55 protein-coding genes (1 of these 55 running past the window's edge) are annotated in these 56,288 nt (G+C 60.1%); 18 read left to right on the top strand and 37 right to left on the bottom strand.

What is annotated here, in order from left to right; translation table 11 throughout:
* Nucleotides 1-311: 311 nt before the first annotated feature.
* From BN1118_RS17650 to BN1118_RS17675, 6 genes are read right to left on the bottom strand one after another with little or no spacing between them, the layout of a single operon-like run.
* Entirely contained in the window at nt 312-1,490 is a 1,179-nt protein-coding gene (locus tag BN1118_RS17650; RefSeq protein ID WP_043557303.1) for a tetratricopeptide repeat protein, read from the bottom strand.
* 2 nt (nt 1,491-1,492) lie between these two features.
* The gene (locus tag BN1118_RS17655; RefSeq protein WP_043557304.1) at nt 1,493-2,155 is read right to left on the bottom strand and encodes an energy transducer TonB; all 663 of its coding nucleotides are present in this window, start codon (nt 2,153-2,155) and stop codon (nt 1,493-1,495) included.
* Nucleotides 2,152-2,553 (bottom strand): ExbD/TolR family protein, encoded by a 402-nt coding sequence (locus BN1118_RS17660; protein WP_005321875.1) that lies wholly within the window; start codon nt 2,551-2,553, stop codon nt 2,152-2,154. The genes BN1118_RS17655 and BN1118_RS17660 overlap by 4 nt, the downstream gene beginning before the upstream one ends.
* The gene (locus BN1118_RS17665) at nt 2,550-3,080 is read right to left on the bottom strand and encodes a MotA/TolQ/ExbB proton channel family protein (protein ID WP_043557306.1); all 531 of its coding nucleotides are present in this window, start codon (nt 3,078-3,080) and stop codon (nt 2,550-2,552) included. The genes BN1118_RS17660 and BN1118_RS17665 overlap by 4 nt, the downstream gene beginning before the upstream one ends.
* Nucleotides 3,077-4,384: a MotA/TolQ/ExbB proton channel family protein gene (locus BN1118_RS17670; protein WP_043557308.1), complete on the bottom strand. Its 1,308-nt coding sequence runs from the start codon at nt 4,382-4,384 to the stop codon at nt 3,077-3,079. The genes BN1118_RS17665 and BN1118_RS17670 overlap by 4 nt, the downstream gene beginning before the upstream one ends.
* Nucleotides 4,381-5,142, bottom strand: coding sequence for a DUF3450 domain-containing protein (locus BN1118_RS17675; RefSeq protein ID WP_043557309.1), 762 nt, complete (start codon nt 5,140-5,142; stop codon nt 4,381-4,383). The genes BN1118_RS17670 and BN1118_RS17675 overlap by 4 nt, the downstream gene beginning before the upstream one ends.
* A 209-nt stretch (nt 5,143-5,351) precedes the next feature.
* Between BN1118_RS17675 and BN1118_RS17680 the strand changes: the two genes are divergently transcribed.
* Entirely contained in the window at nt 5,352-6,128 is a 777-nt protein-coding gene (locus BN1118_RS17680) for a helix-turn-helix transcriptional regulator (RefSeq protein WP_042873460.1), read from the top strand.
* A gap of 62 nt (nt 6,129-6,190) precedes the next feature.
* Here BN1118_RS17680 and glmS read toward each other — a convergent pair whose 3' ends face one another.
* Both glmS and BN1118_RS17690 read right to left on the bottom strand, forming a co-directional pair.
* Nucleotides 6,191-8,023 carry a glutamine--fructose-6-phosphate transaminase (isomerizing) gene (gene glmS, locus BN1118_RS17685; RefSeq protein WP_043557310.1) on the bottom strand — a complete coding sequence of 611 codons (1,833 nt, stop codon included), beginning with the start codon at nt 8,021-8,023 and terminating at the stop codon, nt 6,191-6,193.
* A gap of 61 nt (nt 8,024-8,084) precedes the next feature.
* Nucleotides 8,085-8,858: a DeoR/GlpR family DNA-binding transcription regulator gene (locus BN1118_RS17690; RefSeq protein ID WP_043557311.1), complete on the bottom strand. Its 774-nt coding sequence runs from the start codon at nt 8,856-8,858 to the stop codon at nt 8,085-8,087.
* A gap of 123 nt (nt 8,859-8,981) precedes the next feature.
* On the opposite strand from BN1118_RS17690, the gene blrA reads away from it, so the two are divergent.
* The 4 genes from blrA (at nt 8,982) to creD (ending at nt 13,452) form a co-directional block, all read left to right on the top strand.
* Nucleotides 8,982-9,656 carry a beta-lactam response regulator transcription factor BlrA gene (blrA, locus tag BN1118_RS17695; RefSeq protein ID WP_043557312.1) on the top strand — a complete coding sequence of 225 codons (675 nt, stop codon included), beginning with the start codon at nt 8,982-8,984 and terminating at the stop codon, nt 9,654-9,656.
* 34 nt (nt 9,657-9,690) lie between these two features.
* Nucleotides 9,691-11,112, top strand: a complete 1,422-nt coding sequence (blrB, locus tag BN1118_RS17700) for a beta-lactam sensor histidine kinase BlrB (RefSeq protein ID WP_043557313.1) — start codon at nt 9,691-9,693, stop codon at nt 11,110-11,112.
* A gap of 77 nt (nt 11,113-11,189) precedes the next feature.
* Nucleotides 11,190-11,984, top strand: a complete 795-nt coding sequence (gene blaOXA, locus BN1118_RS17705; RefSeq protein ID WP_043557314.1) for a class D beta-lactamase — start codon at nt 11,190-11,192, stop codon at nt 11,982-11,984.
* Nucleotides 11,985-12,102: 118 nt separating this feature from the next.
* A complete protein-coding gene (gene creD, locus BN1118_RS17710) occupies nt 12,103-13,452 on the top strand; it encodes a cell envelope integrity protein CreD (RefSeq protein ID WP_043557315.1) in 1,350 nt (449 codons plus the stop codon).
* Nucleotides 13,453-13,512: 60 nt separating this feature from the next.
* On the opposite strand, the gene glmU is transcribed toward creD, so the two are convergent.
* From glmU to mioC, 15 genes are all read right to left on the bottom strand, one after another.
* Nucleotides 13,513-14,874 carry a bifunctional UDP-N-acetylglucosamine diphosphorylase/glucosamine-1-phosphate N-acetyltransferase GlmU gene (gene glmU, locus BN1118_RS17715; protein WP_043557316.1) on the bottom strand — a complete coding sequence of 454 codons (1,362 nt, stop codon included), beginning with the start codon at nt 14,872-14,874 and terminating at the stop codon, nt 13,513-13,515.
* A 94-nt stretch (nt 14,875-14,968) separates the two neighbouring features.
* Nucleotides 14,969-15,397, bottom strand: coding sequence for a F0F1 ATP synthase subunit epsilon (locus BN1118_RS17720; protein ID WP_043135298.1), 429 nt, complete (start codon nt 15,395-15,397; stop codon nt 14,969-14,971).
* An 18-nt stretch (nt 15,398-15,415) separates the two neighbouring features.
* Nucleotides 15,416-16,804 (bottom strand): F0F1 ATP synthase subunit beta, encoded by a 1,389-nt coding sequence (gene atpD / locus BN1118_RS17725; protein WP_042037168.1) that lies wholly within the window; start codon nt 16,802-16,804, stop codon nt 15,416-15,418.
* A gap of 33 nt (nt 16,805-16,837) precedes the next feature.
* Entirely contained in the window at nt 16,838-17,704 is an 867-nt protein-coding gene (gene atpG, locus BN1118_RS17730; RefSeq protein WP_043135297.1) for a F0F1 ATP synthase subunit gamma, read from the bottom strand.
* A 43-nt stretch (nt 17,705-17,747) separates the two neighbouring features.
* Nucleotides 17,748-19,289, bottom strand: coding sequence for a F0F1 ATP synthase subunit alpha (atpA, locus tag BN1118_RS17735; protein WP_043557317.1), 1,542 nt, complete (start codon nt 19,287-19,289; stop codon nt 17,748-17,750).
* A 15-nt stretch (nt 19,290-19,304) separates the two neighbouring features.
* Nucleotides 19,305-19,838: a F0F1 ATP synthase subunit delta gene (atpH, locus tag BN1118_RS17740; protein ID WP_043557318.1), complete on the bottom strand. Its 534-nt coding sequence runs from the start codon at nt 19,836-19,838 to the stop codon at nt 19,305-19,307.
* Nucleotides 19,839-19,851: 13 nt separating this feature from the next.
* Nucleotides 19,852-20,322, bottom strand: a complete 471-nt coding sequence (gene atpF, locus BN1118_RS17745; protein ID WP_042873489.1) for a F0F1 ATP synthase subunit B — start codon at nt 20,320-20,322, stop codon at nt 19,852-19,854.
* A 52-nt stretch (nt 20,323-20,374) separates the two neighbouring features.
* A complete protein-coding gene (gene atpE / locus BN1118_RS17750; protein ID WP_005307205.1) occupies nt 20,375-20,617 on the bottom strand; it encodes a F0F1 ATP synthase subunit C in 243 nt (80 codons plus the stop codon).
* A 58-nt stretch (nt 20,618-20,675) separates the two neighbouring features.
* On the bottom strand, nt 20,676-21,458 hold the full coding sequence (atpB, locus tag BN1118_RS17755) for a F0F1 ATP synthase subunit A (protein ID WP_042873491.1): 783 nt from the start codon (nt 21,456-21,458) through the stop codon (nt 20,676-20,678).
* Between the two features lie 8 nt (nt 21,459-21,466).
* Complete coding sequence (locus BN1118_RS17760) at nt 21,467-21,877, bottom strand: ATP synthase subunit I (RefSeq protein ID WP_043557319.1); 411 nt, start codon at nt 21,875-21,877, stop codon at nt 21,467-21,469.
* Nucleotides 21,878-22,067: 190 nt separating this feature from the next.
* The gene (locus BN1118_RS17765; RefSeq protein WP_043557320.1) at nt 22,068-22,976 is read right to left on the bottom strand and encodes a ParB/RepB/Spo0J family partition protein; all 909 of its coding nucleotides are present in this window, start codon (nt 22,974-22,976) and stop codon (nt 22,068-22,070) included.
* Nucleotides 22,973-23,776, bottom strand: coding sequence for a ParA family protein (locus tag BN1118_RS17770; protein WP_042037160.1), 804 nt, complete (start codon nt 23,774-23,776; stop codon nt 22,973-22,975). The genes BN1118_RS17765 and BN1118_RS17770 overlap by 4 nt, the downstream gene beginning before the upstream one ends.
* A 26-nt stretch (nt 23,777-23,802) precedes the next feature.
* Nucleotides 23,803-24,429, bottom strand: coding sequence for a 16S rRNA (guanine(527)-N(7))-methyltransferase RsmG (rsmG, locus tag BN1118_RS17775; protein ID WP_043557321.1), 627 nt, complete (start codon nt 24,427-24,429; stop codon nt 23,803-23,805).
* Nucleotides 24,430-24,437: 8 nt separating this feature from the next.
* Nucleotides 24,438-26,327: a tRNA uridine-5-carboxymethylaminomethyl(34) synthesis enzyme MnmG gene (gene mnmG / locus BN1118_RS17780; protein ID WP_043557322.1), complete on the bottom strand. Its 1,890-nt coding sequence runs from the start codon at nt 26,325-26,327 to the stop codon at nt 24,438-24,440.
* A 509-nt stretch (nt 26,328-26,836) separates the two neighbouring features.
* Complete coding sequence (gene mioC, locus BN1118_RS17785; protein WP_043557323.1) at nt 26,837-27,286, bottom strand: FMN-binding protein MioC; 450 nt, start codon at nt 27,284-27,286, stop codon at nt 26,837-26,839.
* A 374-nt stretch (nt 27,287-27,660) separates the two neighbouring features.
* Here mioC and BN1118_RS17790 point away from each other — a divergent pair, with 374 nt between their 5' ends.
* The 5 genes from BN1118_RS17790 (at nt 27,661) to fhuB (ending at nt 35,333) form a co-directional block, all read left to right on the top strand.
* A complete protein-coding gene (locus BN1118_RS17790) occupies nt 27,661-29,766 on the top strand; it encodes a TonB-dependent siderophore receptor (RefSeq protein ID WP_043557324.1) in 2,106 nt (701 codons plus the stop codon).
* 79 nt (nt 29,767-29,845) lie between these two features.
* Nucleotides 29,846-31,492 (top strand): multidrug ABC transporter permease/ATP-binding protein, encoded by a 1,647-nt coding sequence (locus BN1118_RS17795; protein ID WP_043557325.1) that lies wholly within the window; start codon nt 29,846-29,848, stop codon nt 31,490-31,492.
* Nucleotides 31,493-31,538: 46 nt separating this feature from the next.
* Entirely contained in the window at nt 31,539-32,303 is a 765-nt protein-coding gene (locus tag BN1118_RS17800; protein ID WP_043557326.1) for an ATP-binding cassette domain-containing protein, read from the top strand.
* A 223-nt stretch (nt 32,304-32,526) separates the two neighbouring features.
* A complete protein-coding gene (locus BN1118_RS17805; RefSeq protein ID WP_244463643.1) occupies nt 32,527-33,354 on the top strand; it encodes an ABC transporter substrate-binding protein in 828 nt (275 codons plus the stop codon).
* Nucleotides 33,351-35,333: a Fe(3+)-hydroxamate ABC transporter permease FhuB gene (gene fhuB, locus BN1118_RS17810; protein WP_043557327.1), complete on the top strand. Its 1,983-nt coding sequence runs from the start codon at nt 33,351-33,353 to the stop codon at nt 35,331-35,333. The genes BN1118_RS17805 and fhuB overlap by 4 nt, the downstream gene beginning before the upstream one ends.
* A 69-nt stretch (nt 35,334-35,402) precedes the next feature.
* On the opposite strand, the gene mnmE is transcribed toward fhuB, so the two are convergent.
* The 8 genes from mnmE to BN1118_RS17840 all read right to left on the bottom strand — a co-directional run bounded on the left by mnmE (nt 35,403) and on the right by BN1118_RS17840 (nt 41,658).
* Nucleotides 35,403-36,764 carry a tRNA uridine-5-carboxymethylaminomethyl(34) synthesis GTPase MnmE gene (gene mnmE / locus BN1118_RS17815; protein WP_043557328.1) on the bottom strand — a complete coding sequence of 454 codons (1,362 nt, stop codon included), beginning with the start codon at nt 36,762-36,764 and terminating at the stop codon, nt 35,403-35,405.
* Between the two features lie 89 nt (nt 36,765-36,853).
* Entirely contained in the window at nt 36,854-38,500 is a 1,647-nt protein-coding gene (gene yidC / locus BN1118_RS17820) for a membrane protein insertase YidC (protein ID WP_043557329.1), read from the bottom strand.
* Nucleotides 38,501-38,505: 5 nt separating this feature from the next.
* Nucleotides 38,506-38,754 carry a membrane protein insertion efficiency factor YidD gene (gene yidD, locus BN1118_RS21370; protein ID WP_010635605.1) on the bottom strand — a complete coding sequence of 83 codons (249 nt, stop codon included), beginning with the start codon at nt 38,752-38,754 and terminating at the stop codon, nt 38,506-38,508.
* Nucleotides 38,721-39,080 carry a ribonuclease P protein component gene (gene rnpA, locus BN1118_RS21375; protein WP_042037151.1) on the bottom strand — a complete coding sequence of 120 codons (360 nt, stop codon included), beginning with the start codon at nt 39,078-39,080 and terminating at the stop codon, nt 38,721-38,723. Before rnpA ends, yidD begins: the two co-directional genes overlap by 34 nt.
* The gene (rpmH, locus tag BN1118_RS21380; RefSeq protein ID WP_005307156.1) at nt 39,080-39,214 is read right to left on the bottom strand and encodes a 50S ribosomal protein L34; all 135 of its coding nucleotides are present in this window, start codon (nt 39,212-39,214) and stop codon (nt 39,080-39,082) included. Before rpmH ends, rnpA begins: the two co-directional genes overlap by 1 nt.
* 269 nt (nt 39,215-39,483) lie before the next feature.
* Complete coding sequence (locus tag BN1118_RS17830; RefSeq protein ID WP_043557334.1) at nt 39,484-40,218, bottom strand: amino acid ABC transporter ATP-binding protein; 735 nt, start codon at nt 40,216-40,218, stop codon at nt 39,484-39,486.
* A gap of 12 nt (nt 40,219-40,230) precedes the next feature.
* Nucleotides 40,231-40,899 carry an amino acid ABC transporter permease gene (locus tag BN1118_RS17835; protein ID WP_122974194.1) on the bottom strand — a complete coding sequence of 223 codons (669 nt, stop codon included), beginning with the start codon at nt 40,897-40,899 and terminating at the stop codon, nt 40,231-40,233.
* Entirely contained in the window at nt 40,900-41,658 is a 759-nt protein-coding gene (locus BN1118_RS17840) for an amino acid ABC transporter substrate-binding protein (protein ID WP_043557335.1), read from the bottom strand.
* Nucleotides 41,659-41,969: 311 nt separating this feature from the next.
* On the opposite strand from BN1118_RS17840, the gene dnaA reads away from it, so the two are divergent.
* The 4 genes from dnaA (at nt 41,970) to gyrB (ending at nt 48,044) form a co-directional block, all read left to right on the top strand.
* Nucleotides 41,970-43,340: a chromosomal replication initiator protein DnaA gene (gene dnaA, locus BN1118_RS17845; protein WP_043135284.1), complete on the top strand. Its 1,371-nt coding sequence runs from the start codon at nt 41,970-41,972 to the stop codon at nt 43,338-43,340.
* Nucleotides 43,341-43,423: 83 nt separating this feature from the next.
* Nucleotides 43,424-44,527, top strand: a complete 1,104-nt coding sequence (gene dnaN / locus BN1118_RS17850; RefSeq protein WP_005319542.1) for a DNA polymerase III subunit beta — start codon at nt 43,424-43,426, stop codon at nt 44,525-44,527.
* Between the two features lie 2 nt (nt 44,528-44,529).
* Nucleotides 44,530-45,633, top strand: coding sequence for a DNA replication/repair protein RecF (recF, locus tag BN1118_RS17855; RefSeq protein ID WP_043557336.1), 1,104 nt, complete (start codon nt 44,530-44,532; stop codon nt 45,631-45,633).
* Nucleotides 45,630-48,044, top strand: coding sequence for a DNA topoisomerase (ATP-hydrolyzing) subunit B (gyrB, locus tag BN1118_RS17860; RefSeq protein ID WP_043135282.1), 2,415 nt, complete (start codon nt 45,630-45,632; stop codon nt 48,042-48,044). Before recF ends, gyrB begins: the two co-directional genes overlap by 4 nt.
* Nucleotides 48,045-48,237: 193 nt before the next feature.
* Here gyrB and BN1118_RS17865 read toward each other — a convergent pair whose 3' ends face one another.
* The 4 genes from BN1118_RS17865 to BN1118_RS17880 all read right to left on the bottom strand — a co-directional run bounded on the left by BN1118_RS17865 (nt 48,238) and on the right by BN1118_RS17880 (nt 51,281).
* A complete protein-coding gene (locus BN1118_RS17865) occupies nt 48,238-48,618 on the bottom strand; it encodes a VOC family protein (protein WP_043557337.1) in 381 nt (126 codons plus the stop codon).
* A 66-nt stretch (nt 48,619-48,684) separates the two neighbouring features.
* On the bottom strand, nt 48,685-49,389 hold the full coding sequence (locus tag BN1118_RS17870; RefSeq protein WP_043557338.1) for a helix-turn-helix transcriptional regulator: 705 nt from the start codon (nt 49,387-49,389) through the stop codon (nt 48,685-48,687).
* Between the two features lie 71 nt (nt 49,390-49,460).
* Nucleotides 49,461-50,420 (bottom strand): GlxA family transcriptional regulator, encoded by a 960-nt coding sequence (locus BN1118_RS17875; protein WP_043557340.1) that lies wholly within the window; start codon nt 50,418-50,420, stop codon nt 49,461-49,463.
* Between the two features lie 90 nt (nt 50,421-50,510).
* Nucleotides 50,511-51,281: an MBL fold metallo-hydrolase gene (locus BN1118_RS17880; RefSeq protein WP_043557341.1), complete on the bottom strand. Its 771-nt coding sequence runs from the start codon at nt 51,279-51,281 to the stop codon at nt 50,511-50,513.
* Between the two features lie 280 nt (nt 51,282-51,561).
* Between BN1118_RS17880 and BN1118_RS17885 the strand changes: the two genes are divergently transcribed.
* Nucleotides 51,562-51,975, top strand: a complete 414-nt coding sequence (locus tag BN1118_RS17885) for an Hsp20 family protein (RefSeq protein ID WP_042873533.1) — start codon at nt 51,562-51,564, stop codon at nt 51,973-51,975.
* 93 nt (nt 51,976-52,068) lie between these two features.
* Nucleotides 52,069-52,506, top strand: coding sequence for an Hsp20 family protein (locus tag BN1118_RS17890; RefSeq protein ID WP_043557342.1), 438 nt, complete (start codon nt 52,069-52,071; stop codon nt 52,504-52,506).
* Nucleotides 52,507-52,563: 57 nt separating this feature from the next.
* Here the strand turns inward: BN1118_RS17890 and BN1118_RS17895 are convergent, their stop codons facing one another.
* On the bottom strand, nt 52,564-53,817 hold the full coding sequence (locus tag BN1118_RS17895; RefSeq protein ID WP_043557343.1) for a valine--pyruvate transaminase: 1,254 nt from the start codon (nt 53,815-53,817) through the stop codon (nt 52,564-52,566).
* A gap of 282 nt (nt 53,818-54,099) precedes the next feature.
* Between BN1118_RS17895 and BN1118_RS21385 the strand changes: the two genes are divergently transcribed.
* Complete coding sequence (locus BN1118_RS21385; RefSeq protein ID WP_084214192.1) at nt 54,100-54,333, top strand: hypothetical protein; 234 nt, start codon at nt 54,100-54,102, stop codon at nt 54,331-54,333.
* Here the strand turns inward: BN1118_RS21385 and BN1118_RS17900 are convergent.
* The gene (locus BN1118_RS17900; protein WP_043557344.1) at nt 54,263-55,087 is read right to left on the bottom strand and encodes an AraC family transcriptional regulator; all 825 of its coding nucleotides are present in this window, start codon (nt 55,085-55,087) and stop codon (nt 54,263-54,265) included. The two genes, BN1118_RS21385 and BN1118_RS17900, sit on opposite strands and share 71 nt — an antisense overlap.
* Nucleotides 55,088-55,179: 92 nt before the next feature.
* Here BN1118_RS17900 and BN1118_RS17905 point away from each other — a divergent pair, with 92 nt between their 5' ends.
* A protein-coding gene (locus BN1118_RS17905; RefSeq protein WP_043557346.1) for a multidrug effflux MFS transporter crosses the window boundary here: on the top strand, nt 55,180-56,288 show its 5' portion. It continues 19 nt past the right edge of the window; only the first 1,109 of its 1,128 coding nucleotides appear in the window; the start codon lies at nt 55,180-55,182; the stop codon falls past the right edge of the window.

Here is a 56,288-nt window from a genome sequence, read left to right on the forward strand (position 1 = left end):
AAATTGTTTGATGTTCGATGCTGTGAGTGCCCACACAGATTGCTTGATTCAAATTGTTAAAGAGCGTCACGCTTGTCGCGTTGAGGATGCGCATATTACGCCCCTCACTTCGAAAGTCAAGCGATTGTTTTCGCTTTTCTTTCGGCGCCCACTTCGCTAGGAAGCTGGCTCATCAGGTTGGCGTGTTCCGCCGTGCTGGTAGGGGCGCATTATAGGGAGCCGCGCCGGGATGACAAGGGCTTTTTGAAGAAATGCGTTCGCTTGCTCAAAAAGCAGGCTATAGCCCCTGAAACCAAGGCTTTAGCCCCCTTTCAAGCCGCTTTTTTGCTCAACTCTTCGCTTTGAGCCTGAATATAGTTGACCCAGCTGGTTGCACGCTGTTGCCAATCATCCTGTTGCTGCAGTTCACGGGCCAGTTCCAGCGCCTGTGCATACTGCTCCTTATTAAGGTGCGCTTGCACCAGCAACGCTTTGGCGCGATTGCCTTGCTCGCCTTTCACCGACTTGATGGCCGCGAGCTGAGTCATGGCGGCATCCGTCTTGCCCTGTTGCAGCAGCAGTTCGGCGGCGCGCATGGCGGCTTTGGGCTGACCATGCTGTTTGGCCAGCAGTTGCCAGCTATCGACCGCCTTCGGCCATTCCCGGGCACCTTCCCACAGCTGGGCCAGCAGTTGCTGGTTCTCGGTACTTTGCTTCATCTGTCCCTTCGCCATGGCGGTTTCCAGCAGACGGGCACCGCGATAGGGCAGCCCCTGCCACGCATAGAGGCGGATCAGCTGGTTGCGGGCGGCAGCGTCATCCATCAGCTGACGGTCGATGGCGGTCTGCAACAGCGCCAGCGCCTGATCGCCGCGTTTGGCAGAGAGGTTGAGCGACACCGCCTGTTGCCACCATTTGCTCTCTTGCGGCTCGTGGCGGATCAACTCGGCGGCCTGATCGGCAGCTACACCGTAGCGCTGCAAGGCGGTGAGGGCGGAGAGACGAATGATGGCGGCCTGCTTCTGCCAGCTCTTCTTGAGCAGTTGTTCGCTCTGGCTGGCGGCCTCGGCATACTGTTTGTTGTGGTAATAGAGACCGGCCAGACGCAGGCGCAAGCCATCGTCGGGTTTGAGTGCCAGTGCCGCCTTGTAGCTGGCGATGGCGCCGGTCCAGTTGGATTGCTGTGCCTGGATATCGCCGCGCAGACGCAGCAACTGGAGTTGCTGCTGCTCCGGCCACTCTTTATAGGACAGCGCCTGCTCCACATAACGGCTCGCCTGGGCGGTCTGCTGCAGGTTGGCTGCCAAGGACGCCTGCAGCTGGGCCAGCCAGGCGCGCTCTGCATCGGACCCCGGCTTGAGGCCGGACGCCTTGCTCTGGGCCTGTTGCCACTGGCCAGACTGATAGAGCTTCATCACGGGCTCAAGCTGACGAGAGAAATGGGGGCTCACCTCCATCGCCAGACAGGCTTGGCTGACCAGGGCCAGCAGGCAGATCCAGATCCTCAACATAGTTATGACTCCAGTTTGAATTTGAGCGTGATGACTTGCACCAGTTTGTCACTGGCGCCGGGCCTGGGCTGATAACGCCACTTGTTGATGGCCTGAATGGCCGCCCGCTCGAACTGACGCTTGGGTTTGGCCTCGATCACTTCCACATCCTGTACTCGCCCCTCGGCATCGACGCTGAAGCGCAGGGTCACTGCGCCTTCGATCCCGGCCTGCTGAGCGCGATAGGGGTAAACAGGCTCGATCCGTTGCAGCGGCATCAGCATGTCGCCGGCACCGACGCCGGCACCCTGCTGCTGACCATGAAAATTGCCGCTCAGCACGGGGGAAGTGCTGGTCGCCACACCGGGGGCATAGACCTGCACAGCGCTGAGGCTGGAGACCAGATCCAGGCTGGGTTGCACCGAAGGCAGCGGCGCCGCTGCCGGCAACGGCATGGGGGTCGACGCCAGGGCGGCGGGAGGTTCCGGCAGAGGTTCGGGCTCTTGCGGCACAGGGCGTTCACGCACCTGCACCTCGGTCACTTCGTTCTGCATGTTGATGACGATGGATTTTTGCTCACTCGCCACCTTCTTGCCCTTGGGGGGCTCCACCAGAGTGGCCATGAACAGCAGGATTGCCAGACTGAGGGCGATCCCCAGTCCCAGGCTCATCAACTTGAACTTCATTTCGGCGCCACCGCCACGGCGATGTTGGCAATGCCCGCCGCCTTGGCCTCATCCATCACCCGTACCACCTTGCCGTGGGGCACCCGCTCGTCGGCCTGGATCACCAGGCTGGCATCGGGCTGCTCCGCCAGCAGGCGGGCGATACTGGCCTGAACCCGCTCCACGTCTATCTGCTTGCGGTCGAGGAAGATCTGACCCTGGGCACCGATCGCCAGCATGATGCTGGAGGATTTCTGTGCCTTGGCCTGACTGGCCTGGGGTCTGTGCACCTCGAGCCCGGCTTCGCGCACGAAGGAGGTGGTGACAATAAAGAAGATCAGCATGATGAACACGATATCCAGCATGGGGGTCATGTCGATCTGCACTTCGTCACGCTGGCGTTTGGATTGCCGTCTCATTGCATTACCTTCTCTTCTCGCAGGCCGTCCCGGGTCTTGGCCAGCGCACGCCTGGCCTGGCTCTCGAGCCGGCTGAGTAACAACACGCCGGAGAGAGCGACCACCATGCCAGCCATGGTGGGGATGGTGGCGCGGGAGATACCGCCAGCCATGCTCTCCGGGTTAAAGCGGTTGGCCGCGGCCAACGCATCGAATACGCCTATCATGCCGGTCACTGTGCCCAGCAGCCCCAGCATGGGGCAGAGCACCACCAGGGTGCGGATGAAGATCAGATGACGGTTCAGCTCCAGCTCGGCCTGGGCCAGCCAGCGACCGCGAATGGCCCTGGCATGCCAGCTGTGGCGCTCGCTGCGCCCCTGCCAGCGGCTCAGCAGTTGTTGCTGCAAGGGGCCAAAGCCCAGATTAAGGTAGAGCAGCCGCTCGATCATCAAAATCCACATCAGCACCAGCAGGGTCAGAATGACCCAGAGCACGGGGCCGCCACGGCCCATGAAGCTCTGCAACTGTTGCCAGATGTCGAGCATCATGCCGCTCGCTCCATCCCGCCGTTAGTGCTCTCGGCGCGCTCGGCCAGGATGCCGGCGACTTGCTGCTCCAGCACATTGGAGAGCTCGGTGAAGCGGGACTGCAGCAGGCTGTGAGCCAGGATCAGCGGAATGGCCGCCACTAGACCCTGTACCGTGGTGATCAGCGCCATCGAGATGCCGCCGGCCATGATCTTGGGATCACCGGTACCGAACTGGGTGATGGCCTGGAAGGTGCCGATCATGCCGGTCACAGTACCGAGCAGACCCAGCATGGGGGCTATGGCCGCGATCACCTTGACCATGCCGATGCCACGCTCCATGCGGGGCGTCTCCTGCAGTATGGCCTCGTCCAGCCTCAGTTCGAGGGTCTCCATGCTCAGCTCGGGATGCTGCTCCGCCACCGTCAGCACCCGGCCGAGGGCGTTGTCGGCGTGATATTCGCCGCTCTTGAGCTGACGACGCACCCGGCCCAGTTCACGGGAGAGGCTCCACAGCCGCGCGGCGGCAATGCCCAGACCTATGGCGGCCAGCAGCACTATGATGGCGCCAACCTGACCACCCTGCTGGACTTGCTGCCAGAAGGTGGGGGCCTGCGCCAGCATCTCCAGCAGAGTACCGTGGGAGGGATCCAGCGGCAGCGCTTCCCCTTCCTGACCCTGATAGGCCGCAACGTCGGAGAGCACGCCACCCGGCAGACCCAGCACAGGGCTCAGACCCTCGGCTGTGGGTTGCAGGAAGCCTTCACCCCCCAGCAGGGCAAAGCTGCCGACCCGGGTCAGCGGCTGCTCGCTGGCTGCCCCCTGGGCATCGAGCACCTTGCCGTCGAACCGGGCAATTCGGCCAGACTCGCGGATCTCTTGCAGCAGAGTCGCGGGCAACAGGGCGAGGGCGGCGCGATCCGGCACCTGCTTCTCCTGCGCCATGGCTTTCAGCGGGGCGAGGCGCTCGGGATACTGGCCCTCGACCGCGGACTCGGCCAGCAGCTTGACCGCATCGCTTGCCCCCTGACGGGTGACCGCGAAGATCTCGTTCATGTCGCCGGAGGCCTGCTCCCACTGGGCGTTGAGCTCCACCAGCTGCTTCTCGTTGCCGGCAAACTCGGCCGCCAACTGCTTGCTGAGGCTCTGGGCCGCGGCCAGTTTGGCACGAGCACCGTTCAGCTCCTTGGAGACGGAGGCCAGATCCTGCTGCGCCTGCTGTTCACGGGCTTGCTCCTGCTGCTGCCAGGCTTCATCGGCAACGGCGGCAGTGGTGCCCAGAGAGAGGGCAATAGCGAGGGGGAACCACTTCATGGTGACGCTCATGACTGGGCCTCCTGACCACGGCTGACGGAAAGGGGGACATTCAACAACTGGGGGACCTTCTTGTCGGCAGCCATCTCCAGCGCCTCGGCGATGGGAGAGAGCCACTGGCTGTCGAGGGCCTGCCACTGCTTGCTCTGCGCAGACCAACGCCATGCCTGGGAGCGATCGGCGGTCATCGCCAGCAGGGAAACCCGGCCCACTGCCAGCACATCGACCCGGCGCGGTGCACCGTCCAGCGCCAGCTCGGCGGAGTAACTATCCATCCGGCTGCCATATTCGGCTTCGATTTGATAGGCCTGCAGCAGCTGACGGAACTTCTCCGCCTCGCTCACGTCCGCTCGGGCCAGGGTCGCTTTCAACTGTTCAACCCGCGCCAGCCGATCTTCCCTGCGCAGCGGGATGTCATTTTGTACCAGTTGCTCCAGGTCGGCCTGCATCTGCAGCATCAGAGGGATCAGGCCCTGCCGGGTCTCCTGTACCGCTTCCAGCTGCTGGTTCAGCTTGCCCAGCTCATTTTGCTGATCGGCCACCAGAGACTGCATGTAGCGGTTGTAGGCTTCCAGATCGCGCAGTTGCAGCTGGGCATTTTGCAGCTCCAGCCGGGCGGCAACGGCCGCATCGGCGGCTTTTTCCACCCGCTGCTGGGAGACTTTTCCGGCAGCTATGCTGCTCTTCAGTGCCGGTGCGACCAGCTCGTCGGCGCTGGCAGCGAAGTGGACTGACAATGGCAACAAGGCCAAACCCCAAAACTTATTCATGATATAAATCTTAACAATGATAACTATTCTCATTGTCTCAAAGAGTGGGGTCAGTGGCAATCAGATGATTTTCTTGGCCTTCGGCCGAAAAAACAGGATAATTTTTAAGCAAGCACGGGAGTCACTGGCGTTGGTAGTCACAACACCAAATTAATAAATAAAAAATATCTTTTCGATCAATGCGATAGAGATCGAAAAAGGAGATGTACATGTTTAACGATGCGATCTGGGAACACATCGATCGGTTCACCAAGGCCAAGAAGACCAGCGATATCCAGCAGCAACTGGAGCGCTTCAGTCATCAGATGGGCTTTGATTACTTCCGTCTGCTGATTATTTTCCCCATCAGCATGCAGAAATCCCACGTGGCGTTGTTCAACAACTGCCCCACCAGCTGGTTCGATGCCTACACGGAGCGGCACTACCTGACCCAGGATCCTGTGGTCTTCCTGGGCCTGAAGCAGACCCAGCCCATCTTCTGGAACAAGCTCGACTGCGACTCTCCCTGGCTGCCCAGCGCCAGCCGGGAGGTAATGAATCTGGCCGCCGATTTCGGGGTGAGGAACGGTGTCTCCTTCCCGCTGCACACCCCGCAGGGAGAGCACGGCATCCTCTCCTTTATCAGCAAGGAAAAATCCAACTCAGATCTGATGTTTGAAAACGTTCCCCTGCTGTCGTTCTGCGCCAGCTACATCTTCAACTCGGCGCTGCAGCTGATAAAGAGCAGACCGGATCTGATGAAGTACCTGACCGAGCTGTCGGACCGGGAGAAGGAGTGTCTGTTCTGGGCCAGCGAGGGCAAGACCTCCTGGGAGATAGCCACCATACTCGGCATCAGCGAGCGGACCGTGAACTTCCACCTCAATCAGGTCACCAACAAGACCGACTCGAAGAACCGCAACCAGGCGATCGCCAAGAGCATCTCCAGCGGCATCATAGTGCCTTCGCTGGACGACGTGACCATCACCAACCTGCGGCTGTCATAGCGCCCCTACCAGACAAACAAAAAGAGCCGCAATGCGGCTCTTTTTTCATTTCTGACTACGGCTTATTCCACGGTCACGGATTTCGCCAGGTTGCGTGGCTGATCCACATCCGTGCCCTTGATGAGGGCAACGTGGTAGGAGAGCAGCTGCAACGGCACAGTGTAAACGATGGGGGCTATCATCTCTTCCACATGGTTCAGGCTCATCACCCGCATGGTCTCGTCGCTCTTGAAACCGGCATCGGCATCGGCGAACACGTAGAGGATACCGCCACGGGCACGCACCTCTTCCACGTTGGACTTGAGCTTCTCCAGCAGATCGTTGTTCGGCGCCACCACTATGATGGGCATCTCGGCATCGATCAGCGCCAGCGGGCCATGCTTCAGCTCACCAGCAGCATAGGCCTCGGCATGGATGTAGGAGATCTCTTTGAGCTTGAGCGCCCCCTCCATGGCGATGGGGTACTGGCTGCCACGGCCGAGGAACAGGCTGTGGTGCTTGTCGGCGAACTCTTCGGCCAGGGCTTCGATGTCCTTGGCCAGCGCCAGGCTCTCCTTGATGCGCAGCGGCAGGGCTTGCAGCGCCTTGACCAGCTCGGCCTCGGCGGCAGCGCTCAGGTTGCCACGGCAGTGACCGACAGAGGCCACCAGCATCAGCAGGCCGGCCAGCTGGGTGGTGAACGCCTTGGTGGAGGCCACACCGATCTCGGCACCAGCTCGGGTCATGAAGGCCAGATCCGATTCACGCACCAGGGAGGAGCCGGGCACGTTGCAGATGGCCAGCGAGCTCATGTAGCCGGACTGCTTGGCCAGCCGCAGGGCGGCCAGGGTATCGGCAGTTTCGCCGCTCTGGGACAGGGTCACCAGCAGGCTGTTGGGGCGCACGACCGACTTGCGATAGCGGAACTCGGAGGCGATCTCCACGTCGCAGGAGACGCCAGCTATCTCTTCAAACCAGTAGCGAGCCACCATGCCCGAGTTGTAGGAGGTGCCGCAGGCGACGATCTGGACGTGCTCGACCTTGTCGAAGATGGCGCGGGCGCCGTTGCCGAACGACTCGACCACAACGTGATCCGTGCCCAGACGGCCTTCCAGGGTGTTGGTGATGGCCTTGGGCTGCTCGTAGATCTCTTTGAGCATGTAGTGGCGGTATTCGCCCTTGTCACCGGCATCGTGGGAGAGCTCGGATTCCAGCTCCTCGCGCACCACGGCGTCGCCGTGGGTATCGAAGATGTGCACGTCGCGACGGGTCACCTCGGCCACGTCACCCTCTTCCAGGAAGATGAAGCGACGGGTCACCGGCAGCAGCGCCATCTGGTCGGAGGCAATGAAGTTCTCGCCTATGCCGCGGCCGATCACCAGCGGGGAACCTGAGCGGGCCACGACTACACGGCTGTCGTCACGGCTGTCCATCACCACGGTACCGTAGGCACCGCGCAGCTGCTTCACCGCCACCTGCATGGCTACCAGCAGACTGGGGGCGGATTTCAGCTCGTGATGCACCAGATGGGCGATCACCTCGGTGTCTGTGTCTGAGCTGAACACATAGCCCAGCCCTTGCAGCTCGGCCCGCAGCTCTTCATGGTTCTCTATGATGCCGTTGTGCACTACGACTATATGCTCGGAGACGTGGGGGTGGGCATTGCGCTCGGACGGCTCGCCATGGGTAGCCCAGCGGGTATGGGCGATACCGGTTCCACCGTGGACGGACTGCTCCTCCAGCGCCTTGGCCAGCTCGGCCACCTTGCCCAGACGGCGAACCCGCTGCAGCGGCTGGCTGGCGCTGAACACGGCCACACCGGCGGAGTCATAGCCACGGTATTCCAGACGGCGCAGGCCTTCTACCAGGATTTCAGCCACATCACGTTGGGCGACGGCCCCGACGATGCCACACATAGACTTCTCCTCGATTGAATTCAGAAATAGGTTTGGATAACGGGATATTTGATTGGCGATATCAGCCGGCCACGGGGGCGCAGATCAGCGTGATCCCCCGGACTTGAATCTGTTCTCTGGCCGAGCTGGCCAGCCCTTCGTCGGTCACCAGGGTCTGGATGTTTGCCCAGGGCAGCTCGAGGTTGGGGATCTTGCGGCCTATCTTCTCCGACTCGACCATGACGATGACCTCCCGCGACACCTCGGCCATCACCCGTGACAGGCCCACCAGCTCGTTGAAGGTGGTGGTGCCTCGCTCAGGGTCTATGCCGTCGGCACCGATGAACAGCTGGTCGAAGTCATAGGAGCGCAGCACCTGCTCCGCCACCTGACCCTGGAAGGATTCGGAGTGGGGATCCCAGGTGCCGCCGGTCATCAGCAGGGTGGGTTCGTTCTCCAGCTCGCGCAGGGCGCCGGCCACGTTGAGGGAGTTGGTCATGACGATGAGACCGCGCTTGTTGCCCAGCATGGGGATCATGGCGCTGGTGGTGCTGCCGCTGTCGATGATGACGCGATTGTGATCGCGGATCCGTTCGGCGGCGGCACGGGCTATGGCCAGCTTTCGTTTCGAAACTTGCTCGGGATTGCTGTCCACCACCATCTCGCTGGGCAGGGGCACGGCACCACCGTAACGACGCAACAGCAGGCCACCGGTTTCCAGCACGGCCAGATCTTTGCGGATGGTCACTTCGGAGGTGGAGAAGTGCTTGGCCAGGGTATCGACGCTCACTTCCCCCTGCTCCTGCACCAGGCTCACTATGGTGTGGCGGCGCTGCTGGGTATTACGTTTGGTCATCTTTAAGTTTCGATTCGAAAGAATATCGAAATGTTAGCGCCTTTTTTGGAAAAATAAAACAGCAAATAGGATCCGATTTGGTTCGATGCCAGAATGGGACAACGGATTTACGACGAGGACGCCATGCAAAAACGAGTCATCTGGCTGGTGGAAGATGAGGCCAGCATAGCCGACACCCTGATCTATGCGCTGCAAACCGACGGCTTCGAGGTGGAGTGGTTTCCCCTCGGCCAGCCGCTGCTGGCGCGACTGGAACAGACGCGACCGGATTTTCTGATCCTGGATGTGGGGCTGCCGGACATCAGCGGCTTCGAGCTGTGCAAGCAGGTGCGGGCCTGCTGCGACACTCCGCTGATGTTTCTCACCGCCCGCAGCGAGGAGATAGACAGGCTGATCGGGCTGGAGATAGGGGCCGACGACTACGTGGCCAAGCCCTTCTCGCCGCGAGAGGTGTGCGCCAGGGTGCGGGTCATTCTGCGCCGCAGCCAGCCAACCACGCCCCCACCGAGCCAATTGCTGGCCCTGGATGAGGAGCGGGCCCGCATCAGCTTCCACGGTCAACCACTGGCGCTCACCCGTTACGAATACCTGCTGCTCAAGACCCTGATGCAGGCGCCGGGCCGGGTCTACTCCCGCCAGCAGCTGATGGATCTGGTGTGGAGCGGGGCGGAGGAGAGCCTGGATCGCACCGTCGATACCCACATCAAGACCATCCGCGCCAAGCTGAGGGAGCGCGATCCGGACGCCAACCTGATCCTGACCCATCGCGGGCTGGGCTACAGCCTGGAGCTGGCATGAGCATGCTGCTGCCGTGCAGCGGCCGGGAGCCGACATGAGAATTGGACTGCAACTGCTGTGCGGACTGGTGCTGATCTTCGCACTGGCCGCCTGGTTCGTGCTGGAGATCTTCGTCGAGGAGATAAAACCCGGGGTGCGCAGCGCCACCGAAGATACCCTGGTCGACATGGCCCAGATGCTGGCGCCGCTGGCACTGGATGATCTGCAGGAAGGAAAGATGGCGGATGGCAGGCTGGCCAGCGCCTTCGCCCGCCTCAACCAGAGTCCCATCAACGCCCTGATCGACGGCCACCTCAAGCAGCAGGCGGAGTACCGCATCTATGTGGTCGACCGCTGGGGCAAGGTGGTCTACGACTCGGACGGGGTGGATCTGGGCAAGGACTACTCGCGCTGGAACGATGTCTATCGCACCCTGCGCGGCGAATACGGAGCCCGCAGCACCCGCAGCGACCCCGACGATCCCGCCAGTTCAGTGATGCACGTGGCCGCGCCGTTGCGGGAGGGGGACGATATCCTGGGATCCCTCACGGTCGCCAAGCCCAACCGCACTTTGCTGCCCATGATAGAGCGCAGCGAACACCAGCTGTTGCAGGGGGCGGCCCTGCTGCTGTTCATCTCGCTGCTGATCGGCGCCCTGCTGGTGTGGTGGCTCAACCGCGCCATCGGCAAGCTGGTGCACTACGCCGATGCGGTCAGCCACAACCAGCCGGCCAGCCTGCCGCGCCTCTACAGCCCCGAGCTGGATCGACTCGGCCGATCTCTGGAGACCATGCGTCGCCAGCTGGACGGCAAGGCCTATATCGAAGCCTATGTGCACAGCCTGACCCACGAGCTGAAGAGCCCGCTGGCCGCCATTCGCGGGGCAGGGGAGCTGCTGGCGGAAGCGCCGCCGCTGGACGTCGCAAAGCGCTTTATCGGCAACATCAATCTGGAGACGGCCCGCATGCAGCAGCTGATAGAACGCATGCTGCAACTAGCCAAACTGGAATCGGGGCAGGGGCTGGACAGACAGGCCATAGCCCCCGCCACACTGGGCAGGCGGGCGCTCGATGCCCGCCAGATCCTGGCCCAGCGCCGCCAGGTGACGCTGGTGGCCGAACTCGGCGAGGCCCAGAAACAGAAGTGGGACTCGCTGCTGGTGGAGCAGGCCCTCGGCAACCTGCTGGATAACGCCCTCGACTTCTCGCCCGCCGGCAGCACAGTCAGATTGACCGGCGAGATGAGCACCGACGGTTACTGTTTCCGGGTGCGAGATCAGGGGCCCGGCATTCCGGACTATGCCCTGCCACGCATCTTCGAGCGTTTCTACTCCCTGCCCAGGCCCGACAAGGGCAAGAGCAGCGGCCTGGGGCTCAGCTTTGCCACCGAGGTGGCCCGCCAGCACGGCGGCCACCTGAGCCTCGGCAATCAGCCCGATGGCGGTGTGCTGGCCGAGCTCTGGCTGCCCACCGGCTGACACTTCACACTGGCCACATAAAGCGGCGCTATGCTGCCGCCTCCCGGCCCTCAGCCCCATTTGTCCAAGGAGACCCCATGTCCCGCATTCTGTTACCCGGCCTGCTCGCCGCAGGCCTGCTATTCTCGTTGCCGGCCAGCGCCGCCTCCGGCTGCATGCTGTTTGCCGATGGCAGCGGCAAACCCATCAGCAGCCAGGGGGATTGCTCAAGCCAGCTGCCTCCCGCCTCCACCTTCAAGATCCCGCTGGCACTGATGGGGTATGACAGCGGCTTCCTGGTGGATGAAAAGCTGCCGGCCCTGCCATTCAAACCCGGCGACGATGACTGGCTGCCCGCCTGGCGCGAGACCACAACCCCGAGCCGCTGGCTCACCTACTCTGTGGTCTGGTACTCCCAGCGCCTCACCGAGTGGCTGGGGATGGAGCGCTTCCAGCAGTACGTCGATCGCTTCGACTACGGCAACCGGGATCTCTCTGGCAACCCCGGCAAGCACGACGGTCTGACCCAGGCCTGGCTCAGCTCCAGCCTCGCCATCAGCCCGCAGGAGCAGGCCCGCTTCCTCGGCAAACTGGTGAGCGGCAAGCTGCCTGTCTCCGCCCAGACCCTGCAGCACACGGCCAATATCCTGCGTCAGCCCGACATCGACGGCTGGCAGATCCACGGCAAGACCGGCATGGGCTACCCCAAGCTGCTGGATGGCAGCCTCAACCGGGATCAGCAGATCGGCTGGTTCGTCGGCTGGGCCAGCAAGCCGGGCAAGCAGCTCATCTTCGTCCACACAGTCGTGCAAAAGCCCGGCAAGCAATTCGCCTCGATCAAGGCGAAGGAAGAGGTGTTTGCCGCCCTGCCAGAACAGCTGAAGAAGCTGTGATGCCAAGACCGGCGCAAGGCGCCGGTTTTTTTACTGCCCTTCACCCCCACTTCACACGGCCCCATCGCCTCTTCACCCGAGCCAGACACACTTGTTCCCGTCAACAAGGAGACGTGTCATGGTCAAACAGATATTCAGCCACAAAATCTTTCTGCTGCTGTTGCTCAGCCTGCTGCTGATGGTGCCGGTGCAATCCATCATGGAGCTGAACCGGGAGCGTCAGGCCTATCGCAGTCAGGCCATCCACAGCATCATGGCCAGCAGCAGCGGACCACAGCGGCTGCTGGGGCCTGTCGTGGTGCAGCCTTACACCCGCACCGTCACGGTGGAGCAGGATGGCAAGCGCTTCGAGCGCAAGCTGCAGCTCTACCGCTACCTGCTGCCGGAGCAGCTGGATGTGCGGGCCAGCATGGAGGTCACCCCCCGCAAGCTCGGCATCTATCAGGCTCAGGTCTATCACACCCGGCTCTCCCTCTCGGGGCGCCTGCCCACCGGGCTGAACGGCAAGGCCCTGATAAGCGGTGAACCAGACCTGATCGTCGATGGCGCCGATCCGGCGCTGGTGGCGGGTACTCCCTATCTGAGCCTGGTGCTGTCCGATGCCCGCGGCATCAACAGCGTGCCGGAACTGCAGCTGGGTGAGCAGCGCATCGCCTTCACCCCCGGCGCCCTGCTGGGTGACGGTCTGGCCGGTATCCATGCGCCGCTCAATGCCCTGCCGGGTGAGGGAGACGCCTTTCATATCGAGCTGGATCTGCAGGGAATGAATGAGCTGGAAGTGGTGCCCCTCGGCCAAGACAGCAAGCTGCAGCTGAGCGGCAACTGGCCGCATCCCAACTTCATCGGTGACTTTCTGCCAGGCAGCCGCACCCTCACAGCCCGGGGGTTCGACGCCAGCTGGCAGAGCAACTGGTTCGCCACCGACATGGAGACCCGTTTCAACCGCATGATGAAGGGCGCCGGCGGCGATCTGCCCGCCTTCAGCGTCAGCCTGGTACAACCGGTGGATCACTACCAGCTCAACGAGCGGGCGGCCAAGTATGCCCTGCTGTTCATCGGCCTCACCTTCCTCAGCTTCTTCATGTTCGAACTGCTCAGGGGATTGCGGGTACACCCGATCCAGTACGCCCTGGTGGGCATGGGGCTGGCCATCTTCTATCTGGTGCTGCTGGCGCTGACCGAGCATCTCGGCTTTGGCTGGGCCTACCTGATTGCCAGCCTGGCCAGCGTGGCCCTCAACGGTTTCTATCTCAGCCATGTGCTGGGCGGCCCCAAACAGGGGCTCGGCTTCGCGGCCCTGCTCGGGCTGGTCTACGCCATCCTGTTCGGCCTGCTGCAAGCACAGGAGACAGCCCTGCTGCTCGGCGCCCTGCTGCTGTTCGCCATACTGGCGCTGATCATGGTGCTGACCCGCAAGCTGGACTGGTATCGGGTGATGGGTAGCCCCACCCAGCATCAGGATCCATAACCCGCAGGCCATAACAAAACCGGCGCCATCAGGCGCCGGTTTTATTTTATTGATCGGGCATCACTTCTTCTTGACCGGACGAGCCCAATTGCGGATGTGGCGCTGGGGTACCCGGGTAATCACGAGTTCATGCTCACCCACATCCTTGGTAATAGTAGAGCCCGCACCCAGGGTTGCTCCCTTGCCGATGCGAACTGGCGCTACTAATTGAGTATCGGAACCGACGAACACATCGTCCTCGATGATGGTCTGGAACTTGTTGACCCCGTCGTAGTTGCAAGTGATGGTACCGGCCCCGATGTTCACCTTGGCGCCGATCTCTGCATCCCCCAGATAGGTGAGATGACCACACTTGGAACCAACCCCGAGACGGGATTTCTTCATCTCGACGAAGTTGCCAACGTGCGCATCCTGCTCCAGAACGGAACCGGGACGCAAGCGGGCAAATGGACCGACCGAACACTGATCCGCGACCTGGGCACCCTCGATGACGGAGTAGGGCTTCACCTCGGTGTGGTCGCCGATCACGCAATCCTTCAGCACGCAGCCGGCCCCGATGCGCACGTGGTTGCCGAGCGTCACCTTGCCTTCGATGATGACGTTGACATCGATCACCACCTCTTCACCGATCTCGAGGGATCCACGCAGATCGAAACGAGCGGGGTCGATCAGGGTGACGCCGGCGATCATCAGCTGCTCGGCCTGCATTTGCTGATAACTGCGCTCCAACTGAGCAAGTTGAACCCGATTATTGGCCCCTTCCACTTCCATGGCATGGTCCGGATGCACGGCGGCTATGGGGCAAGTATCCCCGTGCGCCATGGCAATCACATCCGTCAGATAGAACTCGCCCTGGGCATTCTTGTTGTCCAGACGTGACAGCCATTGACGCAACTGGCCACCGTTGGCCACCAGCACGCCTGTGTTGACCTCGCGAATGGCGAGCTGCTCGGCGTTGGCATCCTTCTGCTCGACGATGCCGACCACCTGGCCGTTGGCACGCACTATGCGGCCATAACCAGTCGGGTTGTCCAGCACCACTGTCAGCAGCGCCATGCCGTCGTCGGCCTTGGCGGCCAGCAGCCGCTGCAGGGTTTCCGGCTGGATCAGCGGGGTGTCGCCGTACAGCACCAGCACGTCATCCTCATCTTTCCAGAACGGGATGGCCTGGGCGACGGCATGACCGGTACCCAGTTGTTGGGCCTGCAGTACCCAGTTCAGATCGGCGGCCTGGATCCGCTCCTTCAGCAGCTCGGCACCGTGGCCATAGACCAGATGCAGTTGCTCGGCACCGACCTTGCGGGCGGTGTCGATCACATGGGAAACCATGGGTTTATTGGCTACCGGGTGCAGCACTTTGGGCAGGGCTGAGCGCATGCGGGTGCCTTTACCCGCCGCCAGGATCACGACATTGAGGGACATAACTCGACCTTTGGAACATGAATAAATACTCGGCGGAGTCTATCCAACGAGTAAAAAAAAAGCGACCCGAAGGTCGCTTTTTGCATCACCGAACTTAACGGTAATTCTTTTTGACGATATCGATAACCCGCAGTTGGGCCATCGCCTTGGCCAGCTCGGTAGCGGCCTGGGCATAGTCGATATCACCATGGGAGCTGTGGATCCGCTCTTCGGCCGCACGTTTGGCTTCCTGGGCTTTCGCCTCATCCAAATCGTTGGCACGAATCGCGGTATCCGCCAGCACGGTCACGGCTTCGGGTTGCACTTCCAGCATGCCGCCGGAAATATACAGCACCTCTTCGCTACCATTTTGCTTGATCAAGCGGACCAGGCCCGGCTTGATGGCAGTCAGCAACGGAGCATGACCGTGACGGAGACCCAGCTCACCTTCGGAGCCTGATACCTGAGCAGATTGCACCCGACCGGAAAAAAGTTTCCCTTCGGCGCTCACCACATCCAGGTGAAAGGAGATCATCTCAGCCATGGGCCCTCCTATCGAGGCTTACAGTTTCTTGGATTTCTCGACGACTTCGTCGATGCTGCCAACCATGTAAAACGCCTGCTCAGGCAGATCGTCGTACTCGCCTTTCAGGATGCCCTGGAAACCACGGATGGTCTCTTTCAGCGGCACGTATTTGCCCGGAGAACCGGTAAACACTTCTGCCACGAAGAACGGCTGGGACAGGAAACGCTCAATCTTACGGGCACGGGCTACGGTCAGTTTGTCTTCTTCTGACAGTTCATCCATACCCAGGATGGCTATGATGTCCTTCAGCTCTTTGTAGCGCTGCAATACTGTCTGAACGCCACGAGCGGTCTCGTAGTGCTCCTTGCCTACCACCAGCGGATCCAGCTGACGGGAGGTGGAGTCCAGCGGGTCAACGGCCGGGTAGATACCCAGTGCCGCAATTTGACGGGACAGTACAACGGTCGCATCCAGGTGGGCGAAGGTGGTCGCCGGAGACGGGTCGGTCAAGTCATCCGCAGGCACGTAAACGGCCTGGACTGAAGTGATGGAACCGGTCCGGGTGGAGGTGATGCGCTCTTGCAGAACACCCATCTCCTCGGCCAGGGTCGGCTGATAACCTACTGCGGACGGCATACGGCCCAGCAGTGCGGATACTTCAGTACCGGCCAAGGTGTAACGGTAGATGTTGTCCACGAAGAACAGCACGTCACGACCTTCGTCACGGAACTTCTCGGCCATGGTCAGGCCGGTCAGCGCCACGCGCAGACGGTTTCCGGGCGGCTCGTTCATCTGACCGTAAACCAGAGATACTTTGTCCAGTACGTTGGACTCCATCATCTCGTGGTAGAAGTCGTTACCCTCACGGGTACGCTCACCTACACCGGCGAACACGGAATAACCGCTGTGCTCGATGGCGATGTTACGGATCAGCTCCATCATGTTGACGGTCTTGCCTACACCGGCACCACCGAACAGACCGACCTTACCACCCTTGGCGAACGGGCATACCAGGTCGATAACCTTGATGCCGGTCTCCAGCAGGTCGTTGCTGTTGGACTGATCTTCGTAGCTGGGGGCCGCGCGGTGGATGGACCAACGCTCTTCTTCACCGATCGGACCTTTTTCGTCGATCGGATCGCCCAGTACGTTCATGATCCGACCCAGAGTCGATACGCCGACCGGCACCTGGATGGATTTACCGCTATTCATTACTTCCAACCCACGACGCAGACCGTCGGAGGAGCCCATGGTGATGCAACGAACGACGCCGCCGCCGATCTGTTGCTGCACTTCCAGCACCAGACCCAGGCCTTGACCTTCGCTGACGACCTTCAGTGCATCGTACACCTGGGGCACGGCATTCTGCGGGAACTCGATGTCCACCACAGCGCCGATGATTTGGACGATGAAACCGTTACTCATGTCAAATCCTCTAAACCTTTGATAACCCTTGCCTTACACCGCAGCAGCACCGGATACGATCTCTGTCAGCTCCTGGGTAATACTGGCCTGACGGGCCTTGTTGTATACCAGTTGCAGATCGTTAATCAGGTTACCGGCGTTGTCAGTCGCGGCTTGCATGGCAACCATTCGGGCTGCCTGTTCACTTGCCAAGTTTTCTACCACCCCCTGGTACACCTGGGATTCGACGTAGCGAATCAACAGGGTATCCAGCAGCTGCTTGGGATCCGGCTCATAGAGGTAATCCCAGTGTTGCTTCTTGGCGAGCTTGCTGTCTTCAGTTACGGGCAAAGGCAGCAGTTGATCGACTCGTGGTTGCTGCACCATGGTGTTGACGAACTTGTTGTACACCAAGTACAGCTTGTCAATCTCACCGTTGTCGTAAGCCTTCAGCATGACCTTGACTGAACCAATCAGGTCATTGACGCTCGGGTTGTCACCCAGTCCTGCGACATGAGCTTTCACCTTGGCGCCGTGCCGTTCAAAGAAGTTGGAGGCCTTGTTGCCGATCAGAGCCAGGTCAACCTTGGCACCTTTCGCGCTCCATTGCTTCATATCATTGAGGGCAGCCTTGAACAGGTTGATGTTCAAACCGCCACACAGGCCACGGTCGGTGGAGACGACTATGTAACCCACTCGCTTGACCTCACGTTCCATGAGGTAGGGGTGCTTGTATTCCAAGTTCCCCTGGGCGATATGGCCGATCACCTTGCGCATGGTTTCAGCGTACGGACGGCTGGCAGACATGCGTTCCTGCGCACGGCGCATCTTGCTTGCTGCCACCATTTCCATAGCGCCGGTGATCTTCTGAGTGTTTTTCACACTCCCGATCTTGTTACGTATCTCTTTTGCGCCGGCCATCTCTTACTCTCCATCAGGTGGCAGCTCGCGCTGCCACACACGCTTACCAGGTCTGGGTTGCCTTGAAGTCATCCAGCAACGCAGTCAGCTTGCCAACGATCGCGTCGTTGTAGTCTGCTTTGGCATTGATTTCAGCCATCAGCTCAGCATGCTGGGTATTGGCGTAAGAGAGCAGAGCGGCTTCGAAGTCGACGATCTTGTTCAGCTCGACATCGGAGAGATAGCCTTTCTCGGCGGCGAACAGCACCAGCGACTGCTGGGCCACGCTCATCGGAGAGTACTGTTTCTGCTTCATCAGCTCGGTCACTTTCTGACCATGGTCCAGCTGCTTGCGAGTCGCATCGTCCAGATCGGAAGAGAACTGGGCGAATGCCGCCAGTTCGCGATACTGGGCCAGTGCGGTACGGATACCACCGGACAGCTTCTTGACGATCTTGGTCTGAGCGGCACCGCCCACACGGGATACGGAGATACCCGGGTCAACCGCCGGACGAATACCGGAGTTGAACAGCTGTGACGTCAGGAAGATCTGACCATCAGTGATGGAGATCACGTTGGTCGGTACGAATGCAGATACGTCACCGGCCTGGGTTTCGATGATCGGCAGCGCGGTCAGAGAACCGGTCTGGCCTTTCACGGCACCATTGGTGAACTTCTCTACGTACTCGGCGTTGACGCGAGCAGCACGCTCAAGCAGACGGGAGTGCAGATAGAAAACGTCACCCGGGTAGGCTTCACGTCCTGGCGGACGGCGCAGCAGCAGGGAGATTTGGCGATAAGCTACGGCCTGCTTGGACAGGTCATCATAGATGATCAGCGCGTCTTCACCGCGGTCACGGAAGTACTCACCCATGGAGCAACCGGCATAGGGTGCCAGGTACTGCAGGGCAGCGGCTTCGGAGGCAGAAGCAACGACGACGATGGTGTTGGCCAGCGCGCCGTGCTCTTCCAGCTTGCGCACCACGTTGGCGATGGTGGAGGCCTTCTGGCCAATCGCAACGTAGACACACTTAATGCCGGAGTCTTTCTGGTTGATGATGGTGTCGATCGCGATGGCAGTCTTGCCCACCTGACGGTCACCGATGATCAGCTCACGCTGGCCACGACCGATTGGGATCATGGCATCGATGGCTTTCAGACCGGTCTGGACCGGCTGGTCAACGGATTTGCGCTCGATAACGCCCGGGGCGATCACTTCGATCGGCGAGAAGCCGTCGTTGTCGACCGGACCTTTGCCGTCGATCGGCTGACCCAGGGTGTTCAGCACCCGGCCCAACAGACCACGACCGACCGGCACTTCCAGAATACGGCCAGTGCCTTTTACTTTCATTCCTTCTGACAGACCGTCATAGGAACCCATGATCACAGCACCGACGGAGTCACGCTCGAGGTTCAATGCCAGAGCGAAGCGGTTGCCCGGCAGCTCGATCATCTCACCTTGCATGGCATCGGCCAGGCCGTGAATACGAATGATACCGTCGCTCACAGAGACGATGGTACCTTCGTTACGCGCTTCGCTTTTGACATCAAACTGCGCGATGCGCTGCTTGATAAGCTCGGCGATTTCAGTGGAATTCAGTTGCATGCTCTAATACCCCAATCAAGATTGCAGCGCGTCAGCCATGCGACCCAGCTTACCGCGGACAGAGCCGTCGATTACCAGATCACCGGCCTTGATGAGCACCCCGGCCATCAAGGACGCATCCATGCTGCAATTCAGCTTCACTTTGCGCGCGAGACGTTGTTCCAGAGAAGCCTGAATAGCGGCTTTCTGCTGGTCGGTCAGTTCGGTCGCCGAAATCACGTCAGCCTGAACTTCTTTATCCAGTTCAGCCTTGAACGCTACAAATTCAGCAACGACCGCCGGCAGCACACCCAAGCGACCATTCTCAGCCATCACCCGGATCAGGTTCTGGCCATGCTCGTCGAGTTGCTCACCACAGATACCGACAAAGAGATTTGCCAGTTCTTCGGCAGCGACAGAGCCGTTCACCAGGTTGTGAATGGTCTCGTTCTCCGCTACTTGTGCAGCGAAGCCGAGCATCCCCAGCCACTGGTCAACCGCCTTGTGCTCAACGGCAAACTCGAAAGCAGCCTTGGCGTAGGGGCGAGCGATTGTAGTCAGTTCAGACATAGCCCCGTTCCCGTTACAGTTCTGCTACCAGTTTGTCGACGATGTCGCTGTTGGCAGCCTGGTCGATGTGACGCGCCAGGATCTTCTCTGCACCAGCAATGGCAAGAGCAGCAACCTGCTTACGCAGTTCTTCTTTGGCACGATGACGTTCAGCTTCGAGCTCGGCGCGGCCCTGAGCCAGGATTTTTTCCCGCTCAGTCTGGGCTCCGACAGCAGCCTCATCAATGATCTGGGCTTTACGTTTGTTAGCCTGTTCAATGATTTCTGCAGCCTGGAGCTTGGCTTCTTTCAGCTGATCGGTGGCGTTGGCCTTGGCCAAATCCAGATCTTTCTTGGCACGCTCTGCGGAAGAGAGACCATCAGCAATTTCTTTCTGACGGGCTTCGATGGCTGCCATCAGCGGCGGCCACACGTACTTCATGCAAAACACTACGAAGAAGAAAAAAGCAATTGCTTGGCCGAGGAGGGTGGCGTTGATATTCACAGCCTATGTCCTCTTAGTTAGTTAATGGGTTATGCCTGGGAGTCGTTGAGACTTAGCCAGCAACCGCAAACATCACGTACAGACCCAGACCAACGGCGATCATCGGGATCGCATCCACCAGACCCATCACGATGAAGAACTGGGTACGCAGAACAGGGATCAGGTCAGGCTGACGAGCTGCACCTTCCAGGAACTTGCCACCCAGGATACCGATACCGATGGACGCGCCGATAGCCGCCAGACCCATCATCATTGCAGCAGCGATGTACAGCAGGTCCATGTTCAAGTTTTCCATGAGGATCTCCATTTATTTAGATGTAATTGATTGTATAAAAAGGATTATTTGAGTTGCATCAACCATGGTCTTCTTGTGCCATCGACAGATAGACGATGGTCAGAACCATGAAGATAAACGCCTGCAAAGTGATGATCAGGATGTGGAAAATTGCCCAAGGCACGGACAGGATCCACTGTGACCACCAGGGTAACAAACCCGCAATCAGGATAAAGATCAGTTCGCCAGCATACATGTTGCCGAACAGTCGTAGACCCAGAGAAACAGGTTTGGAAATCAACGTGACGGTTTCAAGGATGAAGTTAACCGGGATGGCAGCCGGGTGGTTGAAAGGCTGAAGCGTCAGCTCCTTCACAAACCCGCTGATACCCTTGACCTTGATGCTGTAGTACAGGATCAAGAAGAACACGCCCAAAGCCATGGACATGGTGATGTTAACGTCAGCAGAGGGAACCACACGCAGATAGGGAACACCCATCAACTGTGCAGCGTGGGGGATAAAGTCAACGGGGATCAGATCCATGAGGTTCATCAGGAAGATCCACACAAACACCGTCAGGCCCAAAGGTGCGATGACCTTGTTACGACCGTGAAAGATGTCCTTGACGTTACCACTCACAAACTCGACCAGCATCTCCACAAAGCACTGCAGCTTACCGGGGACACCACTGGTAGCGTTGACGGCTACACGGCGGAAAGACCAGATAAACAGAGTGCCCAACAGAACAGAAAATATCATTGAGTCGACATTGACTGTCCAGAACCCAGACCCGACTTGCAGATGGGTCAGATGGTGGGAGATATATCCCTGAGGAGTCAGGACTTCTCCGGTTGCAGACATGAGTTTTCCTAATAGTGGTTGTTAAGCGTGAATGAGACTATCCACTGTACAACGAGGGCGAGGATATAAGTGGCAAAGAACGAGACGGTATCGACCTCGATCCCGGCGCCAAACATCAGGGCGAAAAGTCCTGTTGTAGTAATGAGCTTAATCCCTGCCCCACCATAAAAGTCCCGCAGAACCAAGCCCACACTCTCCTTCGTCACCTTGCGGCGCAGAACCCAGAGCGTGAACAGGGCTTGAGGAACCCAGTACATGCTCCCCCCATAGAGGGAGGAACGTCCGGCAAACGCACCGGTCTGGTAAAACCAGACGGTACTGATCGCCAGGATCAGGACGAGCTGACAAACGAGCATAGCCAAGGCCAGCGTCAAACCTTCCAAGGCTATTTTCTGCTTCACCAACCTACCCCTGAACATTACAGAACTGTAAAAAATCGGGATCCGAAGACCCCGTGTTTACAGCCCTAAAAGCCGGTCAAATTATACCCTTGAAGACAGCTATTGCAACATGGCAAAAATCCTTAATTTTTGCGGCTTTCCGCACAGAATCAAGGTTATGTCCATATCAAAAGGAATGGATGTTTTATTACTACAAAAAGCGTAAAAATCACGTTTCTGACAGGCCAAAATAGCCCAATACCCGGTCCAAATCCGCCAAGTTCTCGTAACTTATTACTAACTTGCCGCTATCCTGTTTTCCCGGCTGAAGTTGTACCTGATTGCCAATTTTTTCTGAAATCTGGCGCTCCAGGTAACCAAACTGGGGATCACGGACGGGTTCAACCCTGGCTTTTGCCGGTTCCAGCGCTTTTTGAACCAGCTTCTCGGTATCTCGCACTGTCAGCCCCTTCTGGGCGACCAGCTTGGCCAGTTCGGACTGGGCCTGGCCGCTCAACGCCAGCAAGGCGCGGGCATGACCCATGTCGAGATCGCCGTGCTCGACGAAACGCTTGACGTCGTCGTTGAGCTGGTTGAGGCGCAACAGGTTGGTGACTGTGGTGCGGGACTTGCCTACCGCCTCGGCCACCTGCTGGTGGGTCAGCTCGAATTCGGTCAGCAGCCGCTGCAGGGCGACAGCCTCTTCGATGGCATTGAGATCTTCACGCTGGATGTTCTCAATCAGCGCGATGGCGACAGCCGCCTCGTCGGGCACATCCTTGACGATGCAGGGCACCACATCGAGCCGGGCCAGCTGGGAGGCACGCCAGCGTCGCTCACCGGCGATGATTTCGAAGGATTGCTCGCCGAGGGGACGCACCACGATCGGCTGGATCACGCCCTGGGCGCGGATGGAATTGGCCAGATCTTCCAGTGCATCCTGTGACATGTCCTTGCGTGGCTGGTACTTGCCGGACTGCAACCACTCCACCGGCAGCCTGCGCAGCTCCCCCTGATTGGTGGGGGCCATGGCCTGCTCGGTACGCTGGTCGCTCATCACCTGTTTCTGGCGCGCGGCCGTGCTGGTGCTGAGCAGGGCGTCCAGCCCCTTGCCCAGTCCACGTTTTTTCGGCGTCATATGCTCTCTCGGTCTGCGATGGTCACCTGACGCTCCTGCTCCTGGCGGCGCAGCATCTCGCCCGCCAGCGCCAGATAGGCCTTGGCGCCCACCGATGATTTGTCATAGTGCATGGCCGGGGCACCGAAGCTCGGCGCCTCCGCCAGTCTTACGTTGCGGGGGATTATGGTGCGATAGACCTTGTCCCCGAAATGCTGTTTCAGCTGATCGGACACATCATTGGCCAGCCGGTTGCGGTGATCGAACATGGTGCGCAGCACCCCTTCGATCTTCAGCTCCGGATTGACCACGGCTGCCAGCTTGCTGATGGTGTCGACCAGGGCGGTAAGCCCTTCCAGCGCATAATATTCGCACTGCATGGGCACCAGCACGGAATCGGCGGCGGCCATGGCGTTCACGGTCAGCATGTTGAGAGAAGGCGGGCAGTCGATGAAGATGTAATCGTATTTGTCCCGTACCGAGGCCAGCGCATTGCGTAGGCGGATCTCGCGGGCAAAGAATTCCATCAGGCGTATTTCGGCCGCGGTCACGTCGGCGTTGGCGGCGATGAGGTGATAGCCCCCCGAGGTTTCGGGGATGATCACCTCGCCAATGGGGGCGTCTTCGATCAGCAGCTCATAGGCGGTGCGCTCGACTTCGTACTTGTCGACGCCGCTGCCCATGGTGGCATTGCCCTGCGGATCCAGATCGATCACCAGCACCTTGCGCCGGGTGGCGGCCAGGGAGGCGGCCAGATTCACACAGGTGGTGGTTTTACCCACTCCACCCTTCTGGTTGGCTATGGCGATGACTTTTCCCACACTATCCCCTAAATGAAACTGCGACCCTATTCGGGCTGGACATGTTTGAATTCCAGCAGATGACGTTCGCCTTCCAGTTCCGGCACCACCAGTTGATGGGAGGCGACCAGACGTATGTTGGCAGGCAGTTGAGCCAGCTCGGGCCCGGGGTATTGCCCCTTGAGCGCCAGGAAGCTGCCTTGGGCCGACGGCAGATGATGACACCAGGTCAGCATGTCCTCCAGCGAGGCAAAGGCCCGACTGAGTACGCCATCGAAGCCCACCTCGGGTCGATACTCTTCAACCCGGGATTTGACGGGCGTCACATTGGTCAAGCCCAGCTCCTGGATCACCTGGCGGATGAAGTTGATCCGCTTGCCCAGACTGTCCAGCAGCACGAACTGCTTATCCGGATTGATGATGGCCAGCGGCAAGCCAGGCAGCCCAGGGCCAGTGCCCACATCGATGAAACGTTCACCGTGCAGGTGAGGGCTCACCACCAGGCTGTCGAGGATATGCTTGACCAGCATGGCGTCCGGATCACGCACCGAGGTGAGATTGTAAGCCTTGTTCCACTTGTGCAGCAACTCGACAAGCTGAACCAACTGGGTCTTTTGGGTGTCGGTGATAACAATACCGGCCTGCATGAGCAGGCCGTTCAATCTTTCCAGCATGGGGATCCTCAGGCGGTTTTACGCAGCAGGCCGTGTTTTTTCAGGTGAACCAGCAGGATGGAGATGGCTGCCGGGGTGATGCCGGAGATGCGGGAAGCCTGACCTATGGTCTGTGGCCTGGCATCGCTCAGCTTGGCGATCACCTCGTTTGAGAGACCGTTGACGTCGCGGTAGTTCATGTCCAGCGGCAACAGGGTGTTCTCGTTGCGCAGCTGCTTCTCCACCTCGTCGTGCTGACGTTCGATGTAACCGGCGTACTTGATCTGGATCTCCACCTGATCGGCGGCGGCGCGATCGCTCAGCGCCGGACCCACGCCTTCGATGGCCATCAGCGCATCATAGGTCACCTCGGGACGACGCAGCAGCTCTTCCAGACTCTGCTCGCGGGTCAGCGGGGCATTGACCAGGGCGTTGACCGCCTCCAGCGACGGATGTTGCGGGTGGATCCAGGTCGACCGCATGCGCTGCTGCTCCAGCTCCACCTGTTCCATCTTGGCGTTGAACTTGCCCCAGCGCTCGTCATCCACCAGACCCAGCTCGCGGCCGATGGCGGTCAGGCGAAGGTCGGCGTTGTCTTCCCGCAGCAGCAGGCGATATTCGGCACGGCTGGTGAACATGCGGTAGGGCTCGCGGGTCCCCAGAGTGGAGAGATCGTCCATCATCACGCCCATGTAGGCCTGATCCCGGCGCGGATGCCAGGGATCCTTGTCCTGGGCACGCAGACCGGCGTTCAAACCGGCCATCAGGCCCTGGGCTGCGGCCTCTTCGTAACCCGTGGTGCCGTTGATCTGGCCGGCGAAGAACAGGTTGCCGATGCACTTGCTCTCCATGTTGGCCTTGAGATCCCGCGGATCGAAGAAATCATATTCGATGGCGTAGCCGGGGCGGGTGATGTGGGCATTTTCGAAACCACGAATGGAACGCACTATCTGCACCTGCACGTCGAATGGCAGGCTGGTGGAGATCCCGTTCGGATAGAGTTCGTGGGTGGTCAGGCCTTCCGGCTCGACAAAAATCTGGTGTGCCGTCTTGTCCGCGAAACGGGTGATCTTGTCTTCGATCGACGGGCAGTAGCGCGGGCCTATCCCTTCGATCACCCCGGCGTACATGGGACTGCGATCCAGATTGTTGCGGATCACATCGTGGGTACGCTCGTTGGTGTGGGTGACGTAGCAGGGCACCTGACGGGGGTGCTGGCTGGCGTTGCCGATAAACGAGAAGACGGGGCGCGGATCATCGCCGTATTGGGCCTGCATCACGGAGAGATCGACGCTGCGGGCATCGATCCGCGGCGGTGTACCCGTCTTGAGGCGATCGATGCGCAGCGGCATCTCGCGCAGCCGTTGAGCCAGGGCGATCGAGGGAGGATCCCCGGCGCGGCCGCCCTTGTAGTTTTCCATCCCTATGTGGATCAAGCCATTCAAGAAGGTGCCTACGGTCAGCACTACCGTCTTGCCACTGATGCGGATCCCGCTCTGGGTCACCACACCGGCAACACGATCCCCGTCCATGATCAGATCGTCACAGGCCTGCTGGAAGATCTTCAGGTTCGGGTAGTTCTCCAGCATCTGGCGTACGACGGCTTTGTAGAGCAGTCGATCCGCCTGAGCACGGGTGGCTCGTACCGCTGGCCCCTTGGAGGAGTTCAGGGTACGGAACTGGATCCCGCCAAGATCTATGGCTCGCGCCATGATCCCGCCGAGGGCGTCAACTTCCTTGACCAGGTGTCCCTTGCCGATCCCGCCGATCGCTGGATTACAGGACATGTGTCCCAACGTATCGATATTGTGGGTCAACAACAGGGTGTTCAGACCCATACGGGCTGCCGCTGTTGCTGCTTCGGTTCCTGCATGACCGCCACCGACGACGATCACATCAAATTGTTCATGGTATTGCATTGGGGATCACCTTGATCTGCACGCCTGAAGATCGTTGTTTGCCTGGGCTGAGGGGCGGAACATTCTATCTGTTTCGCGTCCTGAGGGGAACGTCTACTTAACGGTCAGTATGGAGGGAGGATCCACTTAATAGATCTTAAGGATCTTTAGATCGATCTTTTATTGGATCTTTTATTAGGATCCACCATTTCTGTTGATAAGCGCTTTTTGATCATAAAGATCATCTGGTTAAAGGCGATCTCAGCTTGTGGAAAAGCTTGGATCCTGGCCCCGTGAACAGGGGGATAACCAGTGCTTTTATACACAGGCGGCTGGCGGGCTGGATCTCATACATGGATAACTATAGGTTTTGCAGAGCTTTATACGGTAGTTATACACATTACCCCCGGTCGTTGTGGGTAACCATGTAGAACAAGTCGTCAGGATCAATCTGTTAATAACCTGGTGGATAGCGATCTGGGGATAAACGGGGAGATCAAGGCTTTTCTGCCGGATCTCCCAGGCCCTGATCAGGCGATCAATGGCATCCAGCCCTGGATCCAGGCTTCTGCTGCATCTTCCGGGATCTCGTGTTGGGTCACGTCGATGTCGAGACGATCTCCGATCCGGCTGGCGCCGCACTCGGCCAGCAGCCGATCCAGCGTCTTGCCACCCTGGCAAAAGGTGTCATAACTGCTGTCGCCGAGGGCGATCACGCCATATTTCAAGGCATTAAGATCCGGATGCTGCTCGGCAAGATCCTTGGCGAAGGGTTGCAGGTTGTCGGGCACGTCGCCAGCGCCGTGGGTGGACGTGACCACCAGCAGGATGGCGTCAGGCTCGGCCAGCACCCCGGCCAGCGTGGCCGGATTGTGGATCTCGGCCTGATGGCCTGCCTGTTCCAGCAGGTTGGCGACGTGGTCTGCGACATATTCGGCGGCGCCCAGCATGGAGCCGACGACGAGATTGAGTTTGGCCATGGAATGGATCCTGAAAAATGCGGAACCCGGATTCTACCGTCAAAGGGTGTGGATAAATATGGATAAAGCTTGGGGATAATGGATCCTCTTTTCTTTCCTTATATAAAGCAGGATCCCTCGCTTTCTTCTTTCCTCCGATCTTTTTAGCAGAGATGCCTCCGTCTGCTCCCTTCCTCTTCTGCCCGAAAGTCGCCTGCTTGATACGTTAAGTAACAATGCAGATGCAAATGATTAGCAATTATTGAATCGATTCGATCATGGCTCCTGTAGTAGCATGACGCTGCTTTATTCGCCTGAGGAACCGGGCCGACCGGCATGACCGGGCACCAATAATAAGAAACCAGAAACAACTCATTGATATTTGAGACACTTATATGATTGCGCAAAAAAACACCCCAATCGCAGCGATGCGAAAGAGAGGGGCCCAGCATCTGCTGCCGCTCTCCTGCCTGCTGGCAAGCCTGCCAGTGCTGGCTGAACAACCGAAAGAGCTGCCCAAGGCCAGCGAGACCATGGTGGTCACCGGCACCGCCATGAAGGTGGAAGTGCCCATGGCCGAGACGCCTCGCGCCGTCTCCGTGGTCAACCGCGAGGATCTGGATCAGCACGCCGTGCAGCAGCTTGACGAGTCCCTGCGCTATCGCTCCGGCGTGCTCAGCGGCCTCTATGGCTCCGACAACAATACCGACTGGTTCAAGGTGCGTGGCTTCGATGCCGCCTCCTATCTGGACGGCAACCGCCTGTTCGGCACAGGTTACTATGTCTGGACACCCGAGCCGTTCGGCCTGGAGAGCGTGGAAGTGCTGAAAGGGCCGGCCTCGATCCTCTACGGCGAGGCGCCTCCCGGCGGCGTGATAAATGCCATCAGCAAGCGGCCGACCGCCACCCCGCAGGGGCTGCTGGATCTGCAACTGGGCAGCCGGGATCATCGGCAGATCGGGGTGGATGTCTCCGATGCGCTGACCGACAACAGCCGCTATCGCATGGTTGCCCTCTATAAAGAGCGTGATGGCGTGCTGGATGGCACTTACAACGATCGCGTCTATCTGGCGCCGAGCGTGACCTTTGATCTCTCGGATCGCACCAGCCTGACCCTGCTGGCCAGCTTGCTGCACGACGAAGGGGTGCCGACCAACGGCTTCTTCCCCGTCTACGGCACGCTCAATACCAGCGGCGGCCAGATCGATCCCTCCACCAACCTGAGCCAGCCGGATTACGATCGCAACCGCAACACCCAGATCTCCACCGGTTACGAGCTGGCCCACCAGCTCAACCAGACCTGGGAGTTCAAGCAGAACGTCCGCTTCAACTACAACGATCTGCTGCTGCGTCAGACCTATATCTTTCCGACCTATGAAGGCACCACCGCCTTCCGCGGTCTGGTCTACCGGGATGGCAACACCAAGAGTGCCACCATGGACAACCAGATGGTGGGTTACTGGAACACCGACAGCACGGAACAGACCCTGCTGCTGGGGGTGGATCTGCAGCGTCAGGTCAATGAAGGCCAGGAAGCCGACAACTACGGCATGGGCTCCATCAACACCATGAACCCGGATTACAGCGGCTTCCCCGGTTTTGACGAATCCACCGCCACCCACCAGAAGAGCACCAAGGGCCAGAGCGGCCTCTACGCCCAGCACCAGGTCCGCTGGGACGATCGCTGGTTGCTGACTGGCGGCGGTCGCTTCGACTACGTGGAGACCCACAACATCAGTGAAGCCAAGGGCAAGAACGAGAAGCAGTATGATCACGAGATCTCCCTCTCCGGCAGCCTGATGTACCTGGCCGACAACGGTCTTTCTCCTTATATTGCCTACGCCGAGTCGTTCGAGGTGTTGCCCGGGATCGACCCCAACACCAGCGAGTCCTACAAGCCGCTCAAGGGCACCCTGTATGAGACAGGCGTCAAGTACGCGCCGAGCTTCCTCGACGGCTACATCAACCTGGCGCTGTTCGATCTGGAGCAGACCAACTCGCTGGTCTCCACCGGTTCAGGCCAGCAGACCCAGGCCGGCGAAGTGACCTCCCGGGGCGTCGAGCTGGAAGGGAGCGTGCAGGCCACCGAGGCACTGCGTCTGACCGCCGCTTACACCTATACCGATGCCAAGACCAACGACACCGGCAAGGGCGATCGCCGTGCCAGCCTGATCCCGCGCCACCAGGCCTCCTTCTGGGGCAACTACAAGGTACAGCAGGGCCCGGTTTCCGGTCTGGAACTGGGATCCGGCGTGCGTTATGTCGGCTCCAGTGTCGGCATAGGTGCCGTGAATGCGGACTACACCCCCATCTATGGTTCGGCTCAGGTGCCGGCCCATACCGTGTGGGATGCGATGATCGGGTATGACTTTGCCAAGAACTGGCGAGCCCAGCTCAACGTCAACAACCTGCTGGGTGATACCTATGTGGCGAGCTGTGACTACTACTGCTACTACGGCGAGCCGCGCAGCGTAGTGGGCAGCATCAACTACCGCTGGTAATCGAAGAAGGGCGGGAACCGGGTTCCCGCCCTTCTTTTCACCTGCAGTTGCTCTGATCTCTCTGGAATACCGGTCCGTTATGGAACTCTTGTCTCTGGTTTACCGCCAATATCGTTGGCCCTTCATCGCCATTACCCTGCTCAGCCTGCTCAGCGCAGTGAGCGGGATCGGCGTCATTGCCTTTATCAATCACTCTCTTGTCGAATCCGTCGGCGATCCGCTGCCGGTACTTGGCCAACTGCTTGGCTTGATCCTGTTGCTGCTGGTGATCACACTCGGCTCTCAATTGGCCTTGACCACACTCGGTCATCATTTTGTCTACCGGTTGCGGGGCCGTCTGCTCAAGCAACTGCTGGATACCGATGTCGCCCGCATTCGCCAGCTTGGCCAGGGGCCGCTGCTGGCTTCCCTCTCCAGCGACATAGGCCAGATCACCATAGCCTTCGTGCGCCTGCCCGAGCTGGTACAGGGGCTGGTGCTCACCCTGGGCTCGGCCCTCTATCTCGGCTGGCTCTCGCCGGCCCTGCTCGGCGTCACCGCGCTCTGGGTCACTGTCACCATGGTGGTAGGCTGGCTGCTGGTGAACCGCGTCTATCACCACCTGTCCCACATGCGTCAGGCCGAGGACAGGCTCTACCAGAACTATCAGGCCATCATAGCGGGCAGCAAGGAGCTGGCGCTCAACCGCGAGCGGGCTCACTTCGTCTACCACCAGCTCTATGAGCAGAACGCCCGTGACTATCGCCAGCAGATCATCCGCGCCGACACCTATCACCTGAGCGCGGTGAACTGGTCGAATATCATGATGCTGGGGGCCATCGGCCTGGTCTTCTTCCTGGCCAACGGGCTGGGCTGGGCCAACACCAATGTGGCCGCCACCTTCGCGCTGACTCTTCTGTTCCTGCGCACGCCCTTGTTGCAGGGGATTGGCGCCCTGCCGACCCTGCTCTCCGCCCAGGTGGCATTCGACAAGATTGCCGCACTGGCGCTGGCCGAGCCGGATCCTGACTTCCCGCTGCCGCCCGCGCCCCGTGCCTGGCAACGCATCGAGCTGGAGCAGGTGAGCTTTCACTATCAGGGGGAGGGCGGCTTCGCCGTGGGCCCCATCAATCTGGTGATCGAGCGGGGGGAGCAAGTCTTCATCATTGGCGGCAACGGCTCCGGCAAGTCGACCCTGGCCATGCTGCTGACCGGCCTCTATCAGCCTGTGTCTGGCCGGATCCTGCTGGATGGCGAGCCCGTCACGGATCGCAACGCCTATCTGGCGCTCTTCTCCGCCATCTTCACCGACTACCACCTGTTCCAGCATCTGCTGGGGCCCGAGCCCAAGGCCGAGCTGGTGGCCGAGTGGCTGGATCGGTTGCAGATGGGCAGCAAGCTCGCCATCGAGGATGGCTTCATCGCCGATATCGACCTTTCCCAGGGGCAGCGCAAGCGGGTCGCCCTGCTGCTGGCGCTGGCCGAGCAGCGGGAGGTGATGCTGTTTGACGAATGGGCCGCGGATCAGGATCCCCAGTTCCGCCGTATCTTCTATCAGCTGCTGCTGCCGCGCCTCAAGGCGATGGGCAAGACGGTGATCGCCATCAGTCACGACGATCACTACTTCGCGCTGGCCGATCGCCTGCTGGAGATGCGCCAGGGTCAGCTCACCGAGCTGACCGGCGAACGACGCGAGCAGGTCAGCCGGGATGCCGTAGCCCATCTGGATTGCGAGGTGCCGGCTTGATGCCGGCACCGATGAGACTGGCATCAGGCCAGCACAGGAATTGCTTATGTTTGAGATGAAAGCCGCCAGCTTCGCGGTAAACGACCGCCAGCTGTTGCACCCAACGGACCTGCGTTTCGAGCAGGGCCGGGTCTATGGCCTCATTGGCCACAACGGCTCGGGCAAATCCACCCTGCTCAAGCTGCTGGCGCGCCAGCAGCCCCTGAGTGACGGCGAGATCCTGTTCGATGACAAGCCGCTGCAGGCGTGGGGCAACCGGGACTTCGCCCGCCAGGTGGCCTATCTGCCCCAGCATCTGCCGAGCGCCGAGAACCTGCTCGGGCGCGAGCTGGTGGAGATGGGTCGCTATCCCTGGCGCGGTCTGCTGGGCCGAATGGGGGAGAAGGATCAGCGTCAGGTCGAGCGGGCCATCGCCCTCACTCATACCGAAGGCTTCGCCGACCGGCTGGTGGATACTCTCTCCGGCGGCGAGCGAGGACGGGTCTGGCTGGCCATGCTGCTGGCGCAGGAGAGCCGCTTCATCCTGCTGGACGAGCCGCTGGCCGCGCTGGACGTGGCCCATCAGGTGGAGGTGCTCACGCTCGTCAAGCAGTTGAGCCGGCAGCTCAACCTCGGGGTCATCATAGTCATTCACGACATCAACATGGCCTCCCGCTTCTGCGACCGGCTGGTGGCGCTGCACTCGGGCCGCCTGCTCACCCATGGCAAGCCAGAGCGGATCATGACCAGCGAGACCCTGCACGCCATCTATGGCATCCCGATGGAGGTCATTCGTCACCCGGCCCATGACCACGCCATCGCCATCGTTTAGATAAGGCTTGTTATCCCGATGAGTTTATTTGTACCCATATCACCGCAGACTGGCGAGACTCTGCACTCCATGTACCATGGCCTCCCGATGGAGGTCATGCGTCACCCGGCTCATGACCACGCCATCGCCATTGTCTGACCGAGGGCCTCTCTTGAACCGTTTATTGAAGAAGATGGCGCCCTGCCTTATTAGCCTGTTTCTGCCGTTTGTGGCGCAGGCCGATATGTCTCCGACCGCCTCCGCGCCGGTACCCCGCATTGCCACAGTCGACTGGACCATAGCCGAAACCCTGCTGGCGCTGGGGGTGACCCCGCTAGCGGTGGGGGATGTCAGCTCCTACCGCGCCTGGGTCGGCGAGCCGTTGCTGCCGGCCGCCGTGGTGGATATAGGCCTGCGGGCTCAGCCCAACCGCGAGCTGCTGGCCGAGTTGAAACCCGATCGCATCCTCATCTCGCCGTTGGCGGCCCCGCTGGCGCCGACTCTCTCCCGCATCGCACCCGTGCAGTCCATCGCCCTCTATGATCCGCAAACCGATCTGTGGCAGCGGCTCCATGAGGCGACCCTGACCATAGCGGCGCTGGTGAACAAAACGGCCGAGGCCGAGAGGCTGCTGGCCGGGCTGGATCGGGATCTGGCGCAGATGCGGGCCGAGTTGCCAGCGGATCTGCCGCCCCTGCTGGTGGTGCAGTTCATCGATGAGCGCCACGTGCGGGTGTTCGGCCGCCACAGCCTGTTCGAGGCCGTGATGCAGCGACTCGGCCTGCGCAACGCCTGGCAGGGGGAGACCAATGCCTGGGGTTTCTCGGTGGCCAGCATAGAGCAGTTCATGGCGCTGCCAGCCGCGCGGCTGGTGGTGGTGGATCCCATCCCCGTCGGGGTGAGCGAGCGGCTGCAGGAGCCCGGCCTGTGGCAGCATCTGCCGCTGGTGCAGCAGGCACCTGTGCTGCATCTGCCCGCAGTCTGGAGCTTCGGTGGCGTACTCGCCGCCCGCCGCTTTGCCAGCCTGCTCAACGAGGCATTGCAGCAGGATGTCAGGGGAGATAGCCAATGAAACACATATTCCCATCCCCGCTGTTGCGGCCTGCCTTGATCCTGCTGGGGCTGACACTTTCGCTGGCTGGCTGGGGTCTGGCCCGCCAGGTGCCGGGCGCGCTCTGGTGGCAGACCCTCTTCTCGCCGAATCTGGATGATGTCCGCCAGGCCGTGGTGCACTTCAGCTGGTTGCCCCGGCTGACGGTGACCCTGCTGGCCGGAGCCGCCCTCGGTCTGGCCGGTACCCTGATGCAGCAGGTGCTGCGCAACCCGCTCGCCTCGCCGACCACCTTGGGGGTGGCCTCCGGCGCCCAGCTGGCGCTGATGATGGTGACCCTGTTTGCCCCCTCCTGGCTGCTGCTGGGGCGGGAGTGGATCGCCATGGCCGGTGGCAGCCTCGCCATGGCGCTGGTGTTCGCCCTGGCCTGGCGCCGTCAGCTAAATCCGGTAGTCATCGTCTTCGCGGGTCTGGTGATCAACCTCTATCTGGCGGCCATCAGTATAGGGCTGCTGCTGTTCTTTCAGGAGGAGCTGAAGGGACTGCTGGTGTGGGGCAGTGGCTCCCTGGCCCAGAACAGCTGGAGCGGAGTGAGCTACCTGCTGCCACGGCTGCTGGTGGCGGGGGGGCTGGCGGCTGTGCTGGTGCGCCCGCTGGCGGTGCTGGAGCTGGACGATGCCAGCGCCCGCAGCCTGGGCGTCTCCTTGCTGCAGCTGCGACTGGCCGGACTCGGGCTGGCGGTGTTCGTCACCGCCTGCGTGGTGAGCGTGGTGGGGCTGATCGGTTTCATCGGGCTGGCGGCGCCGGCTATGGTGCGGCTGCTGGGGATCCGTCAACTCGGCCAACGGTTGTTGTGGGGGCCAATCCTGGGGGCTCTGCTGCTGACGGCCACCGATCTGCTGCTGCAGACCCTGAGCAACGTCTGGCCCGTGCTGATCCCGACCGGTGCCATGACGGCCTTGCTGGGGGCGCCGCTGCTGCTCTGGCTGATCCCGCGGCTGGCCCTGAAGTCCGGCTCGCCTAAGGGGGCAAGCGGCCTGTCGGTCGCACGGCATCCGGCCCCGACTCGGCTGCTCACCTTGCTGCTGCTCGGCCTGGGGCTCGCCATCATAGGCTCCCTGCTGGTCGGGCAGGGGATGGCTGGCTGGAGCTGGCCGAGCTGGCTCAGGTGGCAGGCCCAACTGGAGTGGCGGCTGCCGCGCACCCTGGCTGCCGGCGCCGCCGGCGTCTTGCTGGCGCTGGCGGGTACCCTGCTGCAGCGGGTCAGCAACAACCCCATGGCGAGCCCTGAGCTGCTGGGGGTGAGCGGCGGTACCTTTATGGGGGTGATAGCGACGGCCTTGCTGCTGCCGGCTTTGCCGCTGCCCATTATGCTGTTGGGTGGCCTGCTCGGCGCCTTCGCTTGTCTCTTGCTGCTGGTGCTGGTCAACCGCAAGCACGGCTTCCAGCCGGAGCGGATCCTGCTGTCCGGCATCGCCATCACGGCGCTGTTCGAGCCGCTGCAGGCCATAGCGCTGGCCAACGGCGATATGCGGGTGCAGCAGCTGCTCTCCTGGATGTCCGGCTCTACCTATTACGTCACCCTGCCGGTGGCCTATGGGCTGGTGGCACTGGCGGTATTGATGCTGGCAGCCTGCCTGCTCATCAGCCGCTGGCTCGATCTGTTGCCCATGGGACCAGCATTGGCGACCGCATTGGGTATTCGCCTCAACCGCGCCCAGCTCGCCATACTGCTGCTGGTGGCCGTGCTCACCGCCAGCGCCACCCTGGTGGTGGGGCCGCTCTCCTTCGTTGGTCTGCTGGCCCCGCACATGGCCAAGCTGATGGGGCTGGTACGGGCGCGCTGGCATCTGCTCGGTGCCGCCGCGTCCGGCGCCCTGCTGATGGTGTCGGCGGACTGGATCGGCCAGCAGATCCTGTTCCCGCAGGACGTGCCGGTCGGGCTGGTCTCCACCCTGTTAGGGGGCGCTTACTTCATGTGGTGCCTGCGCCGGCTCTAGGTTGAAGGATAAAAAATGCACAAAAAAGCCCGGGATGAACCCGGGCTTTTCATTGTCTGTCGTACCGGTTTATTTACCGATGCAGAAGCTGGAGAAGATGCGGCCCAGCAGATCGTCGGAGCTGAACTCGCCGGTGATTTCGGAGAGGGACTCCTGCGCCAGGCGCAGCTCTTCGGCCACCAGTTCACCGGCGACATAGATTTCCAGCTGATCCCTGGCCACCAGCAACCGCTCGGCGGCGCGCTCCAGCGCATCCAGGTGGCGGCGGCGGGCCATAAAGCCCCCTTCTGTGTTGCCCTGGAAGCCCATGCAGGCTTTCAGGTGCTCGCGCAGGGCGGGCAGCCCCAGCTCTGTCTTGGCTGAGATGCGGTAGACGGCGTGGCCCAGCTCCTGGCTGGGCGCCAGATCTTCGCCGGTCAGGTCGGCCTTGTTGCGCACGACCGTGAGGCCGATGTTTTTTGGCAACCGATCAACAAATTCCGGCCAGATCTCCCGCGGGTCGATGGCCTCGGTCGTTGTGCCATCCACCATGAAGAGCACACGGTCGGCCTGTTCTATCTCGGCCCAGGCGCGCTCTATGCCGATCTTTTCCACCTGATCCTGGGTATCGCGCAGACCGGCGGTATCTATGATGTGCAGCGGCATACCATCCAGGTGGATGTGCTCGCGCAGCACGTCGCGGGTGGTGCCGGCTATCTCGGTGACGATGGCAGACTCGCGCCCGGCCAGGGCGTTGAGCAGGCTCGACTTGCCGGCATTGGGACGACCGGCGATCACCACCTTCATCCCTTCCCGCAGCAGGGCACCCTGTTTGGCTTCGCTGCGCACGCCGTCCAGCTCAGCCATGATGGCGTAGAGATCGCCTGCCACCTTGCCGTCGGAGAGAAAGTCGATCTCCTCGTCCGGGAAGTCGATGGCGGCTTCCACATAGATGCGCAGCCGGATCAGGCTCTCCACCAGTTGCTGGATTTTGCTGGAGAACTGCCCCTGCAGAGAGTGCATGGCGCTGCGGGCGGCCTGCTCGCTGGATGCTTCAATCAGATCGGCGATGGCCTCAGCCTGGGCCAGATCCAGTTTGTCGTTCATGAAGGCGCGCTCGCTGAACTCGCCGGGACGGGCAGGGCGCAGTCCCTTTATCTGCAGAATACGGCGCACCAGCATGTCCATGATGACGGGACCGCCGTGACCCTGCAGCTCCAGCACATCTTCGCCGGTGAAGCTGTTGGGGGCCTTGAACAGCAGGGCTATGCCCTGATCCAGCGGTTGGCCTTGCTCATCCTTGAACGGCAGATATTCGGCGTAGCGCACCCGGGGGCGCTTGCCGAGCACTATCTCGGCGACCTGTTCGGCGGCGGGGCCTGAGACCCGGACTATGCCAACGCCGCCACGGCCGGGCGCGGTGGCCTGGGCCACGATCGTATTTGTTGTCATCTTGCTTGGCTCATTTGCTCGGTAATTGGGGGACATTGTAATAAAAAAGGCGGCCCCAAGGCCGCCTCTTTTGTCATCAGGGGGGAAGATTAGCTGCGGGTGTGCAGGCCTTTCTTCTCCAGCTGACGATAGATGATGGTCTGCTGGGTAATGGAGATGACGTTGCTCACCAACCAGTACAGCGTCAGGCCAGCCGGGAACCAGAGGAACATGAAGGTGAAGATGATCGGCATGAACTGCATCACCTTCTGCTGCATCGGGTCTGTCACCGTGGTCGGGCTCATCTTCTGCAGATACCACATGGAAGCACCCATGAGGATTGGCAGCACGAAGAAGGGGTCCTTCACCGACAGGTCGGTGATCCACAGGGTGAACGGCGCGTGACGCAGCTCAACGGATTCCATCAGGGCCCAGTACAGGGCGATGAAGATCGGCATCTGCACCAGAATAGGCAGACAGCCACCCAGCGGGTTGACCTTCTCCTTCTTGTACAGCTCCATCATGCCCTGAGACATCTTCTGGCGATCGTCGCCGAAGCGCTCACGCAGTGCGGCCAGCTTGGGCTGCAGCATGCGCATCTTGGCCATGGAGGTGTACTGGGCCTTGGTCAGCGGGAACATGATGCCGCGCACCAGCAGGGTCAGCATTATGATGGCCAGACCCCAGTTCTGGACGAAACCGTGGAACACGGTCAGCAACCAGTGCAGCGGTTGGGCGATGAACCAGAGCCAGCCGTAGTCGACGGTCAGGTCGAGGTGGTTTGCCACCTTGGCCATCTGGTCTTGCAGCTTGGGACCCACCCACAGCTTGCTGGTCACTTCGGCCTGCTGGCCGGCAGCCACGTCTACCAGCGGCGCCTTGTAGCCAATGATGGCCTGGTCTTTACCAGGGATCACGCGGCTGTAGAAGCTGTTGGTATCGTCGGCATTCGGTGCCCAGGCAGAGACGAAGTAGTGTTGCAGCATGGCGACCCAACCACCCTTGGTGGTCTTGTTCAGGTCGGCATCCTTCATCTCGTCGAAGGTGTACTTCTTGTAACGGCTCTCTTCGCTGGAGAAGGCGCCACCACGGTAAGCACTGGCTACCATGGCGTGACCTTCCTGATCCTTGGGCGTGGTCACGGTCTGCTTCAGCTGACCGTAGAACTGCACCTGGACCGGCTCGGCGGATTTGTTGTCGATCTTGTAATCGACGCCAATCGCATAGTCACCGCGCTTGAGCACGAACTCTTTGGTGAAGACCACACCCTTGCTGTCGGTCCAGGTCATCGGTACGACGACTTGATCCTGACCATCGGCCAGCTGATAGCTGGTCTGGGTGGCGTCATAGGTGGGACGACCCTGGGCCTGGCTGTCAGGACCATCGCGACCCACCAGGCCGCTCTGGGCGACATAGAGGCGGTCAGGTTGACTGGTCAGCAGTACGAAGGATTGATCCTTGCCTTCTTCCAGCTTGTGGGCCAGCAGCTCGGCAGAAACGATGTCACCGCCCTGGGTGTCCAGGGTCAGCTTGAGCACGTCGGAGGAGACTGTGATCAGCTTGCGTGCGGCGTTCGCGTTGGCTTGCTCGGAAACCTGAGGAATATCACCGGTCTGACCGGCTTCAGGTACGAAATGTTCGGTTTGGGCCACGGTAGTCGGGGCCGGCTTCGGAGCCTTGTCAGACTCCCACTGTTGCCAGAGCAGAAAGCTCACGAACAGCAAACCGATCAGGATGAGATTGCGTTGTGATTCCATAGTCTTCAGTTTCTTCGCTTTGGTTGCGGAACCGGGTCATAACCACCCTCGGATAAGGGATGGCATTTTAATAGACGTTTGCTGGCTAACCAAACGCCTTTTATGAAACCGTGAAGTCGGATTGCTTCTATCGCAAATTGGGAACAAGTTGGCGTGAAACGGCAGCGCGGCCCGAGCAGAGGGCTAATGATTAGCTGATACAGGCGTATCAGTTTGACAGCTACCCATTGCAACGGCGTGACAGAGTGCGCCATAGCTTTTCCAGTAACTTGAACAGCTCCTCGTTATCCATCTCTTTGACGCCGCCCTTGGCGATCACGACTATGTCGATAGCGGGCAGGTTGGCTTGATTGAGACGGAAACTTTCCCGGACCACTCGTTTGACACGATTACGCCAGACGGCACGCTTGAGTGCTTTTTTGGGCACAGCGAGGCCAAGACGGGGATGTTCGAGGGTGTTGGGACAGGCGAGAAGAGTAATTTGCGGAGAAGCGGCCCGGACAGGCTCGGCGAAAACGCGTTTGAAGTGTTCGGGAGTTAACAGACGTAACTCCCGAGAGAAGGTGTGCGGCGTTGGCATTAAACTACCAGACGGGCACGACCCTTGGCACGACGAGCGGCCAGAACTTTACGACCGTTGGCAGTTGCCATGCGGGCGCGGAAACCGTGAGAGCGCTTGCGCTTCAGGTTGGACGGTTGAAAAGTACGTTTCATGATTCGATTCCGTATTTCTGTACAGTTTTGATTGTCACACTTAGCCGACGCGCCAGCTATAGCGTGTGACGACTAGCAAAAGAGGCCGAATTCTAAACAGAGTTCGGCTTTTAGTCAATCCGCCGTTCCCTCTCATCTTGCCCTGACTCATAAAGAAGCAGGAGAAGCTGGCAGGATCCGGAGGATCAAGGGCTCCGGATTATACTGGCAACCCGGGGTTAAACAAGGATCCTCCAATAAAAAAGGCGGCAAGGCCGCCAAAGAGAGAGCTATTTAAGCACTTTTCGCAAGAACTCCCGGGTACGGGGATCCTTGGGATCGACCAATATCTGATCCGGCGGGCCCTGTTCCACGATCCGGCCCCCCTCCATGAAGATCACCCGATCGGCAACATCACGAGCAAATTCAATCTCATGGGTCACCACCACCATGGTCTGGTGCTGGCGGGCGAGTTCCTTCATCAGCCCGAGTACCTCGTCGACCCACTCGGGATCCAGGGCCGAGGTGGGCTCATCGAACAGAATGACCTTGGAGTGAGCCGCCATGGCGCGGCCTATGCCGACCCGTTGCTGCTGGCCGCCGGAGAGGGACGCCGGGTAGGCATCCTGCTTGTCGGCAAGCCCTATGTCCTTGAGGATGCCCAGCGCGGTGGCGCGGGCCTCCGCCTTCGGCTGCTTCCAGACGGTGATCAGCCCCTCGGCTATGTTGTCGAGCGCCGTCTTGTTGGCGAACAGGGCATAGTTCTGGAACACGAAGGAGGCGCGCTTGCGCAGCTCGATGGCCTGCTGCTCGCTGGCGTTGGCCAGATCCAGCTGCAGGTCGTCGATGGCAAGGGTGCCTGCATCCGGGGTCTCCAGCAGGTTGAGGCAGCGCAGCAGGGTCGACTTGCCGGTGCCGGAGGGGCCTATGATGACCACTATCTCCCCCTTCCTGACCTCCAGATCTATGCCGTTGAGCACCTTGTTGCCGTGAAATGCCTTGGAGAGGCCGGTTAATTTGATCATCGCAGACCTCCCTTAATAGGCTCGGTTCAGGTGAATTTCCAGCAGGTGCTGCAAGCGGGTGAAGATGATGACCACCACCCAGTAGACCAGGGCCACCGCCATGAAGCTCTCGAAGAACTTGAAGGAGGAGGAGGCTTCCATCTGCGCCTTGCCCATGATCTCGGCCACTCCTAGGGTGAAGGCCAGCGAGGTGCTCTTGATCATGTCGATGAAGTAGTTCATCAGCGACGGGGTCGCTATGCGGGCCGCCTGCGGCAGTATGATCCGCTGCATCGCCTGGTAACGGCTCATGCCGATACTGAGCGCCGCTTCCATCTGGCTCTTGTGAATGCCCAGAATGGCGGCGCGGATCGACTCGGCCATGTAGGCGGCGAAGTGCAGGGTCAGGCCGACGATGGCGGCGGTAAAGGCATCCATCCCCACGAAGACGGGGAACAGTTGCGGCAGTCCGTAGTAGAGCAGGAACAGCTGGACGAGCAGGGGAGTACCTCGAAAGAACGAGATATAGAGCATCGCCAGCCAGTGGATCACGGGGACGCGAAACACCCGCACTATCGCCAGGGTCAGCGACAGTACGAGTGCCAATACGAATCCCCACAGAGCCATTTCCATCGTGGTGCCCAGGTATTTGAGCAGGATGGGAAACAGCCCTAGCGTGTACTCGAGGTCAAATTCCATCATTTATTTGTCGGTGATGTCGGAAGCGAACCATTTTTCGGAGATTTGACGCAGGGAGCCATCCTTGCGCATGGCGGTCAGGGCGTCGTCGACTTTCTTCAGTACGGCCTGTTTCTCCGGCGTCTTCAGGAAGGGCAGGGCGTTCTCGATGGTCTCGAACGGTGCGCCGGCCTGTTGCAGCGGCAGCTTGGATTCCTTGATCAGCTGGGCGGTGGAGACGCGGTCCATCACGAAGGCGTCGATGCGACCCAGGGCGACATCCTGCTCGAAGCTGGAGTCGTAGGTGCGGATATCGATCTTCTTGTTCGGGTCGTTCTTGCGCAGCAGCTCTTCGAAGTTGGAGCCGAGGTTGACCGCGACCTTCTTGCCTTCCAGATCCTTGATGCCGTGGATGGTGCTGTTGCCCTTGCGGACCACTATCTGGGCGCCGTCATAGACATAGGGCTGGGAGAAGGCGTACTTGGCCTTGCGCTCGTCGGTGATGGTGATCTGATTGGAGATGGTATCGACGCGGCCGGTTTCCAGCATGCCGAACAGGCCGGAGAAGCTGGCGGTCACGAACTCGACCTTGTAGCCGGTGCGCTCACCGATCTGGTTCCACATATCCACCTCGAAGCCCTGCAGCTTGTCCTGCTTGACGAAGGTGAACGGGAAATACTTGCCGGACATGCCGACCTTGATGGTTTCCTGGGCGATGGCTTGACCGGACAGGGCTGCCAGCAGAATGGCGGCACCGGAGACCAGCTTGATGGATGATGTCATGGGGATTCCTCTCTCTGTTGTTCTGTATTTTTAGTTGTAATCACTGGATTTGCGCTGATGTTATTGGAATAAAAGCCAAAGAATAAATGATATTTGGTTATATAAAATAACCGGTTCAGGTCTGGATCTTTGGTGCCATCCAGGATGGATCAGGCTGTGGGTAACTTTGGGGATGAAATCAGATCCAGCGGTGCTGGATCCTTGAAAGTCAAGGATCTTATTTGCCGGATCCGCAAGGTGGCGGCTAGAGATCCAGCCGCTAAAAACGTAGAATAGCCGGTCTTTAGTTAATCAATTGACGGGAGTTTAGAGTGACTGCTTCGCTATGGCAGCAGTGCCTTAACCGGCTGCAAGATGAGTTGCCCTCGGCAGAATTCAGCATGTGGATCCGGCCGCTTCAAGCGGAGTTGAGTGACAATACTCTGACCCTGTATGCACCGAATCGCTTTGTTCTGGACTGGGTACGAGACAAGTATCTCATCCGGGTTAACGGCATCATCAATGAACTCTGTGGGGTCGATGGCCCCACCCTGCGTTTTGATATAGGTAATCGTCCCCATCCCGTCGCGGTCGCAAGAGCGCCGGCGCGTGGTGCTGCGCCTGTGAATAACTTGCAGAAGAGCTGGGAAAGCAAGGCTGAAGCCAAGCCTGAGCCGAACCACAAAAGCAACACCAACGTGAACTATACCTTCGAGAACTTCGTTGAGGGTAAGTCTAACCAGTTGGCCCGCGCGGCTGCCCGTCAGGTAGCCGACAACCCGGGTGGCGCTTACAACCCGCTGTTCCTCTATGGCGGCACCGGCCTGGGCAAGACCCACCTGCTGCACGCCGTTGGCAACGCCATCAAGGAGCGCAAGAAGGACGCCAAAGTCATCTACATGCACTCCGAGCGGTTTGTGCAGGACATGGTGAAGGCGCTGCAGAATAACGCCATTGAAGAGTTCAAGCGTTATTACCGTAGCGTCGATGCCCTGCTCATCGATGACATCCAGTTTTTTGCCAACAAGGAGCGCTCCCAGGAGGAGTTCTTCCACACCTTCAACGCGCTGCTCGAAGGCAACCAGCAGATCATCCTGACCTCGGATCGCTATCCGAAGGAGATCAATGGTGTCGAGGATCGCCTCAAGTCCCGCTTCGGCTGGGGCCTGACGGTGGCGATCGAGCCGCCGGAGCTGGAGACCCGCGTCGCCATCCTGATGCGCAAGGCGGATGAGAACCAGATCCACCTGCCGGACGAAGTGGCCTTCTTTATCGCCAAGCGTCTGCGATCCAACGTCCGTGAACTGGAAGGCGCCCTCAACCGGGTGATCGCCAACGCCAACTTCACCGGTCGTGCCATCAACATAGATTTCGTGCGCGAAGCGCTGCGGGACTTGCTGGCGCTGCAAGAGAAGCTGGTCACCATAGACAACATCCAGAAGACGGTGGCGGAGTATTACAAGATCAAGCTGGCGGATCTGCTGTCCAAACGCCGCTCACGCTCCGTTGCCCGTCCACGCCAGCTGGCGATGGCACTGGCCAAGGAGCTGACCAACCACAGTTTGCCGGAGATAGGTGATGCCTTTGGTGGCCGTGACCACACTACCGTTCTTCATGCCTGCCGCAAGATAGAGCAGCTGAAGGAGGAGAGCCACGACATCAAGGAAGATTATTCCAACCTGATCCGAACCCTTTCCTCCTGATAACAACGGTGAGTGGACAGATGCAGCGCGAATATTCCAACCTGATTCGAATCCTTTCGTTCCGATAACAACGGAGAGCACAGATGCAGCTCGAAATTAGCCGTGAGGCCCTGTTACGTCCTCTGCAACTGGTGTCCGGTGCCCTGGGTGGCCGGCCGACCCTGCCGATCCTCGGCAATGTCCTGCTTGATGTCAGCCAGGGTCTGCTGTCGCTGACCGGCACCGACCTGGAAGTTGAGATGATAGGTCAGGTCTATCTCAATAATGAGAGCCAGGATGGCCGCACCACAGTGCCGGCGCGCAAGCTGCTGGATATCTGCCGCGGCTTGCCGGAAGGGGCGGACATCCGCCTCAACACCGAAGGCGAGCGCCTGATCATCCGTTCCGGTCGTTCCCGCTTCAACCTGTCGACCCTGCCGGCCAGTGAATACCCGAATATCGAGGATTGGGAATCCGTGCTCGAATTCGACATAGGCCAGCTGGAGCTGAAGAAGCTGATCGATGCCACCCAGTTCTCCATGGCCAGCCAGGACGTGCGTTACTACCTGAACGGCATGCTGTTCGAGAGCGAGGGCCACGGCCTGCGTACCGTGGCGACCGACGGTCACCGTCTGGCGACTTGCCGTCGCGAGGTAGTGGAAGAATCGCTGCCCGATCATCAGGTTATCCTGCCCCGCAAAGGTGTGCTTGAGCTGGTGCGCCTGCTGGAAGCGGAAGACAAGCCGGTACGGCTGCAGATCGGTCGCAGCAACCTGCGCGCGGCGCTGGACGGCTTCATCTTCACCTCCAAGCTGGTGGATGGCCGCTTCCCGGATTGGCGTCGGGTTATCCCGCGCAACAGCGACAAGGCCCTGATCGCCGGTCGTGAGGATCTGCGCCAGGCGTTTGCCCGCGCGGCCATCCTCTCCAACGAGAAATTCCGTGGGGTGCGTCTCAATCTGCAGGAAAACCTGCTGCGCATTACCGCCAACAACCCGGAACAGGAAGAAGCCGAAGAGCTGCTTGACGTACAATACGAGGCCAGCGAGATGGAGATAGGTTTCAACGTCTCTTATGTGCTGGACGTGCTGAATACGTTAAAATGTGACCAAATTCGGATTAGCCTGAGCGATTCCATCAGCAGTGCCATTATTGAGGATTTTGATCATCAGGATGCTCAGTACGTGGTGATGCCGATGCGGATCTAGTCGTGGCCCTGGTCAAACTCCAGCTCAGCGACTTTCGCAATATCCAGCAGGCCAGTCTCAAGCTGTCCCCCGGCCTCAACATCCTGGTCGGGTGCAATGGCAGCGGCAAGACCAGCGTGCTGGAAGCCATTCACTACCTTGGTCTCGGTCGCTCCTTTCGTACTCACCTGACCGGGCGGGTCATCCGCCAGGGGGAGCGGGCCTTTACCCTGTTTGCCCAGTGCGAACTGGAGGGGCGTCAGGTGCCCATCGGACTCGCCAAGGACAAGAGTGGCGAGACCCAGCTCAAGATAGCGGGGGCCCAGGCCCAGCGACTGGCCGATCTGGCCGAGCTGTTGCCGGTGCAGTTGATCCATCCCGATGGCTTCAACCTGCTGACGGGCGGGCCCCAGGCTCGCCGGGCCTGGCTGGATTGGGGCGTCTTCCATCAGGAACCGACCTTTTTCTCCCTGTGGGGACGAGTGCGGCGTCTGCTGAAACAGCGCAATGCGCTGCTGCGCCAGAGCACCCAGTATCGCCAGCTGGCGTTCTGGGATCAGGAGCTGGTGCGGCTCGGGGGTGAACTGGCCGAGTTTCGCGCCAGTTATTGTCAGGCCATTACGCCCCTGATCAAGGAGATGACGGCAGATTTTCTGCCGGAATTCGACATCAGTCTCGGTTTCTATCGGGGCTGGGAGAAAGATACTCCCCTCGGCGACTTGCTGGAGGCGGGGTTTGAGCGGGATCGTTCGCTGGGTTACACAGGGGTAGGCCCACAGAAGGCCGATGTGCGACTCAAGGCGAACGGTGTGCCCGCTCAGGATATTTTGTCCAGGGGTCAGCTGAAGTTGTTGGTCTGTGCCATGCGACTGGCCCAAGGGCTCTATTTGAATCAACATAGCAGCCGTGGCTGTATTTTTTTAATTGACGATTTTGCCTCTGAACTGGATGTCGACAAGCGCCGCTTGCTGGCCGCAAGGCTGAAGCAGTGTGCGTCCCAGGTGTTTATCACCGCCATCGATACCGGTCAGCTCGCAGACATGATGGATGCGAATGACTGCAAGTTGTTCCACGTGGAACAAGGCAAGATCTCCGAAACGTTAGAGAAGGCAGAGAGTAAGCTATGAGTGAAAATACTTACGACTCCTCGAATATCAAGGTACTGAAGGGCCTGGATGCGGTCCGCAAGCGCCCGGGGATGTACATCGGCGATACGGATGATGGCTCAGGTCTGCACCACATGGTGTTTGAGGTCGTCGATAACTCCATTGACGAGGCTCTTGCTGGCTACTGCTCCGATATTCTGGTCAAGATCCATTCCGACGGTTCTGTTTCCGTGCGTGACAATGGCCGGGGTATCCCGGTAGACATGCACGAGGAGGAGGGCCGCTCCGCCGCAGAGGTCATCATGACCGTACTGCACGCCGGCGGTAAGTTCGATGACAACTCCTACAAGGTGTCCGGCGGCCTGCACGGCGTGGGCGTCTCAGTGGTTAATGCCCTCTCTGACAAGCTGTTGCTGACCATACGTCGCAACGGCCATGTCTACGAGCAGACCTATCACCTGGGTGAGCCGCAGGCGCCGCTCAAGCAGATTGGCGACAGCAGCAGCGGCACGGGTACCGAGGTGCGCTTCTGGCCGAGCCCGACCATCTTTACCGATACCCTGTATCACTACGAGATCCTGGCCAAGCGTCTGCGCGAGCTCTCCTTCCTCAACTCCGGTGTCTCCATCCGTCTGCAGGACGAGCGGGATGGCCGTGAGGTGCATTTCTGCTACGAGGGCGGTATCAAGGCGTTCGTTGAATACCTGAACCAGAACAAGACCCCGATCCATCCCAAGGTGTTCCACTTCTCCACAGAGCAGGACGGCATCGGTGTCGAAGTCGCCATGCAGTGGAACGATGCCTATCAGGAAGGGGTTTACTGCTTCACCAACAACATCCCGCAGCGGGATGGTGGTACTCACCTGGTGGGTTTCCGCACCGCGCTGACCCGTACCCTCAACACCTATATGGACAAAGAGGATTACAGCAAGAAGGCCAAGTCGGCCGCCAGTGGCGACGACGTGCGTGAAGGTCTGATTGCGGTCATCTCGGTCAAGGTGCCGGATCCCAAGTTCTCTTCCCAGACCAAGGACAAGCTGGTCTCTTCCGAAGTGAAGACCGCCGTTGAACAGGCGATGGGTGAGAAGCTCGGCGAGTTCCTGCTGGAAAACCCGGGCGATGCCAAGATAGTGGTCAACAAGATCATCGATGCGGCCCGTGCCCGTGAAGCGGCCCGCAAGGCGCGCGAGCTGACCCGCCGCAAGGGTGCGCTGGACATCGCCGGCCTGCCAGGCAAGCTGGCAGACTGCCAGGAGAAAGACCCGGCCCTCTCCGAACTCTACATAGTGGAAGGGGACTCTGCTGGCGGCTCCGCCAAGCAGGGTCGCAACCGCAAGAACCAGGCCATACTGCCGCTCAAGGGCAAGATCCTGAACGTGGAGAAGGCCCGTTTCGACAAGATGATCTCCTCGCAAGAGGTGGGCACCCTGATCACGGCCCTGGGCTGCGGCATAGGTCGTGACGAGTACAACCCGGACAAGCTGCGCTACCACAACATCATCATCATGACGGATGCGGACGTCGATGGTGCGCACATCCGTACCCTGTTGCTGACCTTCTTCTATCGTCAGATGCCGGAGATCATCGAGCGTGGCTACATCTACATAGCCCAGCCGCCCTTGTACAAGGTCAAGAAGGGCAAGCAGGAGCAGTATCTGAAAGACGAAGATGCGCTGCTGCAGTACCAGACCGCCATGGCGCTGGATGGTGCTACCCTGCATGTCAACGAGTCTGCCCCGGCCATAGGTGGCGAGGCGCTGGAGCGTCTGGTCAACCAGCACCGTGCCGTGTCTCACCTGATCACCCGCATGTCCCGCCGGGCGCCGGATGCCGTGTTGACCCAGCTGATCTATCAGCCTGAGTTGAACGAAACCCTGCTGGCCAGCGAGAGCGACCTGCTGGCCTGGTGTCAGGCAATGGAAGCCGTGCTCAACGAGAGCAACCACGGTATCCAGTACCAGATCCAGGTGCGTCGTGATGAAGAGCGCCGCCTGTTTGTGCCGCATGCCGTGGTACGTCAGCACGGGGTCGACCGTGAATACGCGATCAGCTACGACTTCCTGCAGTCCGGTGAGTACCGTCAGCTGGTTTCCCTCGGCAAGGAGATCGCCAACCTGATCGAGGAAGGTGGTTTCATCAAGCGTGGCGAGAAGGTCAAGCCGATTGCCAACTTCGTGGAAGCGGTCGACTGGCTGATGAGCGAAGGCAAGCGCGGCATCTACATCCAGCGCTATAAAGGGCTGGGCGAGATGAACCCGGACCAGCTGTGGGAAACCACCATGGATCCGGAAGCACGTCGCATGCTGCGCGTCACCATAGACGACGCCGTTGGTGCCGACCAGCTCTTCTCCACCCTGATGGGTGATGCGGTCGAGCCTCGTCGTGACTTCATCGAGACCAACGCCCTGCGGGTCGCCAACCTCGACGTCTAATCGACCTAGTCAGTCAGACAGCAAAAAGCCGCTCCTTGTGAGCGGCTTTTTTACATCTGTCGTCAGCGGAATAGCATTATCCGTTCCCTCTCGGGATGAAGGCCTGCCCTGGATTGTCTCGCCTCGTCATGGATGTTCCACGTGAAACATCGCGCCCTCCGACCATTGCCAACCACGCACCTGTGGCCGTTTATCATGTGCCCAGTTCGGGTGCCGGGCAGTAGAGGCGCAGTCGATGGCCGTCGGGATCAAGCGCCATGCCGGTGTAACCAAATTCCAGTCGGATCGGCGACTGGCTGATGGTGAGGCCGCGAGCCTGCCATTTCGCAAACTCGGCATCGACGCTGGCATCATCTGGCAGAGGGAAGGCCAGCTCCATGGCTCCGGCTCCTTGCGTGACCTTGGGCTCAACCGTGGCACTGGACCAGAGCGCCAGCCTGGCGCCCGACTCGAACACGAACATGGCGAAGGTGGGGGATTCCTCCACCGGCGAGCGACCAAACAGCTCGCGATAGAAGCGGGCACTGTGAGCCGGATTAGCGACATAGAGGATGGTGAACTGGGGAACAAGCATGGTGACACTCCTTGTTTCGGGGATGGCGCATCTGCGCCGACCCCGTCAGCATGGCGCCACCCACTGTCAGTTTCTGTCAGCAATGAATTGTGGCTGCGGGATCTGCTGGGTGGCGCGCCACTCCTTGAGCAGGATAGTCCGGCTCCTGGGATAGCCGATCTCCTCCAGCTTCAGATGGCTGATGCGATCCACCCGGAAGTGGCGAAAGTCCTGCCGCAGCTCGCACCAGGCCACCAGGACCCGCACCTGCTCGAAATAGCCGAGGGCAAATGGCCAGACGGTGCGCTTGGAACTCGTTTCCCTCAGATCGCGATAGCTCAGGGTTACCTTGCGCTGTTGACGGATGGCACTGCGCAGGGGGGCCTCATCGGTGCAGACGTCGCTGCGGGATGAGCCGATCAGCAGGGTATTGGCGTGGAGCTGCTGGCGGTACTCGGCGGGCAGCACGGCTTCGATCTTGGCCAGCGCACTGCGGGCACCTGCACTCAGGGCGCTGTCGGCATGTTCGGCCACCCAGCGGGAGCCCAGCACCAGGGCTTCCAGCTCCTCTTCGCTGAACATCAGCGGTGGCAGCATGAAGCCGGGTCGCAGCACATAGCCGATACCGGGCTCACCCTCGATATGCGCCCCCTGGGATTGCAGGGTCGCTATGTCCCGGTAAAGGGTGCGCAGGCTGATGCCGAGCCGGCTTGCCAGCTCTGTGCCTGTGATGGCGTAACGGTGACCACGCAACAGCTGGAGCAGGGCCAGCAGACGTTCGGAACGGGACATGGCATGGCTCCTTGGGATCTGCGGTTAGGGTGCCATGTTTGGGCGAGCCGGAACAGGGTGAGGTGAGAGGCTCACTCCCTGCTGCCACGAAAAGACCGCCGCCATTCGCTCGGCGAAACCTCGAAGCGGGCCCGAAAGTGCTGGCGCAGTGAGGTGGCTGTCTTGAAACCCACCAGTTCGGCGATGCGTTCTATGGGGTGGGTGCTGGCTTCCAGCAGCTCCTGGCAGCGCCTGAGCCGCTCGATCAGCAGCCACTCTCCGACGGAGAGGCCGGTGGCCTGATGAAAGCGGCGGGTAAAGGTGCGCCGACTCATCAGGCTGTGGGCCGCCAGGCTGTCGAGGGTATGCGGCTCCGACAGGTGGGCTCGCAGGTGATCGAGCAGCTGGTTCATCCTGGCATCCCGGGTAGAGGCGGAGACCGGCTGCTGGATGAACTGGGCCTGGCCACCTTCCCGGTGGGGCGGGATCACCAGTCGTCGTGCCACCTGGTTGGCGATGGCACTGCCATGGTGCTGGCGTACCAGATAGAGGCAACAATCCAGCCCGGCAGCTGTGCCCGCCGAGGTGACCAGCCCATCGTCATCCACATAGAGGGCGTTGGTATCGAGCCGCACGCAGGGAAAGCGGCGGAGGAAATCCTGCTCGTACTCCCAATGGGTCGAGGCCTTGCGTCCATTGAGCAAGCCGGCATAGGCGAGCACATAGGTGCCGAGGCAGAGTCCCACCACCTGGGCCCCTCTGGCATGAGCCGCCATCAGGGCATCCAGCAGTGGCTGGGCCGGGCGCTCGGCCGGGTCGCGCCAGAAGGGAATGACTATGATGTCCGCCTCGGCCAGGGCCTCCAGCCCATAAGGTGCCTGGATGCTGAACCCCTGTGACGAATGCGAGCTGGCCTTGCCATCCCCGGCACAGAGCCTGAGTTCGAACAGGGGCTGACCCGGCAGTATGTCGCCGAAGATGAGGCAGGGCACTGAGCAGTGAAAGGGGCTGAAGTGGTCGAAGGCCACGACGGCAACTATCGGGATGGGCATGACGCTGGCCTCCTCTTTGCGCGATGAGCAACCATGATATGCGCTGGCAGCTGAAAGCCGAAGGGCCATGCGGATGCATGGCCCCAGTTATCACAGTGAAAGCGTGTCGCCATCTTCCGGCACCCGCACCCGATCCGCCATGTCGTGCTCGGCCAGATAGTCGTGCAACTCCTTGCGTGACAGCACGGCATGATTGACCGCCTCCATGTGGCTGGCAATCAGGGTGGCCTGTGGCGCAGCCTGATAGACGGCCCGCACATCCTCCTTGCTCATGATGATGGAGCCCAGCCCCGGCACCTGGGCATCGCCACAGTTGAGGATGATCACATCAGGCCCGTGTTGTCGCAGGCTCTGTGCGACCATTTCGTTCCAGACGGTATCACCCGCCAGATAGAGGGTTTTCTCTTGCGGGTGGGAGAAGACCACACCGCACACCTCACCCAGCCGCTCGGCCAACACCGCCATGACCTGATCGTTGCCGTGTTGCCCCTCGGTCTGCTGCAGGCGGATGCCGGCAAATTCGGCCTGCTCGCTCAGCAGGCGCACATCCTTGAAGCCGCTGGCGCACATGGTGTCGGCATCTTTCTGATGTTGCACAAACAGCGGGAGATGCTTGGGGATCTGCTGCTGAGCGACCGGGTCCCAGTGGTCCAGGTGATCGTGGGTGACGATCACCGCATCCACATCGAGTATCTCCGCCAGGGGCAGAGGCAGCTCGACCAGCGGGTTGCGCAGGTGGCTGTTGGCTGTTCCGGCGAAGGCGGGCAGCGTGCCCTTTGCTGCCAGCATGGGGTCGATCAGAAAGCGGGTGCCGGCGTAGTCGATCAGCAGGGTGGCGTTGCGAACCTGGGTAATCTGCATTGTGTAGCTCCGTGATAGCGGCGAGGTGTGCAACCAGTATGACGGGGGATGCGGGGAGCCATGAGTGGCCCGCGGGTCGATTATCGATCCTATCGGGCCAGCTGAACGATACAGTTGTGCGTCGGACAAACTCGAAAAATTTCTTTGATTCTCGCCCTTGAAAGCAAAAAGCCGGACCCTATATAGATAACAAGGCCGGAACGCTCAACAGAGGTTTCGACCAGACGCCCGTCCGACAGGAGGGCAAACCATCCGTTATCGCTCACAAGAGGGTAATACTATGCGTTCTATCGACTTTTCTCCGCTCTATCGTTCTGCCATCGGTTTCGATCGTCTGGCCAATCTCATCGAATCTGCGGCCAGCAATGGCAATGCCGGATATCCCCCCTACAACATAGAGCAGCTGGGTGACAACGACTACCGCATCAGCATGGCGGTGGCGGGCTTTACCCAGGAAGAGCTGGAGTTGAGCTTTCAGGAAAATCTGCTGACGGTGAAGGGCAGCAAGCAGGCCGAGACCGACCGCAACTACCTGTATCAGGGCATAGCCGAGCGGGGTTTCGAGCGTCGCTTCCAGCTGGCCGACTATGTGCGGGTGAAGGGTGCCGACCTGAAGAACGGCCTGCTGCACGTCGAGCTGGTGCGTGAGGTGCCGGAGGCGATGAAGCCGCGCAAGATCGAGATCAACGGCTAACGCCCGATTTGAATCCATTTTTACCAAGCTTTCCGGGTGCCGATGGCGGGCCCGTGGAAATAGAAACCTGTTGCTTATTAGAAGGATAGGATTATGCGTAACCTTGATTTTTCTCATCTCCATTCCAATGCCGTCGGCTTCGAGCGGATGGCCCGTGAGCTGGAAGGCCTGTTTGACCAGAAGGCGGTAGCCTATCCCCCTTACAACATCGAAAAGCGCGATCACGACGGCTATCGCATCACGGTCGCGGTGGCCGGTTTCGAGCGCGAAGAGCTGGAACTGGAGACCGAAAACGGTACCCTCAAGGTGAAGGGGCGCAAGGCAGCCTCTGATGAACGCCAGTTCCTCCATCAGGGCATTGCCGAGCGTGACTTCGAGCTGGCCTTCAAGTTGAGCCAGCACGTGGAGGTGCAGGGCGCCAGGCTGGAGCATGGTCTGCTGACCATAGATCTGGCGCGCGAACTGCCGGAGGCACTCAAGCCTCGCGCCATCCCCATCGGCAAAGCCGAGCCGCTGGCGCTGCCAAACTAAGCCATGAGAAATGAAAAAGGCCTGCGATTGCAGGCCTTTTTGTTTTTGGTTCGCAGGTCAGTTGCTGCCGTAGAGGTAGTTGATCTCGTCCGCCAGTATGGCGATGCCACGGCGCACCAGCTCCTCGCTCTGGGAGTAGTTGAGGCGGATACACTCCTGGCTGTGGCGCCACTTGGGGTCGTCGATGCCGGGGAAGAAGTAGTGACCCGGCACTATCAGCAGGTTCTTCGCCTTCAACCGCTCATAAAGTTCCTGGCAGTGAATGGGCAGACCTTCGAACCAGAGCCAGAGGAAGAGGGCGCCTTCCGGCTTGTGGATGTGGAAGCGCGGATCCGGGATCGCCTCACGCAGCAGCCGTACCGCCAGCTCGGCCTTCTGCCGGTAGAAGGGTTTCACCACCTGCTCGCTCAGGGTGATGATCTCGCCACTTTCTATCATGGGGATGGTGATGGCGGGTCCCAGGCTGCCCGGCGCCAGGTTGATGATGCCGCTCAGGTTGGTGATGGCCTGAATGATCTTCTCGTCGGCGATGACGATGCCACAGCGAGTACCCGGCAGTCCCAGCTTGGAGAGGCTCATGCAGAGGATGGTGTTGGCGTTCCAGAACGGCTTGGCCTCGCTGAAGATGATGCCAGGGAAGGGCACGCCGTAGGCGTTGTCGATCAGCAGCGGAATGCCCTTGTCGCGGGCTATCTGATCCAGATGCTCTATCTCGTCATCGGTCAGCACGTTGCCAGTCGGGTTGGTCGGACGGGAGACGCAGATCACCCCTATATCGTCGCCCACCTGCAGGCTCTCGAAATCCACGTGGTATTTGAACTGGCCATCGGGCAGCTTCTCCATGGTGGGTTTGTACGCCACGAAGTAGTCATCGGTGAGGGCTGAGTCGGCGTAGCCGATATATTCGGGGGCCAGCGGGAACAGCACCTTCTTCTTGCGGCCATCGGCGAACTCGCCGGCCAGCAGGTTGAACAGGTAGAAGAAGGCATTCTGGCTGCCGTTGGTCAGGGCGATATTGCGAGAGGTGATATCCCAGCCGAGCTCCTTGCTGAGCAGGGCGGCCAGCGCCTTGGTGAACCTGTCCTTGCCCTGGGGGCCGTCGTAGTTGGCCATGGCTTTGACCAGTTCGCCATTGTCGAGCAGGTTTTTGGCTTCGGTTTGAAAGCGCTCCAGCATGGCGGGGATCGGGGCCGGATTGCCACCACCCAGCATGATGGCGTCCGGATTGGTCAGCCCCTGATTAAGGTCATCCATGAGTTGGGTAATGCCGGCGTGGCGAGTGAACTTCTCGCCGAACAAGGAAAATTCCATTCGGTGACGGATCCAGAGTCAGTTACGGGGATGTAGCACCATAGCTCAGTTTAAAAGCGGGTGTCGATCAAAATAACGGGACGTTCCACGTGGAACATGACTCGGGAATACGCCGTGGTAAAAAATACCATTTATGGGTTTAAAAATGACCACCTTGCTACCCAGATAAGACACAAATGGGGGCTTTTGATTGATTAATTCAAGCAAAATCATCTAGTTATAAATATGGCACAAGTATTGGAATAGCTATCAGGTCATCTCAACCATACCGGAGCACACCAGATGAAAACCCTGATCGCCACCCTGATAATGAGCACACTGAGCCTGAATGTGATGGCAACTGAAAACCCCAGGCCCGAGCTGGATACCGCCCAGCTGGATCAGGCTATCCTGGCTCAGCAGCAGGAGGCATCTCATGCCGTTGTGCTGGATGCCATCAGCAACCTCAAGCCACTGGCGCTGGATACCCTGGTGGTGGAGGTGAGTTCGGCCGATGCGACTCACCCTGGGAGTTGAGATGGCGCAGGGGAGTCTGCCCCGTATGCTGTCTGAAGAAGCTGATGAAGGCGCTGTCGCTGGAGAACTCCAGCGAAGCGGCCACCCGGCTGATGGGCACGTCCTCGGCCAGCAGTTCCATGGCGCGCAGCAGACGCCACTGCTGGCGCCAGGCCTGATAGCTCATGCCTGTGTCTCGCATGAAGATGCGGCCTATGGTCTTGTCACTGGCACCCACCCGTCCGACCAGCCGGTTGAGCCGATCGGGCAGGGTGTCGCCCCGTTTTACCTCCTGCAACCAGGCCGTCAGGCGCGGATCTGCCGGTAGCGGCAGTTGCCAGGATTCCCGCGGCGCTTGCGCCAGCTCCTCCATGAACAGCGCCAGCATCCGGCTCTGCTCCACCTCCGGTTTCTCCCATGGCCAGAGTGCCATTCGTTCTATGATCTCCCGCAGCAGCGGGTTGACCGCCATCACCTGCACACTGGCTGGCAGCTCGGGTTGTGGCCGGAAGTAGAGGGAGCGATAGGCCACCACACCGCGCATCAGCACTCTGTGGGGAGTGCCCGCCGGCAGCCAGGCTGCCCGGCTGGGTGGCAGCAGACAGACCTGGTTCGCCAGCTCTATGCTCATGCAACCCGCCTGGGCAAACAGCAACTGATGGCGCTGATGCTGATGCAGGCCCGAGTCGTGCCAGCCGAGCGCGGAGGCAATGCCGATCACGCTGCCAGCCAGGCTGTCCGGGTCAAAAGGGTGATCGGGGAGAATAAAGGCCATGTGTCCGATTATTGATGTTTATAGTCCTGCTTATTGTAATCGGACAGTCGGCATCTCTCTAGAATAACGACCTCTTGTGAAGGAGGTTTGTCATGAACAACAAGTTGCCACCGCTCTGGCTGGTGGTTGGATTGATGATGTTTCCCCAGATAGTGGAGACCATCTACAGCCCTGTGCTGACGCATATCGCGAGCCAGTTCAGGGTAAGCGACGGGCAGGCATCCCAGACCCTGTCGGTCTATTTTCTGGCGTTTGCCGTGGGCGTGGTCTGTTGGGGGCGGCTCTGCGATCTGATCGGGCGACGTCCCGCCATGCTGGCGGGTCTGTTCACTTACGGGCTCGGCACCTTGCTGGCATTGCTGGCCAACCAGTTTGAGGTGTTGCTGCTGGCCCGGGTCATCTCGGCCTTTGGGGCCGCCGTGGGATCCGTGGTGACCCAGACCATGCTGCGCGACAGCTACCAGGGCAGCGATCTGGCCCGCGTCTTCTCGGTCATGGGGGTCGCGCTATCACTCAGCCCCGTGCTGGGACTGGTGAGCGGCGGCCTGTTGGCCGAGCAGTTTGGCTATCTCGGTGTCTTCAGCGGCTTGCTGGTGCTGGCCCTGATGCTGGGGGGGATCGCCGGCTGGCGGCTGCCAGAAACCCGTCCCGTGATGACCACTCGGGTTGCCCTCTGGCCATTGGCATGCCGCATGGTGCGGGATGGCGGACTCTGGCGCAGCGCCCTGCTGGTCGCCCTGTTCAATACCATGCTGTTTGGCTACTACAGCCTGGCACCGTTTCTGTTTGCCGGATTGGGATTGAATGCCAGCGAGTTTGGCTATTCCGGCCTGGCGTTGGCGCTGGCGACCTTGATCGGCAGCCTGCTGAACCGGCGTTTGCTGGGCATGGGCTGGTTGCCATCAGCGCTGATCCGGCTGGCCTCTGTGCTGGCGCTGGGGGCTGGGGTTGCCGTGTGGGCAGGTCAGGATTCGCTCTGGTTCCTGCTGCCCATGATGGGAGTCGTGGTGGCCTTTGGCATCGCCATCCCCAATGTGTTGAGTCAGGCCTTGCTGTCTTATCGGGAGGTGGCTGGCAGTGCCGGTGCCCTGTTCGGACTGGCCTACTACCTGCTGCTCAGCCTGGGATTGGCGCTGGCGGCCGCTTTGCAGGATCTGGGTCTGCTGCTCCTTGGCTGCGGCCTGTTGGCCGTACTGTGCAG

The organism is Aeromonas bestiarum (assembly GCF_000819745.1).
Taxonomy (GTDB): Bacteria; Pseudomonadota; Gammaproteobacteria; order Enterobacterales; family Aeromonadaceae; genus Aeromonas; species Aeromonas bestiarum.

Excerpts from the sequence above, each read along its gene's own strand:
- BN1118_RS17650 (WP_043557303.1), bottom strand. The coding sequence starts at position 1,490 with ATGTTGAGGATCTGGATCTGCCTGCTGGCCCTGGTCAGCCAAGCCTGT.
- BN1118_RS17655 (WP_043557304.1), bottom strand. The coding sequence starts at position 2,155 with ATGAAGTTCAAGTTGATGAGCCTGGGACTGGGGATCGCCCTCAGTCTG.
- BN1118_RS17660 (WP_005321875.1), bottom strand. The coding sequence starts at position 2,553 with ATGAGACGGCAATCCAAACGCCAGCGTGACGAAGTGCAGATCGACATG.
- BN1118_RS17665 (WP_043557306.1), bottom strand. The coding sequence starts at position 3,080 with ATGATGCTCGACATCTGGCAACAGTTGCAGAGCTTCATGGGCCGTGGC.
- BN1118_RS17670 (WP_043557308.1), bottom strand. The coding sequence starts at position 4,384 with ATGAGCGTCACCATGAAGTGGTTCCCCCTCGCTATTGCCCTCTCTCTG.
- BN1118_RS17675 (WP_043557309.1), bottom strand. The coding sequence starts at position 5,142 with ATGAATAAGTTTTGGGGTTTGGCCTTGTTGCCATTGTCAGTCCACTTC.
- BN1118_RS17680 (WP_042873460.1), top strand. The coding sequence starts at position 5,352 with ATGTTTAACGATGCGATCTGGGAACACATCGATCGGTTCACCAAGGCC.
- glmS (WP_043557310.1), bottom strand. The coding sequence starts at position 8,023 with ATGTGTGGCATCGTCGGGGCCGTCGCCCAACGTGATGTGGCTGAAATC.
- BN1118_RS17690 (WP_043557311.1), bottom strand. The coding sequence starts at position 8,858 with ATGACCAAACGTAATACCCAGCAGCGCCGCCACACCATAGTGAGCCTG.
- blrA (WP_043557312.1), top strand. The coding sequence starts at position 8,982 with ATGCAAAAACGAGTCATCTGGCTGGTGGAAGATGAGGCCAGCATAGCC.
- blrB (WP_043557313.1), top strand. The coding sequence starts at position 9,691 with ATGAGAATTGGACTGCAACTGCTGTGCGGACTGGTGCTGATCTTCGCA.
- blaOXA (WP_043557314.1), top strand. The coding sequence starts at position 11,190 with ATGTCCCGCATTCTGTTACCCGGCCTGCTCGCCGCAGGCCTGCTATTC.
- creD (WP_043557315.1), top strand. The coding sequence starts at position 12,103 with ATGGTCAAACAGATATTCAGCCACAAAATCTTTCTGCTGCTGTTGCTC.
- glmU (WP_043557316.1), bottom strand. The coding sequence starts at position 14,874 with ATGTCCCTCAATGTCGTGATCCTGGCGGCGGGTAAAGGCACCCGCATG.
- BN1118_RS17720 (WP_043135298.1), bottom strand. The coding sequence starts at position 15,397 with ATGGCTGAGATGATCTCCTTTCACCTGGATGTGGTGAGCGCCGAAGGG.
- atpD (WP_042037168.1), bottom strand. The coding sequence starts at position 16,804 with ATGAGTAACGGTTTCATCGTCCAAATCATCGGCGCTGTGGTGGACATC.
- atpG (WP_043135297.1), bottom strand. The coding sequence starts at position 17,704 with ATGGCCGGCGCAAAAGAGATACGTAACAAGATCGGGAGTGTGAAAAAC.
- atpA (WP_043557317.1), bottom strand. The coding sequence starts at position 19,289 with ATGCAACTGAATTCCACTGAAATCGCCGAGCTTATCAAGCAGCGCATC.
- atpH (WP_043557318.1), bottom strand. The coding sequence starts at position 19,838 with ATGTCTGAACTGACTACAATCGCTCGCCCCTACGCCAAGGCTGCTTTC.
- atpE (WP_005307205.1), bottom strand. The coding sequence starts at position 20,617 with ATGGAAAACTTGAACATGGACCTGCTGTACATCGCTGCTGCAATGATG.
- atpB (WP_042873491.1), bottom strand. The coding sequence starts at position 21,458 with ATGTCTGCAACCGGAGAAGTCCTGACTCCTCAGGGATATATCTCCCAC.
- BN1118_RS17760 (WP_043557319.1), bottom strand. The coding sequence starts at position 21,877 with ATGTTCAGGGGTAGGTTGGTGAAGCAGAAAATAGCCTTGGAAGGTTTG.
- BN1118_RS17765 (WP_043557320.1), bottom strand. The coding sequence starts at position 22,976 with ATGACGCCGAAAAAACGTGGACTGGGCAAGGGGCTGGACGCCCTGCTC.
- rsmG (WP_043557321.1), bottom strand. The coding sequence starts at position 24,429 with ATGCTGGAAAGATTGAACGGCCTGCTCATGCAGGCCGGTATTGTTATC.
- mnmG (WP_043557322.1), bottom strand. The coding sequence starts at position 26,327 with ATGCAATACCATGAACAATTTGATGTGATCGTCGTCGGTGGCGGTCAT.
- mioC (WP_043557323.1), bottom strand. The coding sequence starts at position 27,286 with ATGGCCAAACTCAATCTCGTCGTCGGCTCCATGCTGGGCGCCGCCGAA.
- BN1118_RS17790 (WP_043557324.1), top strand. The coding sequence starts at position 27,661 with ATGATTGCGCAAAAAAACACCCCAATCGCAGCGATGCGAAAGAGAGGG.
- BN1118_RS17795 (WP_043557325.1), top strand. The coding sequence starts at position 29,846 with ATGGAACTCTTGTCTCTGGTTTACCGCCAATATCGTTGGCCCTTCATC.
- BN1118_RS17800 (WP_043557326.1), top strand. The coding sequence starts at position 31,539 with ATGTTTGAGATGAAAGCCGCCAGCTTCGCGGTAAACGACCGCCAGCTG.
- BN1118_RS17805 (WP_244463643.1), top strand. The coding sequence starts at position 32,527 with ATGTCTCCGACCGCCTCCGCGCCGGTACCCCGCATTGCCACAGTCGAC.
- fhuB (WP_043557327.1), top strand. The coding sequence starts at position 33,351 with ATGAAACACATATTCCCATCCCCGCTGTTGCGGCCTGCCTTGATCCTG.
- mnmE (WP_043557328.1), bottom strand. The coding sequence starts at position 36,764 with ATGACAACAAATACGATCGTGGCCCAGGCCACCGCGCCCGGCCGTGGC.
- yidC (WP_043557329.1), bottom strand. The coding sequence starts at position 38,500 with ATGGAATCACAACGCAATCTCATCCTGATCGGTTTGCTGTTCGTGAGC.
- yidD (WP_010635605.1), bottom strand. The coding sequence starts at position 38,754 with ATGGCGCACTCTGTCACGCCGTTGCAATGGGTAGCTGTCAAACTGATA.
- rnpA (WP_042037151.1), bottom strand. The coding sequence starts at position 39,080 with ATGCCAACGCCGCACACCTTCTCTCGGGAGTTACGTCTGTTAACTCCC.
- rpmH (WP_005307156.1), bottom strand. The coding sequence starts at position 39,214 with ATGAAACGTACTTTTCAACCGTCCAACCTGAAGCGCAAGCGCTCTCAC.
- BN1118_RS17830 (WP_043557334.1), bottom strand. The coding sequence starts at position 40,218 with ATGATCAAATTAACCGGCCTCTCCAAGGCATTTCACGGCAACAAGGTG.
- BN1118_RS17835 (WP_122974194.1), bottom strand. The coding sequence starts at position 40,899 with ATGATGGAATTTGACCTCGAGTACACGCTAGGGCTGTTTCCCATCCTG.
- BN1118_RS17840 (WP_043557335.1), bottom strand. The coding sequence starts at position 41,658 with ATGACATCATCCATCAAGCTGGTCTCCGGTGCCGCCATTCTGCTGGCA.
- dnaN (WP_005319542.1), top strand. The coding sequence starts at position 43,424 with ATGCAGCTCGAAATTAGCCGTGAGGCCCTGTTACGTCCTCTGCAACTG.
- gyrB (WP_043135282.1), top strand. The coding sequence starts at position 45,630 with ATGAGTGAAAATACTTACGACTCCTCGAATATCAAGGTACTGAAGGGC.
- BN1118_RS17865 (WP_043557337.1), bottom strand. The coding sequence starts at position 48,618 with ATGCTTGTTCCCCAGTTCACCATCCTCTATGTCGCTAATCCGGCTCAC.
- BN1118_RS17870 (WP_043557338.1), bottom strand. The coding sequence starts at position 49,389 with ATGTCCCGTTCCGAACGTCTGCTGGCCCTGCTCCAGCTGTTGCGTGGT.
- BN1118_RS17875 (WP_043557340.1), bottom strand. The coding sequence starts at position 50,420 with ATGCCCATCCCGATAGTTGCCGTCGTGGCCTTCGACCACTTCAGCCCC.
- BN1118_RS17880 (WP_043557341.1), bottom strand. The coding sequence starts at position 51,281 with ATGCAGATTACCCAGGTTCGCAACGCCACCCTGCTGATCGACTACGCC.
- BN1118_RS17885 (WP_042873533.1), top strand. The coding sequence starts at position 51,562 with ATGCGTTCTATCGACTTTTCTCCGCTCTATCGTTCTGCCATCGGTTTC.
- BN1118_RS17890 (WP_043557342.1), top strand. The coding sequence starts at position 52,069 with ATGCGTAACCTTGATTTTTCTCATCTCCATTCCAATGCCGTCGGCTTC.
- BN1118_RS17895 (WP_043557343.1), bottom strand. The coding sequence starts at position 53,817 with ATGGAATTTTCCTTGTTCGGCGAGAAGTTCACTCGCCACGCCGGCATT.
- BN1118_RS21385 (WP_084214192.1), top strand. The coding sequence starts at position 54,100 with ATGAAAACCCTGATCGCCACCCTGATAATGAGCACACTGAGCCTGAAT.
- BN1118_RS17900 (WP_043557344.1), bottom strand. The coding sequence starts at position 55,087 with ATGGCCTTTATTCTCCCCGATCACCCTTTTGACCCGGACAGCCTGGCT.